Source organism: Salinibacterium sp. G-O1 (assembly GCF_030063305.1).
Classification (GTDB): domain Bacteria; phylum Actinomycetota; class Actinomycetes; order Actinomycetales; family Microbacteriaceae; genus Rhodoglobus.
In genome coordinates this window covers 1,252,772-1,302,674 of sequence record NZ_JASISV010000001.1, presented here as the reverse complement: position 1 = coordinate 1,302,674, position 49,903 = coordinate 1,252,772, and the positions used below count along the sequence as shown (strand labels likewise).

The following is a 49,903-nucleotide window of genomic DNA, read 5'->3' as shown; positions in this document are numbered from 1 at the left end:
GCTTCTCCTTCACCGTTCGACTTGCATGTGTTAAGCACGCCGCCAGCGTTCATCCTGAGCCAGGATCAAACTCTCCATAAATGTTTGATTGCTCGACTACAAGTAGCCGGCACATCTAGCGCAGGGACCAGCCGGAATAGGCATCAACCCTGCAAGTTTGAAACTGACAGAACAAATCAAAACTGACTTGCTTTGTTGTTTATATCTTTTTCCAAAGGAATCCGCTGCACCCACGATCCTGACCCGAAATAGGTCAATCACATAAAGCACAGTCGGGTTTTTGGCATTTGACATTGTGCACGCTGTTGAGTTCTCAAGGATCGGACGCTCCTGACCTCCACCACAAACGGCTTCACCCAGGGCTACAAAACCTGTGCCACCCCCCACACAAAAGCGCAGAAGGCAACCTGTCTAACTTACCAACTTTCCCGAGTCTGTCAAGTCGAGCGGTGCGGCTGAAAGCGCGCTCCGCAACGATTCGAGAAGACTCACGAAGTGGATACTGCATCCTAAGATCTGAAGACGAAAACCTAACGAGTAGGTGTTCCGCTGTGTGACTCAGAACTTGGTCCCTCTTGAGGCCGGAAACCTAGCAGCAGAACTGCCCGGGTTTTCCGCACCTTTGGGGTGACAAGAGATGACTTTACGTGCATTTCTCGCGCCCCACCAAACTACGCCGCATCCCGGGCGTGTCGCGCTGCCTCACCCAGCAAAACGCTGGGATGCAGCCCAAGGTTGAGGTGAAACTTGATGGTTTTGCCGGTAGCCGGAGGCTAGGACGAGACGAAGATTCCCGCGAGGGTTTTCTTGCCTCGACGCAGAACCGCCACATTTCCTGGCAGTAGCTCGCCTCCCAGGGTCGCCTGGTCATCCGCGACCGCAATGTTGTTGAGGTACACGCCACCCTGCGAGATCGCCCGCCGAGCTTCGCTCGCACTCGAGACCAGCGCGGTGTCCACCAACAGCTGCACGATCGTCGACTCCGCCGACGTCTCGACGTGCCGAAGTTCACGTAGCGCGGCCGCGAGAGTGTCGGCATCCAGCGACGACAGCTCCCCCTGCCCAAACAGCGCAGCGGAAGCCGCGATTGCTGCCTCGGTCGCAGCACCCCCATGAACCAGCGACGTCACCTCGAAGGCGAGGGTCTTCTGGGCCTCGCGCCTGAACGGTGCATCGGCCACGGCCGTCTCGAGTTCGGTGATCTGGTCCCTGGAGAGGAACGTGAAAATCTTCAACCGCTGCACGACATCGGCATCGTCGGTGTTGAGCCAGAACTGGTAGAACGCGTACGGGCTCGTCATCGTCGAGTCGAGCCAGATCGCGTTGCCCTCACTCTTGCCGAACTTGGTTCCGTCGGAGTTGGTGATGAGCGGGGTGCCGATCGCGTGAGCGCTGGCGCCCTCGGCCTTATGGATGAGGTCGGTTCCGCTGGTGAGATTGCCCCACTGGTCGCTTCCTCCCGTTTGCAGCATGCAGTCGCGGGTGCGGTACAGCTCGAGGAAGTCCATGCCCTGCATGACCTGGTAGCTGAACTCGGTGAAGCTGATGCCGGCGTCGCTGTTGAGTCGAGCGCTGACGGCTTCCTTCTTGAGCATGGTGCCGACCCTGAAGTACTTGCCGACGTCGCGCAGGAAGTCGATAGCGCTCATCGGCGATGTCCAGTCGAGGTTGTTGACCATGCGAACCGCATTGTCCCCCTCGGTGCTGAGGAATTTCGATACCTGCGCCTGCAGGTATTGCACCCATTCGGCGACCGTTTCACTGTCGTTGAGGGTTCGTTCTGCGGTGGGGCGCGGGTCTCCGATGAGTCCGGTCGCTCCCCCGACGAGCCCAAGCGGTTTGTGTCCGGCCAGCTGGAGGCGACGCAACAAAAGCAGTTGCACCAGGTTTCCGAGGTGCAGGCTCGGCGCTGTCGGGTCGAATCCGCAGTAGTAGGTGATCGGCGGCCCGGCGAGCAGCGCCTTCAGCTCGTCGGCATTCGTTGACACATGCACGAGGCCGCGCCAGTTGATTTCATCCCAGACGTCGTCGAACGTTGGATCGTTGCGCTGGGCTGACAGTGACTCGGATGCTGTGGCTGACACGCATCCCACCGTAGCGGAGGATGAATCGATGCCAGGTCAGTAATCCCGCCGGGACACTCAACCCCGATCGTTCGAGGCGCCGCCGGAGTCAGGCGCCACCGGATCCGATGGACGCGGCGGGTAGACCCAGGCGACCAGCACCACCGAGATGATCATCAGGAGGAACCACGAACCGAGCTTGGCCAGCGAGACGACCTGCCAGCCGTCCTCCTGGCCCGGATACTGCCAGGCGTCTGCCCAGGTTCCGATGTTCTCCGCGATCCAAATGAAGACGGCGACCCCGACGAAGATGGCGAGCAGCGGCATCCTGAGCCTGTGGCGGAAGATCCGGAAACTCATCACGCACCGTCCGAAGATCACGGCCGTCGCGGCCATCAGCAGATAGCGGGCATCCGGAACGTAGTGATGAGCGAAGAAGTTCAGATAGATGAGCGCGGCAAGGATGGCCGTAACGAAGCGCCGCGGGTATCGATCGAAACGCAGGTCGAAGAGCCGGTACACCCGCACCATGTATGAGCCGATCGCGGCGTACATGAAGCCGCTGTACAGGGGCACTCCCCCGATCTGCAGGATCCCGTCGCCCTCGTAGAGCCACGATCCGACGCTGGTCTTGAAGAGTTCCATACCGGTGCCCACGAGGTGGAACAGGATGATCACCCGCAGTTCCCGGAACGTCTCGAGTCTGGTGGCCACCATGACCACCTGGATCACCACTGCGGCGATGACCAGGAAGTCGTTGCGGGCCAGAATCGCGTCATCCGGGTAAAAGAGCTTTGTCGCGATGATCACGGTCAGGATCGCTGCACCGAAGATGCAGGCCCATGCCTGCTTCAGCACGAAGACCATGAACTCGACCAGAGTCGATCGCGGCCCGCGGCGCGGGATGCCGTCGAGCCGTCGATGTGCCCATGCGTCGATGCGCTGCTCGACGGGGGTGAAGCGTGACATCAGAAGAGCGGAATGCCGTTCAACGCCATGACGACGAAACCGCCGATGATGAGAGCGACACTGACGATCACGACGATGATGATTCCACGTCGGGTCATGCCACGGCGCCACCAACCGGGATCCTGGTCTTTGTGCAGTGTCATGCCGATAACCGTAACGGAGGATGGTCCACCGGCTGGTACTTGTAGTGTTCAACATCATCACCGACCGCGCGACGGCCCTCCAGGAGAAACATGACCGGCGAGACAAACCTCACGACACTGCTTCACTCCATGGAGCCACACCTGCTCGACGGCGAGTACGTGTTCTGCACGATCGCCGGAGCGCGCTACGGCGACTTTGCCGAGCTCGAACCCCTCGCCACCTACCGTGAATCGGAGGGCCTGACCCTCGTGCTGACCAGGGATGCCGCTGACGGCGCTGGTCTGCCCTACGAGGGTGCGTTTCGGGGCATCACCCTGAGCGTGCATTCCAGCCTCGAGGCGGTGGGCCTCACCGCCGCCGTGTCGACAAAGCTGACCGAGCGTGGCATCAGCGCCAACGTTATAGCCGCGTACTACCACGACCACATTTTCGTGCAGGCCGACAAGGCGCAGCCTGCGCTGGACGCACTTCGAGAATTCGCGGGCTAACGCCGCTTCGGCACGTGCGCCTTGTACGGCGAGACTGACGGCTCGCCGGGAATCCAGAATCGCCACGGGTATTGCCCGCCGCCCCCGTCGCCAGACACCCCGGTGCGCGGACCGTGTTCGAACTGCGTCACCGGCTCGCCCAGCGTGAGACGCACCCGAGAGGTCGCAAGGTTCGCTCCCCCGTCGGCGAGGGTGATCCCGAGCGCGACGCACAGTCGTGCCGGCCCACGCGCGAGGTCGGCATCGGTGCGGCTGGTGGTGCGGCGCTGGCGGGCTGCCTCGATTCCCTCGACAACCTCCCCCGCCCGCATCAGCACTGCGGATGCCACACCCTCCGGTGAGCACACGACGTTCGCGCACACGTGCATCCCGTAGGTGAAGTACGTGTAGAGGTGTCCCGGAGGGCCAAACATCGCCGCGGTGCGCGGCGTCGGACCGCGGAAGGCGTGGGAGCCGGGATCCACCTCCCCGAGGTACGCCTCCACCTCAGTGAGGCGCACCGTCACGTCGCCGACCGTGATCAGGCCGCCAAGGAGCAGCGGCGCGACCTCGGTCGCCGGGCGGGACAGCGTCTCGATCAGAGCAGTCGACCCGTTGCGAGAGCGCGAACCCGCGCGGTCAGCTCTCCGCGTTGCTCAGCCACGCGGTCGGGCGCGGTGCCGCCGGCACCAGTGCGACTGGTGACCGACCCGCGAATCGTCAGCACGTCTCGCACCCCACCGGTCAGGTGCGGCGAGATGCTCAGGTATTGCTCATCCGTGGGTTCGTGCAGCTCGAGGCCCTCCCGCTCGCACAGGCGCACGAGCGAGCCACTGATCTCATGTGCTTCACGGAAAGGTACGCGCTGGCGCACAAGCCAGTCCGCGACATCCGTCGCCAGGGAGAATCCCTGCGGTGCCAGCTCGGCCATGCGATCGACATCGAAGGTGAGGGTCGCCACCATGCCGGTGAACGCTGGCAGCAGCACCTCGAGAGTCTCGACGGAATCGAAAACCGGCTCCTTGTCTTCCTGCAGGTCGCGGTTGTAGGCCAGCGGCAGCCCCTTGAGCGTGGCGAGCAGTCCGGTCAGGTTGCCGATCAGGCGACCGGACTTTCCCCGGGCGAGCTCGGCAATATCCGGATTCTTCTTCTGCGGCATGATCGACGAGCCTGTCGAGTACGCGTCGTGCAGTCGCACGAAACCGAACTCGCGGGTGTTCCAGATGATCAGCTCTTCTGAGAACCGCGAGAGATCGATGCCGATCTGCGCCGTGATCCACGCGAATTCGGCGACGACATCGCGACTGGATGTGGCGTCGATCGAGTTCTCGCTCGGACGGCTGAGGCCGAGCTCCCTGGCCACGAGAGCCGGGTCGAGCCCGAGGCTGGAGCCGGCGAGAGCGCCAGCGCCATAAGGCGACGTGGATGCCCGCGCCCGCCAGTCGCGGATCCGTTCGAGGTCACGCACCAGCGGCCACGCGTGAGCGAGCAGCTGGTGAGCGAGCAGCACGGGTTGGGCGTGCTGGAGGTGGGTGCGCCCCGGAAGGATCGCCCCGCCGGCCTTTTCGGCCTGCGCGTTGATCGCGTCGATGAGGTCGACCAGAAGGTCGCCGATCGCCGCGGCGTGATCAAGCAGATACATCCGCACGAGAGTGGCGATCTGATCGTTGCGGCTTCGGCCCGCCCGGAGCCGTCCGCCCAGGTCGGCGCCGACAACGTCGATGAGGGCAGCCTCCAGGGCGCCGTGCACGTCCTCGTCGTCTGGCTGGGCAACAAGCTCACCGGTTTCGACGCGGCGCAGAACCTCGTCGAGCCCGGCGTGCATGGCCTGCTCCTGGTCGGCGTCGAGATAACCGGCGGCAGCGAGCGCTTTCGCGTGCGCGTGCGAGCCGGCAATGTCGTAGGCCGCCAGCTGCCAGTCGAAATGCGTCGAACGGCTCAGCCTGACAAGTTCAGCCGACGGGCCGCTGGCGAATCGAGCACCCCAGAGTGAACCCTCGCCAGTCTTGCCTTCGCTGGAATTCGACACATCCACTCCTGACTAGCCCCGAAGGTCGCGGCGAGCGCTGATCTTCGACGGCAGTGACCAGATCTCGATGAAGCCCTTCGACAGCGACTGGTCGAACGTGTCGCCGGTGTCGTAGGTCGCGAGGCTGAAGTCGTAGAGGCTCTGCTCGCTCTTCTGGCCGGTGACCGTAGCGCGGCCGCCCTGCAGCTTCAGTCGGATGTCACCGCTGACGTACTTCTGCGTGTCGTCGATGAAGACATCGAGCGAGCGCTTCAGACCGGAGAACCACAGTCCGTCGTAGACCAGGTTGGACCATTCGGCCTCGACGCCGCGCTTGTAGCGGGCCAGGTCGCGCTCCAGGGTGAGTGCCTCGAGCGCTTCGTGGGCTTCGATGAGCGCGACGGCGCCAGGCGCTTCGTACACTTCACGGCTCTTGATGCCCACGAGGCGGTCTTCGACGACGTCGATGCGACCGACACCGTGCTTGCCGGCGAGAGCATTCAGCTTCTCGATGATGGCGAGGGCGCTCAGCTGAACGCCATCGATGGCGACCGGGATGCCGGAGGCGAACGTGATGACGACCTCGGCGGCGTCACGGGCGACCGAAGGGTCTTCGGTGTACTCGTAGAGGTCTTCGATGGGAGCGTTCCACGGGTCCTCGAGGAACCCGGTCTCGACCGCACGGCCCCACACGTTCTTGTCGATCGAGTATGGGTTTGCGGCTGACTGGCGAATCGGCAGGTTGTGCTGTTCCGCGTAGATGATCGCCTTGTCACGCGTGAGAGCCAGGTCGCGAACCGGGGCGATGCTCGTGAGCTCAGGCGCGAGGGCCGCCACGGCAGCCTCGAACCGCACCTGGTCGTTACCCTTGCCCGTGCATCCATGGGCGACGCTGTTGGCGCCGAGCTGCTTCGCGGTGATCGCGAGGTGCTTGGCGATGACCGGACGGCTGAGCGCCGAGACCAGCGGATAACGCTTCTGGTACATCGCGTTGGCCTTGAGAGCTGGCATCAGGAAATCGTCGGCGAACTCTTCTTTCGCGTCGACGACGATCGACTCCACGGCGCCACAGTCGAGGGCGCGCTGGCGGATGTCATCCATGTCTTCGCCACCCTGGCCGACGTCGACGGCGAGGGCCACAACCTCTTTGCCTGTGGCATCCTTCAACCACCCGATGCCTACCGATGTGTCGAGGCCACCGGAGTAGGCGAGGACGACGCGTTCTGTCATGATTCTGAGTTCCTTTTCTGGGGGGTTGCGGAGTCAAGCCTATCGGCGGGCACCAGTCGTGATGCGCCGCGGGACGATGCGGTCAGGAGCCACTCGAATGGGCCCTTCCCGATAAAGAGTTTCCACAGCGTCGCTGCGGCGAGCGCCACCACGACGAAGAGGAGCCACAGGATGTTGTCGCTCTCACCGGGAACAGTGGCCCCGATCAGCGCGATGGCCACGATCTGCAGCGAGTACGCGCTCAGCGCCATCGATCCGACGGCGGCCAGTGGGAACAGTGGGCGATGGATGACGCGGCTCACCAGCAGGCACAACCCGAGCACCGCGATAGCAAACCCGAGGGAGCCCACCACCTCGAACGGGCTGCCGCTGTGTGGTTCCGTCGTGATGAGCGCCGATGATCCGAGCGCGGAGACGGCGAGCTCCCCCGCGCCGTACCCCAGCGCGGCGAGAGACGTACCGACAACGAGCAGGCGTGATTGCACGGTTGGCGCCGTGAGGTCGAGTCGACCGATCCCGAGCCCGGTCAGCACAAAGACGATCCAGATCAGTGCCGGGTAGCTGCCCGTGAGGAACAGGTACGAGATCAACGCGATCCACATGTTGGGCGGATCGTCCAGTGCCGGGCCGACCACCGACAGCACCACGGGCACCGCGATTGCTGCCGCAAGCGACGTACCGAACAGCGCGAGAGGTGGCATCCGCAGGAAGGGCAGCGACAGGATAAAAAGCACCGCGTACACAGGGAGTATCACCGCGACGTTGGTGTCGAGCGCGACCAGCAGCATCCCGATCACGAACACGAGCATCGCGCGGACGGCTATCCGGAATCGTGCCCCGGACAGGTCGGCTCCCGTCGCGACGACTCTCCGGCCGGTCATGATGGCAATCGAGACGCCGGCGAGGGTGGCGAACAGGATCGAGGAACGACCCGACACAACGCCAGACCACGTGTCCGGCTGAAGCCAGTCGAAGGCTCCGATCACGCCGACGTGCGCACCGAACATCCCGAGCACGGCAAGACCGCGCGCGATGTCGATGCCCACGATCCGCGTGGCCGAGGTCAACCGGTGTGCTCCAGCAACCACACCATGAGTGCCTTCTGGGCGTGCAGGCGGTTTTCGGCCTCGTCCCAGATCACGCTCTGCGGGCCATCGATGACCTCAGAGGTCACCTCATAGCCGCGATCGGCGGGCAGGCAGTGTAGGAAGATCGCGTCGCTCTTCGCCAGCGCCATGAGCTCGGCATCGACCTTGAATGAGCTGAGCGCGGCGACGCGCGCGGCTTTCTCGTCTTCCTTGCCCATCGACACCCAGGTGTCAGTCACCACCACGTCAGAGCCGTCGACAGCCTCTCGCGGGTCGGTGTACAGCGTCACCGATCCGCCGGTCTGCACGGCAATCGCGTCGGCATCGGCGACGATCCTCTCATCCGGCATGTAGTCGGCCGGGCAGGCTACGCGCACATGCATGCCGGCCGTGGCCCCAGCGAGCAGGTAGGAGTGCACCATGTTGTCGGCACCATCACCCAGGAAGGTGACCGTGAGGCCGGCAAGCTGCCCCTTGTGCTCGCGGATGGTCAGGAAATCGGCCAGCAGTTGGCACGGGTGAAACTCGTCGCTCAGGGCGTTGATCACAGGGACTGTGGTGTCTGCCGCCATTTCGATGAGTCCGGACTGGGCGTAGGTGCGCCACACGATGGCGGCGACCTGGCGCTCCAGCACCCTCGCGGTGTCTGACGGGCTCTCTTTTCCGCCGAGCTGGCTGTTCGCCGTCGAGATGATCAGTGGCACGCCGCCGAGGTCGGCGATTCCCACGGCGAAGGAGACGCGGGTGCGGGTGGACGACTTGTCGAAGATGACGGCGACGGTCTGAGGGCCGGCGAGGGGCTTGCGGCCCCAACGGTCTGCCTTGATCTGTGCGGCGAGATCGAGGATCTCTGACTGCTCGGCCTGCGTCAGGTCGTCATCACGGAGGAAGTGGCGGGTCACTGGATTCCTTTCGATGCGCTGGACTGCAGCGCGCTGGTGAATTTCTCGATGAACTCAGACACCTCGGTGTCGCCAATGATCAGCGGCGGTGCGAGGCGAATGCTGGAGTCGTTGGGAGCGTTGATGATCAGCCCGAGTCGTGCTGCCTCGGCGACGACGAGTGGGGCCACCGGCGCCGACAGTCCGACTCCGATGAGGAGGCCCCTGCCCCGCACCTCGTCGACGAGCGGCAGCCCATCGACGACGCTGCTGATCTGGCCACCACGCACCACGGCGTTCTCGACCAAGCCGGCGCTCTCGATCTCGCGGAGCACCGCGTTGGACGCAGCGGTAACCAGCGGGTTTCCCCCGAAGGTGCTGCCGTGTTGCCCCGCGATGAGCAGGTCGGATGCCTCCCCAAATGTGATGAGGGCGCCGATCGGCACGCCGCCACCGATTCCCTTCGCCACCACGATCGCGTCAGGCGTGATGTCCTCGTGCTGGAATCCGAACCAGCGGCCGGTACGCCCGGCGCCCGTCTGGATCTCGTCGATGATCAGTAGCGCGCCGTGCGCCGCGGTGATCTCCCTCGCGGCCGCGAGATAGCCCGCGGGCAGGTCGATGACCCCAGCCTCACCCTTGATCGGCTCGACGACGAGAGCCGCGACGTCCGGGCCCATCGCGCTCTCGAGAGCCTCGATGGTCGACTCGATGTGCGAGACGCCCGGAAGCAGCGGTTCGAACGGTTCGCGCAGTGACGCCTTGCCGGTCAGCGACAGGGCGCCCATGGTGCGTCCGTGGAAACTATTCTGCAAACTCAGGATGCGCGGCCGCCCGGTGCGCCGGGCGAGCTTGATCGCGGCCTCGATGCCCTCAGCTCCTGAATTTCCGAAGTAGACCCGGCCGCGCTCCCCCGCGCCAGACAGGCGGCGCAGGCGCTCGGCGAGTTCGAGCTGCGGCGGCGTGGCGAAATAGTTGGACACGTGAGCGAGTGTTGCGATCTGCCGGGTGACCGCCTCCACCAGCGCAGGATGCGCGTGGCCCAGCGAGTTGACCGCGATGCCGGCCAGAAAATCGAGGTACTTTTTGCCCTCGGAATCCCAGACATATGCGCCCTCGCCGCGCACCAGTTCGGCGCTGGGCAGCGAGGCGGACTTCATGATCCGTTCTGAATAGTCGTCTTGCCAGGTCATGCCGGTACTACCTCCGTGCCGATTCCGTTCTGAGTGAAGACCTCGAGCAGTATCGAGTGCTTCTCGCGACCATCGATGATGGCGGCCTTGGCGACTCCCCCGACGACCGCGTCCATGCAGGCCGTCATCTTAGGGATCATGCCGGATTCGAGGCTCGGCAGGAGCGCTTCGAGCTCCCCTGTCGTGATCACGCTCACGAGCGAGTCACGGTTCGGCCAGTCGCTGTACAGTCCGGCGACGTCGGTCAAAATAACCAGCTTTGCGGCATTCAGCGCGATGGCCAGGGATGCTGCAGCCGAGTCCGCGTTGACGTTCAGAAGGCCATCCGGGCCGCTGGCGACCGTCGAGATCACCGGGATATGCCCCTTGTCGAGCTCGGCAAGCACGCTCGCCGGGTCAACGGCGGTCACCTCGCCCACCAGCCCGAGATCGACGCTTTCGCCGTCGACCATCGCCCCCCGGGTCACCCCGGTGAACAGACCGTGATCGTCGCCGGAGATTCCGCGACCAAGATCTCCGTGCTCGTTGATGAGCCCAACGAGCTGGCCGCCCACCTGCTCGGCGAGCACCTGCCGGATGACGCCGATGCTCTCTTTCGTCGTGACCCGATAGCCGCCCCTGAACTCGCTCGGGATGCCACGGCGCGTGAGCTCGGCGGTGATCTGTGGCCCACCGCCGTGCACAACCACGGGCTTCACCCCGGCGTAGCGCAGGTAGACCATGTCTTCCGCGAAAGCGCGTTTGAGTTCGTCGTCGACCATGGCGTTGCCGCCGAATTTGACGACGATGATCTCGTCGTGGAATCTCTTCAGCCACGGGAGAGCCTCGATGAGCACGGCTGCTTTGGCCGCGGCCTGATCCTGGCTGACCATCAGCTTGAGTACGCGCTGTTCTCATGCACGTAGTCGTGCGTGAGGTCGTTGGTCAGGATGGTCGCCGTGGCACTGCCCGACTTGAGGTCGAGCAGCAGGTCGACCTTTCGCGGCGTCAGGTCCACGTCCGTGCGCGGGCGGTCTGGGGCGCCCAGATGGCACACCCTTACCCCGTTCATCGAGACGTCGACGTCGTACGGGTCGAATTCCGCATCCGTTGTTCCGATGGCGGCCAGTACCCTGCCCCAGTTGGGGTCGTTTCCGAAGATGGCGGCCTTGAACAGGTTGTTGCGGGCGATGGAGCGGCCCACTTCGACGGCGTCGTCTTCGGTCTCTGCGCCCACGACCTCGATGCGGATGTCGTGACTGGATCCTTCGGCGTCGCCCTGCAGTTGCTCGGCCAGGTCGAGGCACACCTCGGTGAGCACGGCGGTGAAGGCGGCGAGCTGCGGCTCGACGCCGGAGGCACCCGACGCGAGCAGCGATACCTGGTCGTTGGTCGACATGCAGCCGTCAGAGTCGAGGCGGTCAAAGCTCACGCGGGTGGCCTTACGGAGGGCGATGTCGAGCTCGGCCGACGAGAGCACCACATCGGTAGTGATGACCACGAGCATTGTCGCGAGCCCTGGGGCGAGCATCCCCGCGCCCTTTGCCATGCCACCGACCGTGTAACCGCTGCCGTGCCTCACAGAAACCTTCGGCCGCGAATCCGTGGTCATGATCGCCCTCGACGCGTCGTCACCGTGATCACCGAGGGATGCCGCGGCCTCCGTGATCGCCGGGAGCAGCTTCTCGAGCGGCAGCTGCTCGCCGATGAGGCCGGTCGAACACACGAGCACATCCCCGGCGCTGACGTCGAGCGCCGCACCGACGGCCTCGGCCGTCGAATGCGTCACCTGAAACCCCTGCGCGCCGGTGAAACAGTTGGCGCCGCCGGAGTTCAGCACGATCGCAGACACGGTTCCGTCGGCGATCACCTGCTTCGACCAGATGATCGGGTTCGCGAGCGCCCTGTTGCTCGTGAACACGGCGGCCGCGTTCGCCAGCGGCCCACGATTGACGACGAGGGCGAGATCGAGCCCGCCGCTGGCCTTGAGTCCGGCCTTAACTCCTGAGGCGTCGAAACCCTGTGCTGCTGTGACACTCACGGTGCGACCCCATCCACGGAAAGTCCTGTTGTTTCGGCAAAGCCCAGCGCGATATTCGCCGACTGGATGGCGGCGCCGGCTGTGCCCTTGACGAGATTGTCGATCGCCGAGACGACGACAACCCGGCCGGCCGCCTCATCCACCGCAATCCCGATGAGCGCCGTGTTGGCGCCGAGCGTGTCTGCGGTGCGCGGGAACCTGCCCGCCGGAAGAACGTGCACGAATGGTTCGTCGGCGTACGCGGTCTCCCACGCGGTGCGCACCTGCGATTCCGTCGCGCCGGGGGCGAGCTTGGCAGTGCTCGTCGCGAGGATGCCACGGCTCATGGGCACGAGCACCGGAGTGAAGGAGATGCTCACGTCGACACCCCCCGCTGTCTCGAGGTTCTGCTTGATCTCGGGATTGTGGCGATGAACGCCGCCGACCTGGTACGCGCTGGCCGAGCCCATCAGCTCGCTGGCTAACAACTCGGTCTTGAGGCTCTTGCCAGCGCCGGAAGGCCCGACCGCCAGCACCGACACGAGATCGTCGGCGAGGATGACCCCGGCCTGGATGCCCGGGGCGAGGGCGAGCGTGATAGCCGTGACGTTGCATCCGGGGACGGCGATGCGGGTGGCTCCCCGCAGCACATCCCGCTGGGTGCCCGTGGCGGTCAGAAGTTCGGGCAGACCGTAGGTCCAGGCGCCGAAGTACTCGCCGCCGTAGAACGCGGCCCAGTCGGCCTCGCTCTCGAGCCTGTGGTCGGCGCCGCAATCGATGACGATCGTGTCGGCGGGCAGTGCGGCCGTCACCTCGCCAGACTTGCCGTGCGGCAAGGCGAGGAACACGACGTCGTGACCGGCGAGGGTCGCGGCATCCGTCGGCTGCAGCACCAGGTGGGCCAACGAGCGCAGGTGCGGTTGCACGGCGATCAGGGGCTGGCCCGCGTTCTGGTTTGCGGTGACCGTGGTCACCTCGAACTCTGGATGAGCGGCGAGCAACCGAAGAAGCTCACCGCCCGCGTAACCACTGGCACCGGCCACGGCAACGGATAAAGACATGGCTCTACCTTAATGATGAGGAGGGACGAAAAGGGATGATGCGGCGACGGTTCACCGAGACCGACCCCGATCATTCAGAACGGGTGGCTGCGAGGTTGAACGTCGCCTATCGTCGCTCGTCGGGCTGGCGTCGCAGCCCCGGTGCACGGCGCGCCGACAGACGCAGGCTGATGCGTGCGTCGGTGGCGGGAGTCGTGGTCACGTTCTCGACAGTAGTGCACTGTCGCGGGCTGGTGCGAATCGCTAGCCTTGAAATGGATGCTCATTCGAGCCCCAAGCACCCGCCCAGACGAGGGAGACCCATGCAGGACGCCGACGAACTATTCGCACTCGTTCCGGTGGGGGACATCGCCAAGCAACTGGGGATTCCGGAGAACGTCGCCCGGGATGCGGTGTCGCAGGTGATCCCGACCCTGTTGAGCGGGATGGCCGCCAACGCCAGCGACAGCAGCGGAGCCGCCTCTCTGGAGCGGGCTCTCGCCGGGCACGCCGGGGCGGTTCCCTCAGCGTCGGTGAGCGAGATCGACACCGACGACGGCGAGAAGATCGTGAGCAACGTCTTCGGCTCCCGCAAGAACGATGTTGTCGCGGCCGTCGCGAGCACCGGCGACAGCACCGTTACCAAGGACATCATCGCCAAGGTGCTGCCGATTGTGGCTCCGATCGTCATCTCGTGGCTGGCCTCGCGATTCCTCGGCAAGAAACAGGCCTCCACGGCCGAGTCGGCCTCCCCCGCGCCATCCGGCGGCATCGGAGAAATCCTCGGCGGACTGCTCGGTGGCGCAAAAGGTTCATCGCCCGGAGGCAACATCCTGGGAAGCGTGCTCGGCGGCCTCCTCGGCGGCGGTAAGCGGTAGCCGCTACTCGCGCAGCACCGCTCCCATCCTCGACGCGGCAAGTGCGACGGCTGCGGACTTCGCCTCGGTCGCCTCGGCTGCCGTCAGGGTGCGGTCGGTGGCCCTGAACCGGAGCGCGAAGGTCAGCGACTTGCTGCCATCCGCAATTCCGGTGCCGCGGTAGTCGTCAACGAGCGACACGTTCTCGAGCAGGTCGCCAGCACCTTCGACGAGCAGCGCGAGCAGTTCGCCGGCACGCACCGCCTCGGGCACGACGAGCGTCAGATCCTGGGTCGCGGCCGGGAACGACACGATCGGCGTCGGCGCGATCTCGACGGCGCCGAGCTCGATGAGCGCGTCGAGATCGAGCTCGAGCACCGCCACCACCCTCGGCAGGTCGAGCTCTGCCGCCAGTGACGGCAGCAATTCCCCCGCGTAACCGACCACACGATCGCCCGAGCGCAACTCCGCGGTTCGGCCCGGGTGCATGGCCTTGTGGGCTCCCGTGGTGACGGTGAGCGGAGACGCAAGCACAGCGGCGAGGTGCTGAGCCGCGCTGATGGCGTCAGACAGCCCGCGCTGGATCGACGACTGACCGGGCTGCTTCGCTACGGCGTCACCCACGAAGAGCGCGGCGACGTGCCACGGCTGTGCCGGGATGCTGCCGCGCAGTTTCTCCAGCAGCTCGGCCGACGGAAGCTCGTTGCCCGCGGGCAGCGTGTCCACGCCATAGGTTCGGCCGGATTCCGGAAGGAACACGGTGCCGACCTCGAAGACGGCGAGGTCGGTGAGACCGCGCGACAAGTTGCGCCTGGCGACCGAGATCAGACCGGGAAGCAGCGAGGTGCGAAGCAGCGCGGCCTCGGAGTCGATGGCGTTCGCCAGCGCCACCGCGGGCACTGCTCCCGTCAGCGGTGAACCGAACAGGTCGTTCGACGCCTGGCTGAGGAACGGGTAGGCCAGCACCTCGGTGAGACCCGCGGATGCCAGCGACGCCGACGCAGATCGGCGCAGTCGCTGCTCGCGCGTGAGTCCACGCCCGGGAGGAGCCACCGGCAGCACCGAGGGAATGCGGTCGTAGCCGACAATGCGGGCGACCTCCTCGGCGAGGGTGGCGCGGTCGGTGAGGTCGGGACGCCAGGTCGGTGGGGTGACCGAGTGACCGCCGGTCGTGGCATCCACCGCACACCCGATGTCGACCAGTGATGTCGTGATCTCGTCGGGGCTGAACTGCACTCCGATGAGGCCTTCGATGTAGCCGTCGGCCAGCTCGATGGGCGTCGGCGCAACCGACGTGTCGAGCACAGAGCCGAGCTCGTCGGCGGTTCCCGCGCCCAGTTCGACCAGCAATTCGACGACCCTGGCGGCAGCGACCTGCGCGATCGCCGGGTCGACTCCGCGCTCGAAGCGACGGGATGCTTCACTGGGCAGCTTGTGGCGCCGGGCCGTTCGCGCGATCGAGGTCGGATCGAAGTTCGCGGATTCGACCAGCACGTTCGTCGATGTCGTGTCGATCTCGGTGGAGGCTCCACCCATCACACCGGCGAGCCCGATGGCACCAGAACCGTCGGTGATGAGCAGGTCTTCTGCCGCGAGGGTGCGCACCTTGTCGTCGAGGGTGGTGAGGGTCTCACCCGCGGCCGCCCTGCGAACGATGATGCCGCCCGAGAGCTTGTCGAGGTCGTACGCGTGGGTCGGCTGCCCCAACTCGAGCATCACGTAGTTGGTGATGTCGACGGTCAGCGAGATGCTGCGGATGCCGGCGAGCCCGAGCCGGGCGATCATCCAGGGCGGAGTCGGCCTGCTGGCATCGATGCCGCGCACGACCCGGGTGGTGAACACGCTTGCGCCGATCCTGCCGCGAATCGGGGCAACGTCGTCGACGGTGACCGAGAATCCGGTGCCGGCCACCGGCGAGGAGGCGAGAGCCGGGTCGCGGAAGGTTGCGCCGGTGGAGTGGGAGTATTCGCGGGCGATGCCGCGAATCGAGAACGCGTAGCCGCGGTCGGGGGTGACGTTGACCTCGACGGCGAAGTCGTCGAGACCGAGCAGCGGTACGGCCTCGGCACCGACCACCGGATCGAGCCCGAGGCTCTTCAGCAGCAGGATTCCCTCGTGCTCATCGCCCATACCGAGCTCGCGGGCAGACGCCATCATCCCGTCCGACACGTGACCGTAGGTCTTCCGCGCCGCGATCGGGAACGGTCCGGGAAGAACCGCACCCGGAAGGGACACGACGACCTTGTCGCCCACGGCGAAGTTGTGCGCCCCGCAGACGATGCCTCGAGGTTCGGCTTCGCCGACATCCACCTGGCACCAGTTGATCGTTTTGCCATTTGACTGCGGCTCTGACGTGAATTCGAGCACCTGGCCGACCAGGATGGGGCCGCTCAGGTCGAAGTCGTGAACGTCTTCTTCCTCGAAGCCGACCTTCACCAGGGCCGCATGAATCTGCTCATGAGTGACGTCGAGCGGGATGTCGACGAACTCACGCAACCAACTGATCGGAACGCGCATCAGACCACCATCCCAAACTGCTGAGAGAAGCGGATATCGCCCTCGACCATGTCGCGCATGTCATTCATGTCGTTGCGGAACTGCAGGGTGCGCTCGATACCCATACCGAACGCGAACCCCTGATACACCTCGGGGTCAATGCCTGCTGCGCGCAGCACATTGCTGTTGACCATGCCGCACCCGCCCCACTCGACCCAGCGCGCGCCGCCCTTGGCGTTCGGCTGCCACACGTCCATCTCGGCGCTCGGCTCGGTGAACGGAAAGTAGTTGGGGCGAAGACGAATCTGGGCGTCGTCGCCGAACATCGCCCGTGCGAGGTGTTCGAGCGTGCCGCGAAGGTGCGCCATCGTCAGGCCCTTGTCGATCGCGATGCCCTCAATCTGGTGGAACACCGGCGTGTGGGTGGCATCGAGTTCGTCTTTGCGGAAGACCTTGCCAGGAGACACCACGTAGACCGGCAGATCGCGTGTCAGCAGCGACCGGATCTGCACGGGGCTGGTCTGCGTGCGCAGCACCAGGTGGCTGTCGACCGGGTCGACGAAGAACGTGTCCTGTTCGCTGCGCGCCGGGTGATCTTCGTCCATGTTGAGAGCGTCGAAGTTGAACCACTCGTTCTCGAGTTCAGGACCCTCCGCGATCTCCCAGCCCATGGCGATGAAGACGTCGCTCATTCGTTCCATGAGCAGGCTGAGCGGATGCCGCGCACCGGCGTTCCAACGGGATGCCACAGCCGTGACATCCACCGCCTCGTCGGCGAGACGCTGGTTCTCCTCGGCGACCGCAAGCTCCGCCTCGCGGGGTGCAAAAGCCTGGCCAACCCGGGCTCTGGCCTGTCCGACCAGTTTTCCGGCTGCCGCGCGATCCGCCGGATCGAGTGTCTTGAGGCTGCCGTTTAACCGCGCGAGCGGGGAGGACTCCCCCGCGTGCTCGGCGCGAGCGGCTCGCAATTCGGACATCGTCGTGGCTGTGGCGACTGCGGCCAAAGCGGCATCGACGGCCGCCGCTACGGCGCTTTCGGTGATGGGGGTGGATTCTGGCACAACACCAAAGTTTAGTCAGGCTACGGCGTGTGCCCTGCGTCGTTGTCTTTCCCGGCGCGCGTTTCGCTCGCACCCGCGATTCCGGCGCCACCCAGCTGGGCGATCACTTTCTCGATTCGCCTGGTTTTCGCGCCGCCTCGGCCCGAAGCCGTTCGACGGGCCACCAGCCTCGCGATCCACGACAGGGCCATGTTCACGGTGAGGTAAACGGCCCAAACCACGAAGAACAGGGTGAAGAGGTAGGTGGCGCCGAACGTTGTCGGCCCCTGCTTGAGAACGACGTTCAGAAGCTCCTGGTACCCGAGGATGAACGCAAGCGAGGTGTCTTTGAGCAACACAACGAGCTGGGCGATGATGATGGGCAGCATCTGGCGGAATGCCTGCGGGTACTCGATGGAGAATCGCGTCTGCAGCGGAGTCAGGCCGACCGCGAGTCCAGACTCGCGCTGGCCCTTGGGCAGCGAGGCAATCCCCGATCGCAGGGCCTCGCCGATCACGGCACCGTTGTACACGGCGAGGGCTCCGACACCGGCCCAGAACTGGCCGGTCGAGAACACCAGCAGCACGAAGAACATCATGAGCAGCACGGGCATCCCGCGCAGGAACTCGATCAGCACGATCGCGGGGATCCGGATCGCCGCTGTCATGGCGGTACGTGCCATGGAGAGCAGGATGCCGACCACCATGGCGAGTACCGCGGCAACGCCCGCCATCTGCAGGGTCGCGGAGAGTCCACGCCAGATCGTCCGGTAGAGGGCGAGGTCGCCCAGGATGTCCCACCTGCTGGCGTCGAAGATACCGGGCTGGGCTACACCGCCCGCATTGATGCGGGGCTGTGAGAGGAAAATGAAGATCGCAATCAAGCCCCCGAGGATCAGCGCACCGCCGATGATCGAGAGGATGAGCGAGAGACGCCGGGCCTTCGGGCCGGGTACGTCGTAAAGAACGTTTGTCATCGGCGCGCCATGACCCTTCGCTCGAGGTAGTTAGCGGCCTGACCGAGCGGCACCGTGATGACGAGATAGAACACGGCGACCGCGAGCAGGATTGCCACCGTCGCGTTGCCGTTGAACTGGATCACCTGACGCGACACGGCCACCAACTCGAACACGCTGAAGCCCGCGGCTACCGAGGTGTTCTTGGTGAGGGCGATCAGGACGTTGATGAGCGGAGGAATGACCATCCGGAGGGCCTGGGGAAGGATGACCAGGCTGAGGGTCTGGCCGAACCCGAGCCCGATTGCCCTCGCCGCTTCGGCCTGCCCCACCGAGACACCGTTCACGCCCGACCGCACCGCCTCGGCGACGAAGGGTGAGGTGTACAGGGTCAGGCCGATGGTGGCCGCGGTCGTGAAGTCGAAGCGCACTCCAAGTTGCGGCAGCACGAATGCGCAGAAGAACAACACCAGAGTGAGCGGGGTGTTTCTGAGGATCTCGGTGTACACCGTCGCAAACCCGCGAAGGGCCGGAACGGGTGAGATTCGTAGCGCCGCAACCAGGGTGCCAATAATCAGTGCCCCGATGCCAGACACGACAAGAAGCCGAAGGGTCACCAGAAACGCGTCGATGAACTTCGGGAAGTTCTCGATGATGGCATCCATGTGTCTCCTTTCATGTCGTGTGCCGACTGGGGAAGTGGCTCACCCTGTAAAACAGGATGAGCCACTTCAACCGTGATGCGCCTTAGCGCGACTCTAGTAGCGGTTCACTGCTGGCGGGTCGGGAAGCGGAAGCTCGGCTCCCGCAGTCTTCTCCCACGCAGCGGCCCACGTGCCGTCGCCGTATGCCTCTTCGAGCACGTCGTTGATGAACATGCGGAAGTCGGTGTCGTCCTTTGCAAGACCGATACCGTACGGCTCCTCGGTGAAGGGGTTACCCACGACCTCGAATTCACCGCCACTGTTCGCAGCGAGCCCCGCGAGGATCACGTTGTCGGTCGTGAGAGCGGCAACTGTACCCGCGCTCACCAGCGGCAGGCACTCAGCGTAGCCACCGAGGGAAGTGATCTGGTCGGTGTACTCGGCGATGTTCTTCTCGGAAGTTGAACCGGCAACGGTACATACCGGCTTGCCGGCGAGATCGTCCGGTCCGTTGATTCCGCCGGGGTTACCGGCAAGAACCAGGATGTCCTGGCCTGCGTTGTAGTACGGACCGGCGAAGGAGATGACTTCCTTGCGCTTGTCGTTGATCGTGTATGTCGCAACAACGATGTCGACCTGGCCTGACTCGATGAACGGCTCACGGTTCGCGGAGACGGTCTCCGTCCAGGTGATTCCACTCTCGGGGATGCCGAGCTTGGCTGCGATGAGCTTGCCGATCTCGACGTCGAATCCCTGCGGGTCGCCGCTGCCGTCGACCTGGCCGAAGAGAGGCTGGTCGAACTTGGTGCCGATCGTGATCTTTCCGGCTTCGTTGAGTGCTGCCATCGTGGAGCCGGCCTCGAACGAGACCTCTGCCTCTGGCGCGACCGTCTCGTCGGCGGTTGGTGCCGAAGAATCGGTGCAGGCGCTAAGCGCAAGCACTCCGGTAAGTGCGATGGCTGAGATCATTAGACCCTTTTTGAGTCTCATGGTTTCCTCCTGGTTGCTGTGTTTCTTAGCCCACTGGCTAGTGGGTAAGTACTTTCGAGAGGAAGTCTTGCGCTCTCGGGCTCTGGGGGTCTGTGAAGAACTTCTCGGGGGTGGCTTCTTCCACGATCTCGCCGTCCGCCATGAACAGCACTCGTTCCGCTGCCTTGCGGGCGAATCCCATTTCGTGGGTGACAACGACCATGGTCATACCCTCTTTGGCCAGCCCGACCATGACGTCCAGGACTTCGTTGATCATTTCTGGGTCGAGCGCTGAGGTCGGCTCGTCGAACAGCATGACCTTCGGGTCCATCGCGAGCGCGCGTGCGATCGCGACTCGCTGCTGCTGCCCGCCCGACAGCTGGGACGGCATCTTGGCGGCCTGGTTTGCCACCCCAACACGATCCAGCAGCTCCATCGCCCGCTTCTCAGCGTCAACTTTCGAGCGTTTGCGCACCTTGATCTGCCCGAGCGTGACGTTTTCGAGGATCGTCTTGTGGGAGAAGAGGTTGAACGACTGGAACACCATTCCGACATCGGCGCGCAAATGCGCGAGGGCTGCACCCTCGGCGGGGAGCGCCTGACCATCGATGGTGATCGTGCCGTCGTCGATGGTCTCGAGGCGGTTAATCGCCCGGCACAGTGTCGACTTGCCAGACCCACTCGGGCCGATGACGACGACGACCTCTCCACGATGAATGGTGGTGGTGATGTCTTTCAATACGTGAAGCTCGCCGTAGTGCTTATTCACGTGATCGACGACAACCAGAGGTTCCATGACCCCACCCAACCACACCGCGTCAAGGGGGGTCAACACGACACGGACGTTCGTAACCGACGCGTGACTCCGCGGAAACTCGCGATTTGTGCTAGACCGAGCGCTGGGCGAACGCGCTCTCGTACAGGCACACCGACGCGGCTGTCGCGAGATTCATCGATTCGGCGTGTCCGTATATAGGAACGGTGATCGCGCGGTCGGCGAGAGCGAAATGTTCATCAGACAAACCACGGGCCTCGTTGCCGAACAACCAGGCGGTCGGACCGCTCAGCGTGCCCGCGGTGCGCTCCGCCAAAAGATCGACACCCTTGATGTCGGCCGCAATGATCTGGAGTCCGGCATCCTTCGATTTTTCGATCACTGACTCGACGTCGGCGCCCACAGCGACGGGAATGTGGAACAGGGAACCGGTGGTCGCCCGAACCACCTTGGGGTTGTAGAGGTCGACGCTGCGACCCGTGAGAATTACCGCGTCTGCTCCGGCCGCATCCGCAGCCCGGATGATCGTGCCGGCGTTGCCGGGGTCGCGTACCTCCTCGAGGATCGCGATGAGCTTCGGCTCACCCCCGAGGATGTCTTTGAGGGAGGTGGGGAACTGCTTGCAGACGGCGATTACGCCCTGCGGGGTGACGGTGTCCGCCATGGCGTCGATGACAGCCTCTGTGACGAATTCGAGCTCAAGCCCGACCTCAGCCGCCATCCGTGAGATGGCGCCGTACCGTTCGGACGCCGTCGGGGTGGCGAAGAGTTCGACCAGCAGCTCGGGCCGGAACTCCAGAGCCTCCGAGACTGCTTGTGGACCTTCCAAAAGAAAAAGCCCGGTCTCGGACCGGGCATCCCTCCTGGACAGCTTGGCAACGGCTCTGACCCGGGGGGAACGTGGATTGTCAATCATGGTTCAAGTTTAGAGCGCGCTGGAGCTAAAAGAATCGCGCCAGCGATTCCGCAGGGTCGTGACGAAGTCACACCCGTGCCAGCGCCGAAGGAGCCCGCGACTGAGGTTAAAAACAGAAACCCCGAGCCGAAGCCCGGGGTCTCTGATGGTAGTGCGTTGGAACTAGGCGTTCACTCGCGGTGCGCTCGTGTCGGCCGGCAGTGCTGCCTTCGCGGTTGCGACGATCGCAGCGAACGTCGCGGGCTCGGTGACCGCAAGGTCAGCGAGGATACGACGGTCGACCTCGATGCCAGCCAGGTTCAAGCCCTGGATGAGGCGGTTGTACGTGAGGCCGTTTGCGCGTGACGCAGCGTTGATGCGCTGGATCCACAGGCGACGGAAGTCACCCTTGCGGGCACGGCGGTCGCGGTACGCGTAGACGAGGGAGTGAGTGACCTGCTCCTTGGCCTTGCGGTAGAGGCGCGAACGCTGGCCACGGTAACCCTTGGCACGTTCGAGGATGACGCGACGCTTCTTGTGGGCGTTTACTGCCCTTTTTACTCTTGCCATTGTTCTGTTTCCTGACCCTTACTTACCGAGAAGCTTCTTGATGACCTTGGCGTCCTGCGGAGCAAGGACCTGTTCCTGGTTCAGTGAGCGCTTGCGCTTGCCGCTCTTGACTTCCAGGTTGTGTCGCATGCCGGACTGCTGCTTCATAACCTTGCCGCTACCGGTCAGCTTGAAGCGCTTCTTGGCACCGGAGTGCGTCTTCTGCTTAGGCATCTTTTTCCTCTTCTTTGGTTGATACTGCTGCTGCCACCGGGGCGGGAGCCGCCTCGGCTACGTCTGGTGTGCTCGGGGCTGCAGTTTTGGCTGCACCGTCCTGAGCACGTGCTGGCTTGTTGGCCACCTTGCGAGCGTCAGCCTCGGCTTTCGCCGCAGCCTTCGTCTTGTGGGGGCCGATCACCATGACCATGTTGCGACCGTCGATCATCGGGGTCGATTCGACGGAACCGAACTCCGAAACATCTTCGGCAAACCTCTGGAGCAAGCGCACACCCTGATCTGGGCGGGACTGCTCACGGCCGCGGAACAAGATCATGGCTTTGACCTTGTCGCCTGCCGCGAGGAATCCCTCGGCGCGCTTGCGCTTCGTTTCGTAGTCGTGGGTGTCGATCTTCAGGCGGAAACGAACCTCTTTGAGGATCGTGTTCGCCTGGTTGCGACGAGCTTCTTTGGCCTTCTGGGCCTCTTCGTACTTGAACTTGCCGTAATCCATGATCTTGGCAACGGGAGGCTTGGAATTGGGAGCAACCTCAACCAAATCCAGGTCGGCCTCCACAGCCAGACGAAGAGCGTCTTCGATACGGACGACACCGACCTGCTCGCCGTTGGGGCCAACAAGACGGACCTCCGGAACGCGGATTCGGTCATTGGTACGGGGATCGCTGATGCGTGTTCTCCTTCTAGTACGTGTGGTCGCGACGGTTGTCGCACGGCACGGAAAGAGAAAACTTCACATGATGCACCCTGCTATTCGCCCAGCGCTATCACTGTCATTCGCATGACAGTGCACCGATCGAACGGGGTGTAACTACCCGGTAACCTTGAGAAGCGGTTGACAGGTGGGAGAATCTCCACTTTCGTATCCGGGGCAAGCCCCGGGAGCCTGTAGAAGAATAGCAGATACCGCGCCAAACAACTAAGGCCGAACGCTAAGGGAAATATGAGCGACGCACGTTTCGACACGGACAACGAGATCAGAGACATCTCTGAGGTGCCAGCGGTCGAGTTGATCAACACTGTCGTCGTGCATTTCATGAGCGCTGCTGCGGTCAAACTGGGCCTGTCCGATAACCCGGATGCGTCGGCAGACATCGACCTCGACGAAGCACGCAAACTCATCACCGTGCTCGCCGGCCTGGTCGTCGCTGCCGCACCGGAGATCGGCGACCAGCATGCGCGGCCCCTGCGCGATGGACTGCGGTCGCTGCAGCTCGCCTTCCGCGAAGCATCGACGTTCCCGGATGCCCCCGGCAAGGGTCCAGGCGAGAAGCTCACCGGCCCCGTCAACTGACTGCGGAGCTATTGCACGCTGACCAGTTGCAGCGCCAGCGAATCGACGCGGGTGGCAATGAGTTCATCCTCCGCCCAGCGTTGCTGGAGTCGGGCTACCACGTCGTCGAGCGCCTTCCGGTCGAGCCCCGGCACGAGCGACAGCTGCACGATCAACTCGGGCCCGGCAAGCCTCGCACCGGCGTCACCGGGGGCGAGCTGCACCGCAGCGACCGAGGGCTCGGGCTCTGCGGCATCCATGAACGCTGACAATACGTCGGTGTCGAGGTAGCTGGGCAGCCAGGGTTGTGACTGCGCGAGCGCCCACAGCGCGGGACGTCTCAACGCGAATTCGGTGACGCTGGTGGGATCGAGCACGACGAGATCGGTGCTTTCGCTGGCCGCGGCCAGTGCCACTCGCGCCACCGTGGCCGGCACGGGTCGAGCCGCAGGGTTCCACGCAGACATAGCGGCGACGGAAGTGAAGGCCGGCAGCACACTTCGACCATCCGGCCCCATCACCGTCACGATCGACAGCTCCTGGCTCTTGTCGATGGCATGACCGTGCTCGCTCGTGCCGAGCTCCCCTGCCACGGCGACCAGCGGAATGAGCAGTCGCGCGTCGCGCAATGCATCGACCACCTCAGACTCGCCGAGTTCGCCAGCGCGAAAACGCCGGAGGGCCTCGATGAGCTTTTCCGGTGCCGAGCCGTCATCCGCAGACGGCTCACTGGCGGCAAAGCTGCGACCAGCCCATGGCACGCCCGCCGAATCGCTCATTCCACTACTTGGATGCTACGTCGATGGCCTCAACGAGAGTGAAGGCCTTTGCGTACAGCGCCTTGCCGACGATCGCACCCTCGACACCGAGAGGAACGAGCTCGCGCAGGGCGGCGATGTCGTCGAGGTTCGCGACTCCACCCGATGCGATGACCGGGCGATTGGTGCGATCAGCGACCTGGCGGAGCAGTTCGAGGTTCGGGCCCTTGAGGGTGCCATCCTTGGTGACGTCTGTCACGACGTAACGGCAGCAGCCCGCCGCCTCCAGCCTGTCGAGGACAGTCCAGATGTCGCCACCCTCCTGGGTCCAGCCGCGGGCGGCCAGAGTGGTTCCGCGAACGTCGAGTCCAACGGCGATGGCCTCGCCATACTCGGCGATCACGTGAGCCGCCCACTCGGGGTTCTCCAGTGCTGCAGTGCCGAGGTTGATGCGCTTGGCGCCCGTCGAGAGTGCCGCCTCCAGGCTGGCATCGTCCCTGATTCCGCCAGACAACTCGATGTTCACCCTCTTGGGAGTGTTCTTGATGACCTTGCGGATGACTGCGTGGTTGCTTCCGCGACCGAAAGCAGCATCGAGGTCAACGAGGTGAATCCACTCGGCGCCCTGATCCACCCATTCCTGGGCGGCGTCCACAGGATTGCCGTAGCTGGTCTCGGTGCCGGCCTCGCCCTGTGTGAGACGCACGGCCTTGCCCCCAGCCACGTCGACGGCGGGCAGGAGAACCAGCCCTGGGCTCTTTGCGAACTCACTCATAGTGTCTCCAGCCAATTCTTCAGAAGTCGGATTCCAGCTTCACCAGACTTCTCTGGGTGGAACTGTGTTGCGGTCAGGGGCCCGTTTTCGACGGCGGCAAGGAATCTGCCACCGTGTTTCGCCCACGTGAGCTTAGGCTGCGGGAACGGATCGTGCACCTCGAGCGTCCACTCCTGGACGGCATACGAATGCACGAAGTAGAAACGCTCGTCTCGAATTCCCTCAAAGAGCTCCGTGTCTTCGGGCGTTTCGACGGTGTTCCACCCCATGTGGGGCAGGATCGGGGCATCCAGCTGGGTGACCACGCCGGGCCACTCCCCCAGTCCGGGCGTGTCGTTGCCGCGCTCGACGCCGTGCTCGAACAGCACCTGCATGCCCACGCAGATGCCGAGCACTGGCCGGCTGCCCGTGAGGCGCTTCTCAACGATCGCACCGCCACGAACCGCGGCCAGCTGCCTGGCCACGGCCTCGAAGGCACCGACACCGGGCACGAGAAGGCCGTCGGCGGATTCCGCGACGGAACGGTCTGAACTCAGGGTGACATTGGCACCGGCCAGCTCGAGCGCTTTCGCGGCCGAGTGGACATTACCGGAGCCGTAGTCGAGGATGACGACGGAGGGGTTGATCACGTCAGAGCGCACCCTTAGTCGAGGGGATGCCGCTGACACGGGCATCCGGTTCAATCGCAATGCGCAGTGCGCGGGCGAACGCCTTGAACTCAGCCTCGGCGATGTGATGTGGGTCACGCCCACCCAGAACGGTGATGTGCACCGTCAAACCGGCGTTGAATGCGATCGCCTCGAAGACGTGTCGCACCATTGATCCGGTGAAGTGACCGCCGATCAAGTGGTGCTCGAACCCCACCGGCTCTCCGGTGTGCACCAGGTACGGACGGCCGGAAACGTCGACAACGGCCTGCACGAGAGCCTCGTCGAGAGGAACAAGCGCGTCACCGTATCGCGAAATTCCGGCCTTGTCGCCCAGCGCCTGCTTGAGCGCAGTGCCGAACGTAATGCCGATGTCTTCGACGCTGTGGTGAACGTCGATGTGCGTGTCGCCGGTGGCCGCAACATCAAGGTCGATGAGTGAGTGCTTCGAGAGCGCGGTGAGCATGTGATCGAAAAATGGCACTCCGGAATTGATGGTGGAGGTGCCGGTGCCGTCGAGATCGATGCTCAGCTCGATACTGGACTCGCTTGTCGACCGGCTCAGGCTGGCCGTGCGGTGTGCAGTCATCCTTGAATCCTACCGACCCCGTCGGCCACAGACTGCGTCGAGTGACCCTTGAGGCTCGTCAGCGCATCGAGGAAGATCTCGGTCTCCTGTTCGGTGCCGGCCGACACCCGCAGGTGATGCGGGATGCCCACATCCCGAATCAGAATTCCCTGTTCAAAGAGCGCCTCGAAGGTGGCGTGAGGGTCGGCGACCCCACCGAAAAGCACGAAGTTCGACTGACTCGGCAGCGGGCTGTATCCCAGCGAGGGAAGGGTGGCGATGATCAGGTCGCGCTGTGCCTTGATGTCATCGACCATGGCGAGCATCTCCGGCGCATGGGCGAGCGCAGCGACAGAGGCCGCCTGCGTGAGAGCCGAGAGGTGATAAGGCAAACGCACCAGCCGCAACGCGTCGGTGATTGCGGGGTCGGCAGCCAGGTAACCGAGCCGAGCGCCGGCAAAGGCAAACGCCTTGCTCATGGTGCGCGAAATGATCAGCCGCGGCCGCCCCTCCAGCAGGGTCAGCGCGGTGTCACCGTCAGCGAATTCCGCGTAGGCCTCATCGATCAGCAGGATGCCCGGAGTCGCGTCATACGCAGCAACGATGGTCTCGAGCGCGAGTGCGGTGCCCGTGGGATTGTTGGGCGAGCACAGGAACACGATGTCGGGCTGTTCCCGCTCGATCGCGGCCACCACGGTCTCTGGCGAGATCGCGTAGCCGGAATCGCGCTCAGCCGTCACCCAGCGGGTTCCCGTCGCGTTGGCGATGATCGAGTGCATGGAGTACGTCGGAGGGAAGCCGAGAACACTGCGACCGGGTCCGCCGAATACCTGCAAAGTCTGCTGCAGGATCTCGTTCGAACCGTTGGCCGCCCAGATGTTGTCTGGGGTGAGTCCGTGGCCCAGATAGGCCGCCAGCGACTCCCTCAAATCGGTGAACTCGCGATCGGGATACCGGTTCACACCCATCACCGCTATGGCGAGTGCCCTGACGATGTCCGTCGCCACCGCTTCCGGGATGGCATGGGTGTTTTCGTTGACGTTCAGCTGGATCGGGACGTTCTCCTGGGGAGCCCCGTATGGGCTGAGGCCACGCAGGTCATCGCGGATCGGAAGATCAGAAAGGCTAGTCACCCGACAAGCCTATGCGTGTTGCGGGAGGCGCTATTTCTGCGCGGACTGCGCCTGGGTGTACTGCGCGGGAATCGCGAGTTCCTGGCCGGCGAACACGTCTGAGGATGTCAACTGGTTGAGCCGAACGATCTGATCGATCACGTCACGGGGGTCTGCCGTCGGTGCGAGCTCACCGGCAAGATGCCACAGCGTCTCGCCCGATGTCACGGTCTCGTACTGGAAGTCGACATTCGACCCTTCCAGGGAGGCCGTCGCTTGACCGCCGTTGAGCGCGATCATCATGGCAACGATGACGAGCGGTGTTGCCACGATGGCGGTCAGCACTGACCTCCCGCGCTGGGTCATCTTGAGTCGCGGCTGGTTCGACGCCGTGCTGAACGTGGTGGGTGTCGCAATTGCGGTGCTCATCATGTGCTCCTTACAAAATTTCGTATCCGGCACTCGGCCGGGAGTGCCGGATACGAAGCGCTTGATCTATCACTGCTTGTTGAGGCTGGGTAACCGTGTTAGAAGATCTATTCCGAACATACATTCGAATAGGCACGATATCAAGCACATATTCGAACGTTCCACCGACATTCGTGACGAAACACTAGAACAGGTGTTTGTTTTAGAGCTATCCAGCGGATACAGTTTCGAATGAGCCACCGACATTGGGTCGAGAGGCCGAGGAATGGGGAGATCATGAGCGCCGACATTCGCAGCGGTGGCACACGCAGACGGAAGAGCCTGAGCGACAAGCAGCTCGCCATTCTCGATGTCATCCAGCGCTCAGTCTCCGGCAGGGGTTACCCGCCGAGCATGCGTGAGATCGGCGACGCCGTGGGGCTCTCCTCGCTATCGAGCGTCACCCACCAGCTCAACCAGCTTGAACTGAGCGGATACCTGCGCCGCGACCCCAACCGCCCGCGTGCGATGGAGGTGCTGATCGACCTCCCATCGATCGACGGCGGCGCAGAGGTGCCGCCCGAAAGCACGGTCTCGGTCGGAGACGCCGTGATGGTTCCCCTAGTCGGCCGCATCGCCGCCGGCATCCCGATCACCGCCGAGCAACACATCGACGAGGTCTTCCCGCTCCCCCGCCAGCTCACCGGAAAGGGCGAACTCTTCATGCTGAAGGTCGTGGGTGAGTCGATGATCGATGCGGCCATTTGCGATGGCGACTGGGTTGTCGTTCGCCAGCAGAACACCGCCGAGAATGGCGACATCGTCGCCGCCATGCTCGATGACGAAGCGACGGTGAAGGTGTTCAGGCAGCGAGACGGTCACACCTGGCTGCTGCCCCGTAACTCCAACTTCGAACCGATTCTGGGCGATCATGCCCAGGTGCTCGGCAAAGTCGTCACGGTGCTCCGCTCGGTATAGCAGCTGCGCCGTCGGTGGTGGAGTCTCGGATCATGCGTTGGGGTCCGCTCACCCTCGTCGCGGTCCTGGCGCTGTCCGGATGCTCGGCTGCTGCATCCCAGGATGCCCCGGACGGGCTCTCACTGAGCGTCTACCAGAACAGAACTGACGTCGAAGCCCGAAAGCTGGAGGTCTCGTTTCGGAACGAGACGGGAAGCGCTCTTACCGTTTCGCGGCTTGAGTTGCGGGCCGGGCAGTTCACGGGCGCGGCTATCTGGCCCAAAGACTCGACGACGATTCCGGATGGCGTGACGATGTCGCTTCCCGTTCCGCTTCCCGAGCCTGCGTGTGACTCCACCCCGACGGATGCTGTGGTCGAATTCGACTACACCCTCGCCGACGGGCGCGCCGGTACCGCCATCGCCACACCCGTTGACGAGCTTGAGCGCCTGCCGGGCATCCGTGACGACGACTGCATAGCCGTCTCTGTCGCGTCAGTGGTCTCGGTGCGGCTGGATTCGGCCCCGCGGCTCTCGTCCGTCGCCGGGCGCGCCGTGATCGAGCTCGACCTCGCGCTCACTCCCACCGGGGCGTCCGGTTCGGCGCACCTGACCAGCGCCGCCAGCACGACCCTGCTGGCACCCGTGGATCCGGACGGCGCCGACGCCAGCGAGCTCCCCATCGACCGCACCATCGTCGGCAACGATGCACCATCGACGGTGACCCTGCGCTACGCCCCGAACCGGTGCGACGCGCATGCAATTGCCGAAGATAAACGCGGAACCATCATCCCCATCGCAGCCACAACGTCAGACGGATTCGAGGGTCGGCTGTACGTCAGCGCGCCCGATGATGTGCGTGATGCGCTGTACGACTTCGTTCGCACGGCCTGCGGGTTGCCGACGGGCTAGACACCCGCCTTCGCGCGCGCGGCACGGGTCGCCTCGATGATGTTCTTCAACGACTCCACGGTCTCGTCGTACCCGCGGGTCTTGAGCCCGCAATCGGGGTTGACCCAGACCTGTCGTTCCGGAATCGAGCCGAGCGCGATGTCGATCAGTTCGCTCACCTCGCTCACCGACGGAATGCGAGGGGAATGGATGTCATACACGCCCGGGCCGATTCCCCGACCGAACCCGCTCGACTCGATGTCGGGCACGACCTCCATCCTGGAGCGCGCCGCCTCGATGGACGTCACATCGGCGTCGAGCCTGTTGATCGCATCGATGACAACGCCGAATTCGGAGTAGCAGAGGTGCGTGTGGATCTGGGTGCGGTCGGCGACGCCGGCGGTCGCGAGACGGAATGATCCGACCGACCAATCCAGATAGTCCTCGTGATCTTTCTTCTTCAGCGGAAGCAGCTCGCGGAGTGCCGGCTCGTCGACCTGGATGATTCCGATGCCGGCATTCTCGAGGTCGTCGATCTCATCGCGCAAGGCAAGCGCCACCTGGTTCGCGGTGTCCCTGAGCGGCTGGTCATCCCGAACGAAAGACCAGGCAAGGATCGTGACCGGGCCAGTGAGCATGCCTTTGACCGGCTTCTGCGTCAACGACTGGGTGTAGGCCGACCATTCGACGGTGATCGGAGCGGGTCGGGAGACATCGCCCCACAGGATCGACGGACGCGTACAGCGGGAACCGTACGACTGCACCCACCCGTTCTGGGTGACCGCGAAGCCGTCGAGGTTCTCGGCAAAATACTGCACCATGTCATTTCGCTCGGGCTCGCCGTGCACAAGCACATCGAGACCGATCTCTTCCTGCAGGTCGACGACGCGCTTAATCTCGTCGCGCATGGCCTGCTTGTAGCCGTCCTCTGACAGACGCCCAGCGACGAGTGCGGCCCGCTGCCTGCGGATGTCGCCGGTCTGCGGGAACGACCCGATCGTCGTCGTCGGCAGGAAGGGCAAGTCGAGGGCAGCATCCTGCGCTGCGAGTCGCTGGTCGTAGTCACCCCGCGAGAAGTCGGCAGCGGTGAGGCCGGCTACGCGCGTTCGCACCGCTGCGTCTCGCACACCCTCGGCGTGCTGGCGATCGATGAGAGCGGTGGATGCGGCATCCAGTTCCGCCTGAATCGCACCCTTGCCGTCGACGAGCCCCTTGGCGAGGGTGGCTACCTGGGCCACTTTCTGGTCGGCGAACGCCAGCCACGACTTCAGCTGGTCAGACAGCAACGGTTCGTCTGTGACGTCATGCGGAGTGTGGAAGAGGCTGGTTGAGCTGGAGACCGCGACGTTCGGCGAAAGCGCACGCAGCGCTTCGAGTGACGCCAACCCCGCCTCGAGGTTTCCTCGCCAGATATTGTGTCCATCGACGACCCCGCCGACCAGGACCTTGTCTGTTGTCACGCCGCTCGGCAGGTCACCCTTCACCAGGTCGATGCCGATCGCCTCCACCGGGGTGCCGATCAGCACCGGGAGGGCGTCGTCAAGGGAGCCGTACGGTGCCGAGACGAAGATGCTCGGCCGCACTGCAGCATTACCGAGAAGGTCATAGGCGCGCTGGGTTGCCGCGAGAACGACAGCGCGGTCGACCTCGATGCTCTCGCTGACGAGAGCTGGCTCGTCGAGCTGAACCCATTCGGCGCCGACGGCCGTCAGGGCCGCGAGGAGCTCCGCGTACACCGGGATCAGGTCGTCGAGGCGGTCCAGCGGCTGGTAGCCCTCCGGGGCTTCCTCCGACGCCTTGCTGAGCAGCAGAAGGGTGACCGGTCCGACGATGACAGGACGGGTGCGGAAGCCGCTGGCCGTCGCCTCGGCGACCTCACGAAGCAGCCTGTCCGAGGCGAGGTGCAGGGTCGTCTCGGGCCCAATTTCCGGCACGAGGTAGTGGTAGTTGGTATCGAACCACTTTGTCATTTCGGCGGGGGTATCGCCGCCCTCACCGCGAGCGATGGTGAAGTATCCCGCGAGGTCGATCGAACCGTCATCGGCCACCAGTCGCTGGAATCTCGTGGGGATCGCACCAACCGTGACCGCGGCGTCGAGCACCTGGTCATAGAACGAGAAGGCCTCGGGAATCGATGAGTCTGTGCGGCCGAGGCCGAGGGCGAGCAACCGTTCGCGGGTCACCCTGCGCAGGTCGGCCGCGGTCGCCTCCAGCTCTGCTGCCGAGGTCGTGCCGGCCCAGAATGATTCGACCGCTTTCTTCAGTTCGCGGCGACGGCCAATTCTCGGGTACCCGAGAATCGTGCCGGTGGGGAATGCGGGTGATTTCGTCATGCTGACTCTTTCTGTCGATCGAGCAGCCCTGCTCCGCGGAGAACCGCGAGCACTGGCTCGTGCTGGTTAAAGGTGTACAAGTGCAATCCGCTCGCCCCGCCCGCAAGCACTTCGCTGCCGAGCGCGATTGCGTGATCGATGCCGATGCGACGTTGTGCGGCCTCGTCCGGCGCCGCCGCGAGCTCGCGCTCGAGGGCGACGGGCGTTGACTCTCCGGTGAGCTCAAGAATCCGGGCCAGGCGCTGCGAACTGAGAACCGGCATGATGCCGGGCAGGATGCGCATCGTCACGCCCGCCTCCCGTGCCTTTTCGACGAAGCCGAGATACTCATCGGCATGGAAGAAGAGCTGAGTGATGGCGAGGTTCGCTCCGGCCGCTTCCTTCGCGAGAAGGGTGTCGAGATCCTGCGACACCGAACGTGAGCGCGGATGCCCGTTCGGGAAGGCGGCGACCGCGATCGTCACCTTGCTTCCGCTGGCAATCCGCTTGGCGTCGGGGAATCCCGGGACCTCGTGGAATGCGAACTGCTCGCGTTCGGCCTGGACACGGTGGATGAGCTGGACGAGTTCTCCGGCGCTGCCCAGGTCACCGAGAAAAGCGTCGGTCTCGAGGGCGCCCTCGGGGGGATCTCCTCGCAGGGCAAGAAAGCTGGTGACCCCGGCGTCGAGGAATTCGCGGATCAGCTGGCTTGCCTGAGAGTAGGACGATCCGACACAGGTCAGGTGCGCCATCGCCTGCACGCTGGTGCCGGCCAGGATGCGCCCCAGGACGCTGAGGGACGGCTCGCGCGAGCTGCCATTCGCGCCGTACGTGACCGAAATGAATTCGGGGTTTGCTGCAACAAGGTGAGCGAGCGAAGCGTAGAGGGAAGCCTCAGCCCGCTCCGAACGCGGCGGGTACAGCTCAAAGGAGAACGTGGTCACCAGATCCCCTTCGGTCAGTTTCTCCGAGTGGGCGGGTGCCGGGCTCGGCTGTCGCTCATGTCAGGCGCGGTGCCCGAACATCATCAAGTCTAGGCAGGGTCGCCGCGGCGTGACTTTCTGTTACGCCGAACGACCTACCTCACGAACTCCTGCAGCTCGGCCACTCTGGCGGGGTGCACCATCGCCTTCACCTCGGTGCCGTCTTCCTTGTAGTCCGTCGAGATGACCCGACCCTGCACGTGCAGCCGCGAGATCACGTCGCCGCGGTCGTACGGCACCAGCATCGAGAGTTCGACTTCGGGGGCCGGGAGCAACTCAGCGATGCGGGCAAGCAGCTCGTCAACGCCCTCACCCGTTCGTGCCGACACGAAGATCCCGCTCGGCTCGAGAGCCCTGATGAGCATTCTCTGGTCATCATCAGCGAGGTCGCTCTTGTTGAAAACCACAATCTCGGGGAGATCACGAGCGCCCACGTCGCCGATCACATTGCGGACGGTGGCGAGTTGTGCGCCGGGGTCGGGATGGGAGGCATCCACGACGTGCACGATGACGTCAGACTGGCCGACCTCCTCGAGGGTGGAGCGGAATGCTTCGACCAGTTGCGGAGGCAGGTTGCGCACGAATCCGACGGTGTCGCTCAGCGTGTACAGGCGACCATCTTCGGTGGTCGACTTTCGCACGGTCGCGTCGAGGGTGGCGAACAGGGCGTTCTCGACGAGCACACCGGCTCGGGTGATCCTGTTCAGCAGGCTCGACTTGCCGGCGTTGGTGTACCCGGTGATGGCAACGCTCGGCACCTCGAAACGGTTTCGGTTCGCGCGCTTGGCCTCTCGCGCCGGCGCGAAGCCCTTGATCTGCTTTCGCAGCCGCGACATCCGGGTGTGGATGCGGCGACGGTCGAGCTCGATCTTGGTCTCACCCGGTCCGCGGCTGCCCATTCCTGCCCCGGCGCCACCCACCTGGCCACCGGCCTGGCGTGACATCGACTCACCCCAACCACGCAGGCGAGGGAGCAGATATTCGAGCTGAGCCAGTTCGACCTGGGCCTTACCTTCACGGCTGCTGGCATGCTGGCTGAAAATGTCGAGGATGACCGCGGTACGGTCGATCACCTTCACCCCCACGATGTCCTCGAGCGCGCGGCGCTGGCTCGGCGCCAACTCCGTGTCGGCAATCACGGTGTCTGCACCGGTTGCTGCGACGACACCGCGAAGCTCCTGCGCCTTGCCCTTGCCGAAGAAGGTGCTGGGATCGGGGTTGGCACGCTTCTGCAGCAGCCCGTCGAGCACGACCGCACCCGCGGTCTCCGCCAGCGCAAACAGCTCGCGCAGCGAGTTCTCGGCCTCCTGCAGGTTGCCCTGGTTGTAGATGCCGATGAGCACCACGTTCTCGATGCGCAGCTGCCGATACTCGACCTCCGTCACATCCTGAAGCTCGGTCGACAGTCCAGCGACGCGACGCAGCGACTGGCGGTCTTCGCGATCGAACTGGTCGCCGTCGCGGTCGCCCTCATAGTGGTTGTCGGTCTGCAGCGCCTGGGCGTTGCCAGAACCGAACAGGGTGTACCCGGCGGATCGCGCGCTGTCGGTGGCGAGCACACGCTCGACCGCGTCGGCGCCGGTGCCGGAGGTCTGGTCTGTGATGGATTCAGTCATTGGGTTAACCCTACTTTCGTAGTCTTCGGTAAGTTTCTCTGCATGACCAGTGAGCATTATTTCTCCTCGACCCCGGGGAGTGAGCTCAAAACCCGCACGATTCACGCGCGGCTGGGTGGTCGGGATGTCGAGCTGACCACGGCCAATGGCGTGTTCAGCCCCGAGCGTATTGACGTGGGGACGCAGGTTCTGCTGTCGAGCGTGCCCGCTCCGCCTCCCGGCGGGAACCTGCTGGATCTTGGCTGCGGCTGGGGGCCCGTAGCCCTCACACTCGCGCTTGAATCACCTCATGCGACCGTGTGGGCTGTGGACGTCAACGAGCGCGCACTGGATCTGGTGCGGGCGAACGCCGAAAAATTGTCCATACCGAACATTAAAGCAGCAACGCCTGAGAATGTTCCCGACGATGTGACCTTCACGACGATTTGGTCGAATCCGCCGATCCGGGTCGGCAAACACGAACTGCATGGGATGCTCGAGAAGTGGCTGCCACGCCTCGACAGCGACTGCGACGCCTGGTTGGTCGTTCAGCGCAATCTGGGGTCCGACTCACTTCACCGCTGGCTGCAGGCGACCTTCCCGGACGACTTCAGTTTCGTTCGGGCCGCGACCAACAAGGGATACCGAGTGCTGCGGGCGCGCCGGCGCTGAGCGTCAGACCTCGAGCTCACCCACAAAAACCATCTCGGCTGGCCCGCTGAGCGACACGTGTTCGCCGTCTTCCGTGGGGAACATCCGCACGCCAACGGTGCCTCCAGCGACGTCCACTCGCCACTGGTTGGGAGCACCGGCACCTGCCCAGTGGCGCGTTGCGAGAGCCGCCGCGACCGCGCCAGTGCCGCAGGAGAGGGTCTCGCCGCTGCCGCGCTCGTGCACGCGCATCCTGATGTGACCAACGCCGTCTTTGACCATGGGTTCTGCCGCGACGACGAATTCAACGTTCGCGCCGAGCGGCTGTTCCGGCTCGATCACCGGAATGTAGGTGAGGTCAGCGCTCTCGAGCTCGTCGATGCTCGCCAGCGCGACCACAACGTGCGGGTTACCGACGTTGATTCCGAGGCCGGGGCGCGCGACGGGAAGCTCTTTCGCTCGCACCAGGGGCTCGCCGCCGTCCAGGCGCCAACGCCCAAGATCTGCCTGGAATCCTGTCGCATTGCGCTGCACATCGCGAACACCGCTCCTGGTGCCAATCGGCAGGGTGTCCCCCGGTTCGAGTGTGGCCAGGCCGTTGTCAATGAGGAACCGGCTGAAAACGCGGATGCCGTTGCCACACATCTCGGCGACGGAGCCGTCGGCGTTGCGGTAATCCATGAACCACTCGGCGGCGGGATCCTCGGCGAGAGCGGCCTCCCCCTCCGGCAGGTTCCGAGACAGCACTGCCCGAAGGATGCCATCCGCCCCCACCCCGAAATGCCGGTCGCAAATCGCGGCGACCTGGTCGTCGGTGAGGTTGAGGGAGCCATCGGCGTCGGCGAACAGCACAAAATCGTTGCCGGTGCCGTGACCTTTGGTGAAATGCAGAGTTGCCATGTCCTAATTGTGACCCATCGCGAGCGACAGCGCCGTCGAGTGCCGAGACGGATCGTCGTACTCCAGCCAGTGAGCGGTGGCGTAACGCCGGAACCAGCTGACCTGCCGACGCGCGTACCGTCGGGTGAGTGACGCGGTCTGCTCGATGGCCTCCGCCTGGGATATCTCGTCATCCAGCTGAGCGAGAGCCTGGGCGTAGCCGATCGCGCGAGCGGCAGTGACCCCCAGCCCCGCCGTCCTGAGCGTTGCAGCCTCGTCGAGGATCCCGTCGGCCCACATCGCCTCAACCCGCGCGTCGAGGCGAGACACGAGCTCGTCGCGAGGGGCACGCAGCGCAAGGATTGTCGCATCTCTCCACGGCACGGCATCCTCGGGAAGACCGGACCCGAACGGCTGCCCGGTCATCTCGATTACCTCCAGGGCCCGCACGATCCGGCGTCCGTTGTGTGGTCCGATCGCCAACGCGGCGCCTGCATCTTGTTCCTTGAGACGGGCGTGCAACAGTCCAGGCCCCACCGCGAGCAGTTCGGCCTCGAGGCGATCCCGGATGACGGGGTCGGTGCCGGGAAACCGGAAGTCCTGGATCACGCTGGAGACATACAGGCCAGAGCCCCCCACCAGGATCGGCACGGCTCCTCGAGATTCGATCTGCTCGATCCGGGCGCGCGCCTCAGTCTGATAGTCCGCAACGCTCGCCTCCTCCGTGGGGTCGAGCACATCGAGCATGTGATGCGGGATGCCGCGGCGTTCGGTCGCGCCCAGCTTCGCTGTGCCGATGTCCATTCCCCGGTAGAGCTGCATGGCGTCGGCGTTGACGATCTCGGCGGTCTGACCGAGTGCGGCGAGGCCAGTCGCGAACTCTAACGAGAGTTCGGACTTGCCCGTGCCCGTCGCACCGACGATGACAACGAGCCGTGGCACGTTCTAGCGCAACCCGTCTGCAGCGTCGTAGATCCGGCCGGAGTCGAGGGCAGACGGACCAACTCGCAGCGACGGGATACCCAGGGAGACCCGTGCCGGCTCGGCCGCCGACGATGCCGTGGGCACCGCGCATGACGCCGCTTCTGCGCGGTCCCACGCGTCGCCCGCGGTGGTGCGGCGAACGATCAGGGGCGCGCCATCGATCGAGTCGGCGACGAGGTGGAACGTTGATGCCTGCGTGATCTCGACAGAGACCACGTCGCCGGGGCGCGGAACTGAGCTGCCAGCCGGAACATCGAAATGTACGAGTCTGGAGTCTTCGCTCCTGCCAGACAGCCGGTGGGTCTCGCTCTGCTTTCGACCTTCGATGGCGGTAACCAGAACGTCGACGCGTCGGCCGACCTGTTTCTGGTTCTCTTCGCGGCTGATGTGGTCCTGCAGCGCGGCGAGCCGCTCGAAGCGTTCCTGCACGACAGCCTTGGGAACCTGGTCTGCCATCGTCGCCGCGGGGGTTCCCTCACGGATCGAGTACTGGAACGTGTAGGCCGACGCGAAACGCGCGAGCTCGACCACGCGCATGGTCTCCAGGAAGTCTTCTTCGGTCTCGCCGGGGAATCCGACGATGATGTCGGTGCTGATCGCCGCGTTCGGAATCTTCGCTCGTACCCTGTCGAGGATCCCGAGGAACTTCTCAGACCGGTACGAGCGACGCATCGCCTTCAGGATCCTGTCGGAGCCGGACTGCAGCGGCATATGAAGCTGGGGCATGACCGTGGGCGTTTCGGCCATGGCGTCGATGACATCGTCGGTGAAGGCAGCAGGGTGCGGGCTGGTGAAGCGGATGCGCTCAAGACCCTCGATGCGTCCGGCCGCACGCAGCAGCTTTCCGAATGCTTCGCGATCGCCGAATTCGACTCCGTAGGAATTGACGTTCTGGCCGAGCAGGGTGACCTCGATCGCGCCGTCATCGACGATGGCCTGGATCTCGGCGAGCACGTCGCCGGGCCTGCGGTCTTTCTCCTTGCCGCGAAGGGCGGGAACTATGCAGAAAGTGCAGGTGTTGTTGCACCCGACCGAGATGGACACCCAGGCGCTGTGCGTGGATTCTCGACGCGTGGGCAGAGTGGACGGGAAAACCTCGAGCGACTCGAGGATCTCGAGCTGAGCCTCGCCGTTGTGGCGTGCGCGCTCCAACAGCGCGGGCAGGGAGCCCATGTTGTGCGTGCCGAAAACGACGTCGACCCATGGCGCCTTTTCCAGGATTGTCGCCCTGTCTTTCTGGGCGAGACACCCGCCGACCGCGATCTGCATTCCTTCGTGCTCGCGCTTGATCCGCGCAAGCATGCCGAGGTTGCCGTAGAGCTTGTTGTCCGCATTCTCGCGAACCGCGCAGGTATTGATGACGACGATGTCGGCGTTACCGTCGGTGGAGCGGGCGTAGCCAGCCGCATCGAGCGAACCACTCAGCCGCTCAGAGTCATGCACGTTCATCTGGCAGCCGTACGTGCGCACCTCATAGGTGCGGGGTGCAAGTGCCTGCTCAGTCATGTGCTCAATCTTAAGCCTGCCGCTGGAGCGCCCTCGACGAAGCGGCTCGGACGCCGTGCGCCAGGTCAGCGGAAGCTGGGACCGGTCGGCGCCAGCGCCTGCTGAACAGCTTTGGACACGACAGCACCCGAATAGCCCCTGCGCATCAGGAAGTCACCCAGTCGCCGCTTCGCAGTCGCAGCGTCAAGGGAGCGCAACTGGCCGGCGCGTTTCATCGCTATCGCCATGGCGCGATCGAGTTCGTCATCGTCGTCGAGCACAGCGAGAGCCGTCTCGATAGCAACCTGATCGATGTTGCGCCGACGCAGTTCCGCGGTGAGAGCCGAGCGTCCCAGCCCCTTCCGCGTCTGCAGTGTGCGGATCAGGGTCTCAGCGAGAGCGAGATCATCGAGCAGGGCTACGCTTTCGAGCCTGTCGATTTCGACGTCGACCTCAGTCGTCTCGAATTCGCGCCCGAGCAGGTAGTCGCGCATCTCACGGGAGGACATTCCGCGACGAGCCAGCGCGTACATGCTGACGTTGCTAATCCTGTCGAATGACCCCTTCGTCGTGCCGGAGCCGTCCTGAGACTTTCGGGAAGAAGCCGGCTTTTCGGAAGCGCGTGACGCGCGTGAAGCGGGGCGCGACTCCGCAAGATCGCCCGCGTCACCCTCGCTCAAGTCGACGAACCGTGGCCCCGACGGCGTTTCGGAGTCGGCGCCGTTTTGCTCTGCCGTGGACGGCGAGTGAATCTCTGGGCTCTCGTCACTCTCGGGCACCGGTGTGGCGCCGAACAGATAGGTGACAGGGGCGATTCGCTCGCCGTCGACGGCACTCATTGCTATCCACCTACAGCCATCTTGAGCTTCGCCGCAGAAGCCTTGGTGGTTGCGGCGGGTGCAACAGCCATGACCGGTCCGGAGCCCTTGGCCGCAGCCTTGGACTCAGCCGCCTCAGCGGCGACGGCGGCGTCGATGATGGCCTTCGCTTCTTTGGCCTGTTGCGCCTTGGCCTCAGCACCAACGCCGAGCTTGACCATGATGCGCTGCTCGATTTCTTTCGCAATTTTCGGATTTTCGAGCAGGAACTTACGAGAATTCTCTTTGCCCTGGCCGAGCTGATCACCCTCATAGGTGTACCAGGCTCCCGACTTGCGTACGATCTCGTGCTCGACTCCGAAGTCGATCAGGCTGCCCTCTCGCGAGATTCCGATGCCGTAGAGAATGTCGAACTCGGCCTGCTTGAACGGCGGAGCCATCTTGTTCTTGACGACCTTGACACGAGTTCGGTTACCGACGGCGTCTGTGCCGTCTTTCAGGGTTTCGATGCGACGGATGTCGAGCCGAACCGAAGCGTAGAACTTGAGTGCCTTACCGCCGGCGGTGGTCTCGGGGCTGCCGAAGAACACACCGATCTTTTCGCGCAGCTGGTTGATGAAGATCATGGTGGTGTTCGTCTGGCTGAGCCCACCGGTCAGCTTGCGAAGAGCCTGCGACATCAGTCGAGCCTGAAGACCGACGTGGGTGTCACCCATCTCGCCCTCGATTTCGGCGCGAGGAACGAGAGCTGCAACGGAGTCGATCACGATGAGGTCGATGGATCCTGAGCGCACCAGCATGTCCGCAATCTCCAGCGCCTGCTCACCGGTGTCAGGCTGGGAGACGAGCAGCGAATCGATGTCGACACCGAGCTTCGCCGCGTACTCGGGGTCGAGTGCGTGCTCAGCGTCGATGAAGGCGGCAATGCCTCCCGCCTTCTGGGCGTTTGCGATGGCGTGAAGAGTGAGCGTCGTCTTACCGGACGACTCCGGGCCGTAGATCTCGACGATGCGGCCCCGGGGAAGTCCACCTATGCCGAGCGCGACATCCAACGCAATGGATCCGGTGGGGATCACCTCGACGGGAGCCCTGTCGTCGCTGCCCAGTCGCATGACCGAGCCTTTTCCGAACTGGCGATCGATCTGCGCAAGCGCGGTTTCGAGTGATTTTTCGCGATCTGCTGCTGATGGCATTGAGGTCTCCCTGCGTGGTTAGAACTGCTGTTGGTGGCTGCCCATAGGCTGTCGTTTTGCTGAAGCCCGATGAAGCAAGGGCCGCAGCCTCCCGACAAAGGCTGGTGTCTCAGGTCGAAACAACTGTTCGTCACGCTACGCTCGCCGACCGACATTTGTTGTGCTGGTAGAAACGCATGTGAATAACACCCGTCTTCGACAAGACGTTATGGAGGAGACTAGCAAGATACGAACACATGTTCGATAGAGCGATGCGGCGTGTTGCGACTATTTCCTGGGCTCGCGCTGGCCGACACCATGCCAGCGGGCGGGCGGAACATCCATCGCCCTGCACAGGGCGAGCCAGATCTCCCTGGTGTTAGTACCGGCCTTGATCGCCTGCTCGGCCGTGAGGCTGCCTACCTCACCCAGCACGAGATCATGCGTGAGAATGCGCCCATAGGCATCGCCGAATTCGTCGGCAACCGCCAGCCAGAACTCGCTGAGCCTCACCGAACACCTCCTGGAATCACAAACAGCACCCGGACAAAACTATCTGGCACACAAGAATGCCCCGACCTCACGGCCGGGGCATTCACTCAAGATTGTTATAGAGCGATCATCGTGAAACGAGATCGGCATCGAACTCTGCAACCAGATCGTCCGGAAGGGTATCCGGGATCGGGTTGAGTCCTTCGATGATGGCCAGTCGATCGCCCACTTCGCGCATAATGACGGAAATGGGGGTTTCGAGGGCCTCTGCTACCGAAGCGAGGATCTCTGAGCTGGCCTCTTTCTGACCTCGCTCCACCTCACTCAGGTAACCAAGTGCAACGCTCGCCTTGCTCGCGACCTGACGAAGAGTACGGCCCTTCTGCAGACGGAAGTCACGGAGAACGTCACCGATTTCTTGACGAACCAGAACCATTAGACCCTCCTTCTTCTGACTGATCGTGTGGCTAGCTTATTGCTACTCTAACCATTCGTATCTGTGCGGTGCTTGTGAATTCTGTTGTTGTAACGAGATTGAAACGAGGAGTATTCCCACGATTACGTGAGAAGCGCTTCCAGCTCCACTAGTGATTCGTAGACGACAGCCAACCGGATGGCTTCCCGGCTTCCCGAAAGTTGCAGATGCTTCGTTCGAACCTCGGAGCCGATCGCAAAACCCAGGTAGACCGCGCCGACCGGCTGGCCATCCTGTGGGTCGGGACCGGCGACTCCCGTCGTCGCGAGACCGATGTAGGCGGGCCGGCCCGCGACGGCAAGATGATGGCGAACGCCCACAGCCATTTGTGCCGCGACGTCGGGATGAACGGGGCCATGCAGAGCAAGCACCTCGGGGTTGACGCCGAGCAGCGTGTGCTTCAGCTCGGTGTTGTAGGCCACCACTCCCCCAGACACGACGGCCGAAGCGCCCGGGGTGCGAATTAGTTCGGCCACGAGCAAACCGCCGGTCAGCGACTCGGCGACAGCGATGGTGTAGTGCCGCGCAATGAGCAACTCCATGATCCGCGCACTGAGGAGCGCAACATCCTGAGCATGGGACGCGGTCATGATCGAGCGTTGGGCAACTTACTGTGGCGTCGCGCCTGCCAGAGGTACTCGAAGCCCGTGTACAGCGTGAGCGCGATAGCGCCGCCCATCACCACCCAGCTCAGCCAGCCAGCCCACGCGCCAAGGAAGGTCCATGGCGCGACGAGGAAGAGGGCAATGGCCACGGCCTGCACGACGGTCTTGAGCTTGCCGCCCCGCGACGCCGGGATGATCACCTTCGAGAGCACAGCGAAGCGGAAGATAGTGATACCGAATTCGCGGACCAGCACCGCCACGGTGATCCACCACGGCAACTCGCCAAGGATCGAGAGCGCGACGATCGCTCCCCCGATGAGAATTTTGTCCGCGATCGGATCGAGGATGATGCCGAGCGGTGTGACCAGATTGCGACCTCGCGCAAGGTGACCGTCCACAGTGTCCGTGACGATAGCAAACACGAACAGCGCGGCCGCCAGATAGCGTACGACTCCGTATTGGCCGTCATCGGCCAGCAGCATCCAGATGAACAGCGGAGCGAGCAGAATGCGGACCACCGTCACGATGTTCGCGATGTTGGCGATGCTCGCGGGGCTCTCGCCCCTGCTCACTTTGCGGCCAGCAAAGAAACCACTCGATGGGGCCTGAGGCAGGTCAGTCACGTGTGGATCACTCTCGATCGGTCAGGCTCCAGGCATCCTCATCGGAATCGCCACTGATTTCATCGTACCCGGCCAGAGAATCGACAACCGCGTCGGTCGGGGGCGCGGACGGTGACACGTCGGGTCGGGCAGACGGTGAGCCGGTCGGCCCGTCATCGCCGCGCAGCCGCGCAAGGACGCTCGGAAGCTGCTCGGCCGTCACGAGGACGTCCCGCGCTTTAGACCCCTCGGAGGGACCGACAATCTCGCGCGATTCGAGCAGGTCCATGAGCCTGCCCGCCTTCGCGAATCCGACCCTGAGCTTTCGCTGCAGCATCGAGGTCGAGCCGAACTGCGTGCTGACAATGAGCTCGGTCGCCGCGAGAAGCAGCTCGAGGTCATCGCCGATATCGGCGTCGATGTTCTTCTTCTCGACCGACACCGCGACGTCTTCGCGATATTCGGGCCTGGCCTGCGCGATGACATGCTGCACCACCGCAGCGACTTCCGACTCTGTGACCCAAGCGCCCTGCACCCGAATCGCTTTCGACGTGCCCATGGGCAGGAAGAGCGCATCACCCTGGCCGATGAGCTTGTCGGCGCCGGGCTGATCGAGGATGACGCGACTGTCGGTCATGCTCGACACCGCGAAGGCGAGCCGCGACGGCACGTTCGCCTTGATGAGTCCCGTGACGACGTCGACCGACGGTCGTTGCGTGGCGAGCACCAGGTGGATCCCGGATGCCCTCGCCAACTGAGTTATGCGCACGATCGAGTCTTCGACATCCCTCGGCGCAACCATCATGAGGTCGGCAAGCTCATCCACGACCACCAGCAGGTAGGGGTATGGCGAGAGCTTTCGCTCGCTGCCGACCGGCAGCACTATCTCGCCGGCCACGACAGCGCGGTTGAAGTCGTCGATGTGGCGGAAGCCGAACGACGCGAGGTCGTCGTAGCGCATATCCATTTCTTTGACGACCCAGGCGAGCGCTTCTGCGGCTTTCTTGGGGTTGGTGATGATCGGGGTGATGAGGTGCGGCACGCCGGCGTAGATCGACAGCTCGACGCGCTTGGGGTCGATCAGCACCATCCTGACCTCGGCGGGCTTTGCGCGCATCAGAATCGAGGTGATCATCGAGTTGACGAAGCTCGACTTACCGGAGCCGGTGGAACCTGCCACGAGCAGATGGGGCATCTTGGCGAGGTTGGCGACAACGAACCCGCCCTCGACGTCTTTGCCGAGCCCGATGGTCATGGGATGCACACTCTTGGTGCTCGCGCTGGAACGCAGCACGTCGCCCAGGGAGACGATCTCACGATCCTTGTTCGGGATCTCGACGCCGATAGCGCTCTTGCCCGGGATGGGAGAGAGGATGTTGACCTCGTTGCTCGCGACGGCGTAGCTGATGTTTCGAGCCAGCGCCGTCACGCGCTCGACCTTGACGCCGGGCCCGAGCTCCAGTTCGTAGCGCGTCACGGAAGGTCCGCGGCTGAAGCCCGTGACCTTCGCGTCGACCTGGAACTGCTTGAGCACCTCGGTGATCGATGCGACGACCTCATCGTTGGCTGCAGAGCGCGACTTGGGCGGGGTGCCCGGGGTGAGCATCGTGGGAGCGGGCAGCCGGTACGCGGCGGCCGGCCGCTCGGGGGCAGGAGCTGCCGGAGCGGCGGGTGTCTCGTCGTCGAACTCCCCCGCAACGCCCTTCTCGCGCGCTGTGGTGGTGAACCCGGGCAGTCGCTCTGGAACGGGGATGCCGGCGTCGTCATCGCGCAGGCTCGTTGAGCCGGGCTCGACCTCACCGGTAAAGCGTTTGACCGCATCCTCTGCCCTGAGCAGTTCGTCGATGAGGTCCACGCCATCGGCAGCAGCGGTGTGATCGATCACGTCGGTGACCTGGTCGCGTGACACCACGGGGCTGTCGAACGCAGCGGGCTCGTCAGAGTGGCTGGACTTGTTCCTGCGCCACCACGGGATGGAAGCCGGGTCTTCATCGAGGCCCAGGTCGGTCAGCGAACCGAATTGGACGGAGTCATTCTTGGTGGATGTCGACGCAGCACGCTCACTCTCGTCGGGCAGCTGCGCGCCGAAGAGGTACGAATACAGCTCACGCAGTCTCGACCCGATGCGGTTGGGTGGCGTCTTGGTGATGATAAACAGTGAGAGCGCCAGCAGCAGCAGCACCACAGGCGTAGCGAGAGCTGCGGTTCCGAGGCTGAGCAGCGGCTGCGCGAGTATCCAGCCGAGCAGCCCGCCCGCGCGCGCGAGCGCTTCCATGCCGTCGGTCGGCTGCGGCGCACCGCCAAAGATGTGGCACAGGCCGCTGATTGTCACCACGAGCAGGCTCATCCCGATGCCGATGCGGCCGTTGTCGTTGACGCTGGACGGGTGACGGAACAGCCAGATCGCGAACAGCAGCATGATCACCGGAAGGGCGAATGCAACACGGCCGAAGAGGCCACCGAAGGTATAGGCGTCAAGCGCGATCGCGACGGAGTCTGTCGGGTTGAACCACTCGACAACAGCGCCAGCTACCGCCAGCAGGAAGATCAGGAACGGCACTCCATCGCGACGCTCCTCTTTTGCGAGGGTTTCTTTGCCCAACACGCGGAAAGCGCCACCGGTCGCGTGCGCGAGAACGAACCACAGCTTGACCAGGGGGCCTTCCTGCTCGATGACCACCTGCTGCTTCGCGCGCGGGAGTTTTTTGGTTGCCTGGGTGGCGCGCGACGACGCGGGGGTCGTGCGGGCGCGCGACGTCGACCTGGTGCTCGTAGCCATGCCAACACGGTACCCGCGACGACCGTCAGAACCGGGGATGCCCGGGCGCGTGTCAGCGCAGACACCGGGATGCGCGTCACACGCGGCTAACCCCGAGCGGGTGGGTGCGCACAACGAAACGAGCGCCGCGAGTGTTCTCGCGGCGCTCGTTTCATGGTGCCCTGGTTATGCTTCGATGACCACCGGCACGATCATGGGGCGGCGGCGGTGCTGGGTGTTGACCCAGCGCCCGACGGTGCGGCGCACGACCTGAGCGAACGAGTGGGTGTCGCGGGTGCCATTCTCTGCGGCATCCGTCAGAGCCTTCAGAACGAGCGGGATGACCGCGTCGAAGACCTTCTCGTCTTCGGCGAAACCACGCGACTGGATCTCGGGGCCGACGATGACCTTTCCGGTCTGCGCGTCAACCGCAACGAAGATGGAGATGAACCCCTCTTCGGCGAGGATGCGGCGATCCTTGAGGTCGGCGTCGGTGATCTCTCCGACGCTCGAGCCGTCGACGTACACGTAGCCGAGGTCGAGCTGGCCTACGACGCTGGCGACGCCATCCCGCAGGTCAATCACGGTGCCGTCTTCGGCAATGATCGTGTTCTCCTCGGGCACGCCGGTCTGGATGGCCAGGTTGGCATTGGCGACGAGGTGGCGGTACTCACCGTGCACGGGAAGCACATTCTTCGGCTTGAGGATGTTGTAGCAGTACAGCAGCTCCCCCGCCGCCGCGTGGCCGGAGACGTGAACCTTCGCGTTGGCCTTGTGCACAACGTTCGCACCGAGCTTCATCAGGCCGTTGATCACGCGGTAGACGGCGTTTTCGTTTCCGGGGATCAACGACGAGGCCAGGATGACCGTGTCACCCTTTCCGACCTCGATCTGGTGCTCCATGTTGGCCATCCGCGCGAGCACGGCCATCGGCTCGCCCTGGCTGCCGGTGGACATGTACACCAGCCGGTTGTCTGGCATGTCTGCGGCCTTCTTGGCATCCATCAGCACGCCGTTGGGCACCTTCAGAAAGCCGAGGTCGGCGGCGATACCCATGTTGCGCACCATGGAGCGCCCCATCAGCACGACCTTGCGGTCGTTCGCGGCCGCGGCATCCAGCACCTGCTGCACGCGGTGCACGTGGCTCGAGAAGCTCGCGACGATCACTCGCCGCGGCGCTTTGGCGATGACGGCCTCGAGCACGGGGCCGATGTCGCGCTCGTTCGGGGTGAAGCCCGGAACGTCGGCGTTGGTGGAATCCGGCAGGAAGAGGTCGACACCGGCTTCACCGAGCCGGGCGAAGGCGCGCAGGTCGGTGATGCGGTCGTCGAGCGGAAGCTGATCCATCTTGAAGTCGCCGGTGTGCAGTACGACGCCGGCGGGGGTGGTCAGTGCGACGGCGAGCGCATCGGGGATGGAGTGGTTCACCGCGATGAACTCAAGCTCGAACGGGCCGAGCTTCTCGTGCTGCCCCTCGCTCACGTTGAGCGTGTACGGCTTGATCCTGTGCTCTTTCAGCTTCGCCTCGATGAGGGCGAGGGTCAGGGTGCTGCCGATCAGCGGGATGTCCTGGCGCATCCTCAGGAGGTAGGGCACCGCGCCGATGTGGTCTTCGTGACCGTGCGTGAGCACGATGCCGAGCACGTCGTCGAGGCGATCCCTGATCGGGCTGAAGTCGGGAAGGATGAGGTCGACGCCCGGCTGGTTCTCTTCGGGGAACAACACTCCGCAGTCGACGATCAGCAGTTTGCCGTCGAACTCGTACGTGGTCATGTTGCGACCGATCTCGCCGAGTCCACCGATGGGTGTGACGCGGAGAGTGCCGTGGGGAAGCGCTGGAGGGTTAAAAATGGAGACTGGCATCTGAACCTTGCGTAGGTGTGGCGGGGCCTCTAGCCCCCTGGATAATTCGTTTTTTAGCGCGTGGCGCCGGCGACCTTGGGCAGCGCTCCACCGGCGGCCGCGTTACGGTCGGGGCGGAAGTTGTCAAAGTTGACGCCCGGGATGTCGCGCACGAGGTTGAGGTCGTCTTCGATGATCGCAGCCTCGCCATCTTCGGGGCCGACCAGGGGCAGGCGCACGCGCGGGCTCGAGATGCGCCCGAGGCCGTGCAGGATGTATTTCGCCGCGACGGTGCCGGGAACGTGGGTCATAACAGCGCGCACGAGCGGTTCGAGCAACTTGTGGGCCGCGGTCGCAGTGGCGAGGTCGCCGGCGTTGACGGCATCCACGATCTGTCGGTATGGGGCCGCCGCGATGTTCGCCGTGACGCCGATGAGTCCTGTCGCCCCGATCGCCAGGTGCGGAAGCACGTTGGCGTCGTCGCCAGAGAAGTAGAGCAGGTCGGTGTTGTTGAGCACGCGGCTGACCTCGCTGAAGTCGCCCTTCGCGTCTTTAACCGCCCGGATGTTCGGGTGCTTTGATGCCCGAAGGATCGTCTCGTACTTGATCGGGATGCCGGAACGACCGGGGATGTCGTAAAGGATCACCGGGAGGTCTGTGGCGTCGGCGATCATCCGGAAGTGCGTCAACACGCCAGCCTGGGTGGGCTTGTTGTAGTACGGGGTCACGATCATGACGGCATCGGCGCCGGCCTTCTCGCTCGCCTTGTGAAGCTCGATCGCGTGGGCAGTCTCGTTCGAACCGCCGCCCATGACGATCTTTGCGCGCCCAGCGGCAACGCTCTTGCCGACCTCGACGAGCTTGAGCTTCTCGGCATCGGTGAGCGTGGATGTCTCGCCCGTCGTGCCCGAAATAACGATGCCGTCCGCGCCAGCGGTGATCACATCGTCGATGTGCTGCTCGACGTTAGGCCAGTCGACCTCCCCCTCTGCCGTGAACGGCGTGATGAGAGCAACGAGCACTTGTCCGAACGGGTTGTCTATAGCCACGTAATACAGGTTATCGGGTGTCGGTTCGCCGATAGGTCAGGAAACGGTAGTCGAGACCTTTACGTGAACTGTGCCAGCCGGTTTCGGGGTCGGCTGCCACCACGATCCAGTCGTCCGAAATCGCGGGCGCGATGGTGTCGCCCTGAATGTCGGCGTCGATTTCGGTCACCTCGAGCCGATCTGCCGACTCGAGCAGTTGCGTGTACAGGGTCGCTCCGCCGGTGACCCATACGGTGTTTGGCGAGGTGTTCGAGGCCAGCTCGATCGCGTCGTCTGCCGAGTGCACGACCTCGGCGCCATCGGCGCCCCATGTGGTGTCGCGCGTGATGACGATGTTGCGGCGACCCTCGAGAGGCCGGAATCGCGGAGGCAGCGAATCCCAGGTCTTGCGACCCATCACGACGGGGGCGCCCGACGTGAGCTGTTTGAAGTGGGCAAGATCTTCCGGAACATGCCACGGCATGGTTCCGTCACTGCCGATTATCCCGCCGTGCGCCTGGGCCCAGATCATCGCGAGCTCAGGAGAGGAGCCGGAGGTCATACCGCCACTGCGCCACGGATCGCGGGGTGGTGCTGGTAATTCTCGATGGCGAGATCGCCGAACTTGTAGTCGAAGATGCTTTCGCGCGGGGTGGTGATCGCCAGCGTGGGCAGCGCGAAGGGATCGCGCGAGAGTTGCTCGGTGACCTGCTCGACGTGGTTGTCGTAGATGTGGCAATCACCGCCCGTCCAGACGAAATCGCCAACCTCGAGACCCGCCTGAGCCGCAACGAGGTGGGTGAGCAGCGCATAGCTTGCGATGTTGAACGGGACGCCGAGGAAGAGATCGGCGCTGCGCTGATACAGCTGGCACGACAGTTTGCCGTCGGCGACGTAGAACTGGAACAGGGCGTGGCAGGGGGCCAGGGCCATGTTCGGGATGTCGGCCGGGTTCCACGCAGACACGATGAGTCTGCGCGAATCCGGGTTGGTCTTGATCGCCTCGATGACCTCGGAAATCTGGTCAATCTGCTCGCCGCTCGGTGTGGGCCAGGACCGCCACTGCACTCCGTAAACGGGACCGAGTTCGCCCGCGGCATCCGCCCATTCGTCCCAGATCGTGACCCCGTTGTCGCGCAGCCACCGCACGTTGCTCTCACCCCGGAGGAACCACAGCAATTCGTACGCGATCGATTTGAAGTGCACGCGCTTGGTCGTGATGAGGGGGAAACCCTCAGCGAGGTTGTACCTCAGCTGGCGGCCGAACACGCTTCGGGTGCCGGTGCCGGTGCGGTCGCCTTTATGCACGCCGTGGGCGAGGGTGTCACGCAGCAGGT

The 49,903-nt window shown here is 64.1% G+C and carries 51 protein-coding genes and 1 rRNA gene (1 of these 52 only partly in view); 6 read left to right on the top strand and 46 right to left on the bottom strand.

All coding sequences use genetic code 11. The features are described 5' to 3' along the window. From QMG83_RS06380 to QMG83_RS06365, 4 genes are all read right to left on the bottom strand, one after another. Nucleotides 1–81, bottom strand: a 16S ribosomal RNA gene (locus QMG83_RS06380); the annotation flags it as partial. Nucleotides 82–773: 692 nt separating this feature from the next. Then, nucleotides 774–2,084: a tyrosine--tRNA ligase gene (gene tyrS, locus QMG83_RS06375; protein WP_283504489.1), complete on the bottom strand. Its 1,311-nt coding sequence runs from the start codon at nt 2,082–2,084 to the stop codon at nt 774–776. A gap of 57 nt (nt 2,085–2,141) precedes the next feature. Then, nucleotides 2,142–3,032: a DUF817 domain-containing protein gene (locus QMG83_RS06370; RefSeq protein ID WP_283504488.1), complete on the bottom strand. Its 891-nt coding sequence runs from the start codon at nt 3,030–3,032 to the stop codon at nt 2,142–2,144. Next, entirely contained in the window at nt 3,032–3,175 is a 144-nt protein-coding gene (locus tag QMG83_RS06365; protein WP_283504487.1) for a hypothetical protein, read from the bottom strand. The genes QMG83_RS06370 and QMG83_RS06365 overlap by 1 nt, the downstream gene beginning before the upstream one ends. A gap of 90 nt (nt 3,176–3,265) precedes the next feature. On the opposite strand from QMG83_RS06365, the gene QMG83_RS06360 reads away from it, so the two are divergent. Continuing rightward, nucleotides 3,266–3,664, top strand: coding sequence for an ACT domain-containing protein (locus QMG83_RS06360; protein WP_283504486.1), 399 nt, complete (start codon nt 3,266–3,268; stop codon nt 3,662–3,664). Here QMG83_RS06360 and QMG83_RS06355 read toward each other — a convergent pair. The 9 genes from QMG83_RS06355 to argC are packed head-to-tail and all read right to left on the bottom strand — an operon-like array spanning nt 3,661 to nt 13,103. Beyond that, complete coding sequence (locus tag QMG83_RS06355; RefSeq protein ID WP_283504548.1) at nt 3,661–4,245, bottom strand: DNA-3-methyladenine glycosylase; 585 nt, start codon at nt 4,243–4,245, stop codon at nt 3,661–3,663. The two genes, QMG83_RS06360 and QMG83_RS06355, sit on opposite strands and share 4 nt — an antisense overlap. After that, complete coding sequence (gene argH, locus QMG83_RS06350) at nt 4,242–5,672, bottom strand: argininosuccinate lyase (RefSeq protein ID WP_283504485.1); 1,431 nt, start codon at nt 5,670–5,672, stop codon at nt 4,242–4,244. Before argH ends, QMG83_RS06355 begins: the two co-directional genes overlap by 4 nt. Nucleotides 5,673–5,684: 12 nt before the next feature. Next, entirely contained in the window at nt 5,685–6,881 is a 1,197-nt protein-coding gene (locus QMG83_RS06345; protein WP_283504484.1) for an argininosuccinate synthase, read from the bottom strand. Continuing rightward, nucleotides 6,878–7,948 (bottom strand): heparan-alpha-glucosaminide N-acetyltransferase domain-containing protein, encoded by a 1,071-nt coding sequence (locus QMG83_RS06340; protein WP_283504483.1) that lies wholly within the window; start codon nt 7,946–7,948, stop codon nt 6,878–6,880. The genes QMG83_RS06345 and QMG83_RS06340 overlap by 4 nt, the downstream gene beginning before the upstream one ends. Then, nucleotides 7,945–8,871, bottom strand: coding sequence for an ornithine carbamoyltransferase (gene argF, locus QMG83_RS06335; RefSeq protein WP_283504482.1), 927 nt, complete (start codon nt 8,869–8,871; stop codon nt 7,945–7,947). The genes QMG83_RS06340 and argF overlap by 4 nt, the downstream gene beginning before the upstream one ends. After that, complete coding sequence (locus QMG83_RS06330; protein WP_283504481.1) at nt 8,868–10,043, bottom strand: acetylornithine transaminase; 1,176 nt, start codon at nt 10,041–10,043, stop codon at nt 8,868–8,870. The genes argF and QMG83_RS06330 overlap by 4 nt, the downstream gene beginning before the upstream one ends. Further along, nucleotides 10,040–10,915, bottom strand: coding sequence for an acetylglutamate kinase (gene argB / locus QMG83_RS06325; RefSeq protein WP_283504480.1), 876 nt, complete (start codon nt 10,913–10,915; stop codon nt 10,040–10,042). The genes QMG83_RS06330 and argB overlap by 4 nt, the downstream gene beginning before the upstream one ends. After that, entirely contained in the window at nt 10,915–12,063 is a 1,149-nt protein-coding gene (gene argJ, locus QMG83_RS06320) for a bifunctional glutamate N-acetyltransferase/amino-acid acetyltransferase ArgJ (protein WP_283504479.1), read from the bottom strand. Before argJ ends, argB begins: the two co-directional genes overlap by 1 nt. Further along, nucleotides 12,060–13,103: an N-acetyl-gamma-glutamyl-phosphate reductase gene (gene argC, locus QMG83_RS06315; RefSeq protein ID WP_283504478.1), complete on the bottom strand. Its 1,044-nt coding sequence runs from the start codon at nt 13,101–13,103 to the stop codon at nt 12,060–12,062. Before argC ends, argJ begins: the two co-directional genes overlap by 4 nt. 302 nt (nt 13,104–13,405) lie before the next feature. Between argC and QMG83_RS06310 the strand changes: the two genes are divergently transcribed. Next, complete coding sequence (locus tag QMG83_RS06310; protein WP_283504477.1) at nt 13,406–13,960, top strand: DUF937 domain-containing protein; 555 nt, start codon at nt 13,406–13,408, stop codon at nt 13,958–13,960. 3 nt (nt 13,961–13,963) lie between these two features. On the opposite strand, the gene pheT is transcribed toward QMG83_RS06310, so the two are convergent. The 10 genes from pheT to infC all read right to left on the bottom strand — a co-directional run bounded on the left by pheT (nt 13,964) and on the right by infC (nt 23,167). Beyond that, a complete protein-coding gene (pheT, locus tag QMG83_RS06305) occupies nt 13,964–16,456 on the bottom strand; it encodes a phenylalanine--tRNA ligase subunit beta (protein ID WP_283504476.1) in 2,493 nt (830 codons plus the stop codon). Then, on the bottom strand, nt 16,456–17,496 hold the full coding sequence (gene pheS, locus QMG83_RS06300) for a phenylalanine--tRNA ligase subunit alpha (RefSeq protein ID WP_283504475.1): 1,041 nt from the start codon (nt 17,494–17,496) through the stop codon (nt 16,456–16,458). Before pheS ends, pheT begins: the two co-directional genes overlap by 1 nt. A 20-nt stretch (nt 17,497–17,516) precedes the next feature. Continuing rightward, on the bottom strand, nt 17,517–18,452 hold the full coding sequence (locus tag QMG83_RS06295; protein WP_283504474.1) for an amino acid ABC transporter permease: 936 nt from the start codon (nt 18,450–18,452) through the stop codon (nt 17,517–17,519). Beyond that, the gene (locus tag QMG83_RS06290; protein ID WP_283504473.1) at nt 18,449–19,096 is read right to left on the bottom strand and encodes an amino acid ABC transporter permease; all 648 of its coding nucleotides are present in this window, start codon (nt 19,094–19,096) and stop codon (nt 18,449–18,451) included. Before QMG83_RS06290 ends, QMG83_RS06295 begins: the two co-directional genes overlap by 4 nt. 93 nt (nt 19,097–19,189) lie before the next feature. Then, nucleotides 19,190–20,065 carry a glutamate ABC transporter substrate-binding protein gene (locus QMG83_RS06285; protein ID WP_502948999.1) on the bottom strand — a complete coding sequence of 292 codons (876 nt, stop codon included), beginning with the start codon at nt 20,063–20,065 and terminating at the stop codon, nt 19,190–19,192. 37 nt (nt 20,066–20,102) lie between these two features. Further along, the gene (locus QMG83_RS06280) at nt 20,103–20,840 is read right to left on the bottom strand and encodes an amino acid ABC transporter ATP-binding protein (protein WP_502948998.1); all 738 of its coding nucleotides are present in this window, start codon (nt 20,838–20,840) and stop codon (nt 20,103–20,105) included. A 91-nt stretch (nt 20,841–20,931) separates the two neighbouring features. Next, the gene (locus QMG83_RS06275; protein ID WP_283504471.1) at nt 20,932–21,735 is read right to left on the bottom strand and encodes a TrmH family RNA methyltransferase; all 804 of its coding nucleotides are present in this window, start codon (nt 21,733–21,735) and stop codon (nt 20,932–20,934) included. 162 nt (nt 21,736–21,897) lie between these two features. Further along, nucleotides 21,898–22,284 carry a 50S ribosomal protein L20 gene (rplT, locus tag QMG83_RS06270; RefSeq protein ID WP_199281850.1) on the bottom strand — a complete coding sequence of 129 codons (387 nt, stop codon included), beginning with the start codon at nt 22,282–22,284 and terminating at the stop codon, nt 21,898–21,900. Nucleotides 22,285–22,302: 18 nt separating this feature from the next. Continuing rightward, the gene (gene rpmI, locus QMG83_RS06265) at nt 22,303–22,497 is read right to left on the bottom strand and encodes a 50S ribosomal protein L35 (protein ID WP_283504470.1); all 195 of its coding nucleotides are present in this window, start codon (nt 22,495–22,497) and stop codon (nt 22,303–22,305) included. After that, the gene (gene infC / locus QMG83_RS06260) at nt 22,490–23,167 is read right to left on the bottom strand and encodes a translation initiation factor IF-3 (protein WP_283504546.1); all 678 of its coding nucleotides are present in this window, start codon (nt 23,165–23,167) and stop codon (nt 22,490–22,492) included. Before infC ends, rpmI begins: the two co-directional genes overlap by 8 nt. A 273-nt stretch (nt 23,168–23,440) precedes the next feature. On the opposite strand from infC, the gene QMG83_RS06255 reads away from it, so the two are divergent. Next, nucleotides 23,441–23,791: a DUF1844 domain-containing protein gene (locus QMG83_RS06255; protein ID WP_283504469.1), complete on the top strand. Its 351-nt coding sequence runs from the start codon at nt 23,441–23,443 to the stop codon at nt 23,789–23,791. 8 nt (nt 23,792–23,799) lie between these two features. On the opposite strand, the gene QMG83_RS06250 is transcribed toward QMG83_RS06255, so the two are convergent. From QMG83_RS06250 to QMG83_RS06225, 6 genes are read right to left on the bottom strand one after another with little or no spacing between them, the layout of a single operon-like run. Beyond that, on the bottom strand, nt 23,800–24,549 hold the full coding sequence (locus tag QMG83_RS06250) for an SseB family protein (protein WP_283504468.1): 750 nt from the start codon (nt 24,547–24,549) through the stop codon (nt 23,800–23,802). A gap of 4 nt (nt 24,550–24,553) precedes the next feature. Further along, nucleotides 24,554–25,303, bottom strand: a complete 750-nt coding sequence (gene priA, locus QMG83_RS06245; protein WP_283504467.1) for a bifunctional 1-(5-phosphoribosyl)-5-((5-phosphoribosylamino)methylideneamino)imidazole-4-carboxamide isomerase/phosphoribosylanthranilate isomerase PriA — start codon at nt 25,301–25,303, stop codon at nt 24,554–24,556. Further along, nucleotides 25,300–25,977: an imidazole glycerol phosphate synthase subunit HisH gene (hisH, locus tag QMG83_RS06240; RefSeq protein WP_283504466.1), complete on the bottom strand. Its 678-nt coding sequence runs from the start codon at nt 25,975–25,977 to the stop codon at nt 25,300–25,302. The genes priA and hisH overlap by 4 nt, the downstream gene beginning before the upstream one ends. Continuing rightward, the gene (gene hisB / locus QMG83_RS06235) at nt 25,934–26,539 is read right to left on the bottom strand and encodes an imidazoleglycerol-phosphate dehydratase HisB (protein WP_283504465.1); all 606 of its coding nucleotides are present in this window, start codon (nt 26,537–26,539) and stop codon (nt 25,934–25,936) included. Before hisB ends, hisH begins: the two co-directional genes overlap by 44 nt. Continuing rightward, entirely contained in the window at nt 26,536–27,651 is a 1,116-nt protein-coding gene (locus QMG83_RS06230) for a histidinol-phosphate transaminase (protein ID WP_283504464.1), read from the bottom strand. Before QMG83_RS06230 ends, hisB begins: the two co-directional genes overlap by 4 nt. A gap of 30 nt (nt 27,652–27,681) precedes the next feature. Further along, nucleotides 27,682–28,062 (bottom strand): LysM peptidoglycan-binding domain-containing protein, encoded by a 381-nt coding sequence (locus tag QMG83_RS06225; RefSeq protein ID WP_283504463.1) that lies wholly within the window; start codon nt 28,060–28,062, stop codon nt 27,682–27,684. 273 nt (nt 28,063–28,335) lie between these two features. On the opposite strand from QMG83_RS06225, the gene lexA reads away from it, so the two are divergent. Both lexA and QMG83_RS06215 read left to right on the top strand, forming a co-directional pair. Next, nucleotides 28,336–29,016 (top strand): transcriptional repressor LexA, encoded by a 681-nt coding sequence (gene lexA / locus QMG83_RS06220; protein WP_283504462.1) that lies wholly within the window; start codon nt 28,336–28,338, stop codon nt 29,014–29,016. Nucleotides 29,017–29,048: 32 nt separating this feature from the next. Further along, nucleotides 29,049–29,906 carry a hypothetical protein gene (locus tag QMG83_RS06215; RefSeq protein WP_283504461.1) on the top strand — a complete coding sequence of 286 codons (858 nt, stop codon included), beginning with the start codon at nt 29,049–29,051 and terminating at the stop codon, nt 29,904–29,906. Here the strand turns inward: QMG83_RS06215 and metE are convergent. The 3 genes from metE to hflX form a co-directional block, all read right to left on the bottom strand. Then, entirely contained in the window at nt 29,903–32,218 is a 2,316-nt protein-coding gene (gene metE / locus QMG83_RS06210; RefSeq protein ID WP_283504460.1) for a 5-methyltetrahydropteroyltriglutamate--homocysteine S-methyltransferase, read from the bottom strand. The two genes, QMG83_RS06215 and metE, sit on opposite strands and share 4 nt — an antisense overlap. Next, nucleotides 32,215–33,141, bottom strand: coding sequence for a methylenetetrahydrofolate reductase (locus QMG83_RS06205; RefSeq protein WP_283504459.1), 927 nt, complete (start codon nt 33,139–33,141; stop codon nt 32,215–32,217). Before QMG83_RS06205 ends, metE begins: the two co-directional genes overlap by 4 nt. 134 nt (nt 33,142–33,275) lie before the next feature. Further along, nucleotides 33,276–34,796, bottom strand: coding sequence for a GTPase HflX (hflX, locus tag QMG83_RS06200; RefSeq protein ID WP_283504458.1), 1,521 nt, complete (start codon nt 34,794–34,796; stop codon nt 33,276–33,278). 42 nt (nt 34,797–34,838) lie between these two features. On the opposite strand from hflX, the gene QMG83_RS06195 reads away from it, so the two are divergent. Beyond that, nucleotides 34,839–35,447 (top strand): class I SAM-dependent methyltransferase, encoded by a 609-nt coding sequence (locus QMG83_RS06195; RefSeq protein WP_283504457.1) that lies wholly within the window; start codon nt 34,839–34,841, stop codon nt 35,445–35,447. Nucleotides 35,448–35,450: 3 nt separating this feature from the next. On the opposite strand, the gene dapF is transcribed toward QMG83_RS06195, so the two are convergent. The 14 genes from dapF to QMG83_RS06125 form a co-directional block, all read right to left on the bottom strand. Then, nucleotides 35,451–36,326, bottom strand: a complete 876-nt coding sequence (dapF, locus tag QMG83_RS06190; RefSeq protein ID WP_283504456.1) for a diaminopimelate epimerase — start codon at nt 36,324–36,326, stop codon at nt 35,451–35,453. Nucleotides 36,327–36,329: 3 nt separating this feature from the next. After that, nucleotides 36,330–37,247, bottom strand: a complete 918-nt coding sequence (gene miaA / locus QMG83_RS06185; protein ID WP_283504455.1) for a tRNA (adenosine(37)-N6)-dimethylallyltransferase MiaA — start codon at nt 37,245–37,247, stop codon at nt 36,330–36,332. A gap of 3 nt (nt 37,248–37,250) precedes the next feature. Continuing rightward, nucleotides 37,251–38,795, bottom strand: coding sequence for a tRNA (N6-isopentenyl adenosine(37)-C2)-methylthiotransferase MiaB (miaB, locus tag QMG83_RS06180; protein WP_283504454.1), 1,545 nt, complete (start codon nt 38,793–38,795; stop codon nt 37,251–37,253). A 65-nt stretch (nt 38,796–38,860) separates the two neighbouring features. Then, nucleotides 38,861–39,613: a regulatory protein RecX gene (locus QMG83_RS06175; protein WP_283504453.1), complete on the bottom strand. Its 753-nt coding sequence runs from the start codon at nt 39,611–39,613 to the stop codon at nt 38,861–38,863. A 2-nt stretch (nt 39,614–39,615) separates the two neighbouring features. Continuing rightward, nucleotides 39,616–40,785: a recombinase RecA gene (gene recA, locus QMG83_RS06170; protein ID WP_283504452.1), complete on the bottom strand. Its 1,170-nt coding sequence runs from the start codon at nt 40,783–40,785 to the stop codon at nt 39,616–39,618. Nucleotides 40,786–41,052: 267 nt separating this feature from the next. After that, nucleotides 41,053–41,277, bottom strand: a complete 225-nt coding sequence (locus tag QMG83_RS06165) for a DUF3046 domain-containing protein (RefSeq protein WP_283504451.1) — start codon at nt 41,275–41,277, stop codon at nt 41,053–41,055. 106 nt (nt 41,278–41,383) lie between these two features. Continuing rightward, complete coding sequence (locus tag QMG83_RS06160) at nt 41,384–41,692, bottom strand: helix-turn-helix domain-containing protein (RefSeq protein WP_283504450.1); 309 nt, start codon at nt 41,690–41,692, stop codon at nt 41,384–41,386. Between the two features lie 122 nt (nt 41,693–41,814). Further along, on the bottom strand, nt 41,815–42,321 hold the full coding sequence (locus QMG83_RS06155; RefSeq protein ID WP_283504449.1) for a CinA family protein: 507 nt from the start codon (nt 42,319–42,321) through the stop codon (nt 41,815–41,817). Continuing rightward, a complete protein-coding gene (gene pgsA / locus QMG83_RS06150; RefSeq protein WP_283504448.1) occupies nt 42,318–42,959 on the bottom strand; it encodes a CDP-diacylglycerol--glycerol-3-phosphate 3-phosphatidyltransferase in 642 nt (213 codons plus the stop codon). The genes QMG83_RS06155 and pgsA overlap by 4 nt, the downstream gene beginning before the upstream one ends. A 7-nt stretch (nt 42,960–42,966) precedes the next feature. Beyond that, entirely contained in the window at nt 42,967–45,717 is a 2,751-nt protein-coding gene (locus QMG83_RS06145; RefSeq protein ID WP_283504447.1) for an FtsK/SpoIIIE family DNA translocase, read from the bottom strand. A gap of 165 nt (nt 45,718–45,882) precedes the next feature. Further along, nucleotides 45,883–47,559, bottom strand: coding sequence for a ribonuclease J (locus QMG83_RS06140; RefSeq protein ID WP_283504446.1), 1,677 nt, complete (start codon nt 47,557–47,559; stop codon nt 45,883–45,885). Between the two features lie 53 nt (nt 47,560–47,612). Beyond that, on the bottom strand, nt 47,613–48,587 hold the full coding sequence (dapA, locus tag QMG83_RS06135; RefSeq protein ID WP_283504445.1) for a 4-hydroxy-tetrahydrodipicolinate synthase: 975 nt from the start codon (nt 48,585–48,587) through the stop codon (nt 47,613–47,615). A 10-nt stretch (nt 48,588–48,597) separates the two neighbouring features. Continuing rightward, nucleotides 48,598–49,128 (bottom strand): dihydrofolate reductase, encoded by a 531-nt coding sequence (locus QMG83_RS06130; RefSeq protein ID WP_283504444.1) that lies wholly within the window; start codon nt 49,126–49,128, stop codon nt 48,598–48,600. Next, a protein-coding gene (locus QMG83_RS06125) for a thymidylate synthase (RefSeq protein ID WP_283504443.1) crosses the window boundary here: on the bottom strand, nt 49,125–49,903 show its 3' portion. The gene runs 31 nt beyond the window's last position; the window shows 779 of its 810 coding nt (coding positions 32–810); its start codon lies off the right edge, out of view — the gene reads right to left on this strand; its stop codon occupies nt 49,125–49,127. The genes QMG83_RS06130 and QMG83_RS06125 overlap by 4 nt, the downstream gene beginning before the upstream one ends.

What these genes read in the sequence shown, in the direction of transcription:
- QMG83_RS06370 (WP_283504488.1), bottom strand. Translation starts at nt 3,032, where the DNA reads ATGTCACGCTTCACCCCCGTCGAGCAGCGCATCGACGCATGGGCACAT.
- QMG83_RS06365 (WP_283504487.1), bottom strand. Translation starts at nt 3,175, where the DNA reads ATGACACTGCACAAAGACCAGGATCCCGGTTGGTGGCGCCGTGGCATG.
- QMG83_RS06360 (WP_283504486.1), top strand. Translation starts at nt 3,266, where the DNA reads ATGACCGGCGAGACAAACCTCACGACACTGCTTCACTCCATGGAGCCA.
- QMG83_RS06345 (WP_283504484.1), bottom strand. Translation starts at nt 6,881, where the DNA reads ATGACAGAACGCGTCGTCCTCGCCTACTCCGGTGGCCTCGACACATCG.
- QMG83_RS06330 (WP_283504481.1), bottom strand. Translation starts at nt 10,043, where the DNA reads ATGACCTGGCAAGACGACTATTCAGAACGGATCATGAAGTCCGCCTCG.
- argB (WP_283504480.1), bottom strand. Translation starts at nt 10,915, where the DNA reads ATGGTCAGCCAGGATCAGGCCGCGGCCAAAGCAGCCGTGCTCATCGAG.
- argC (WP_283504478.1), bottom strand. Translation starts at nt 13,103, where the DNA reads ATGTCTTTATCCGTTGCCGTGGCCGGTGCCAGTGGTTACGCGGGCGGT.
- QMG83_RS06310 (WP_283504477.1), top strand. Translation starts at nt 13,406, where the DNA reads ATGCAGGACGCCGACGAACTATTCGCACTCGTTCCGGTGGGGGACATC.
- pheT (WP_283504476.1), bottom strand. Translation starts at nt 16,456, where the DNA reads ATGCGCGTTCCGATCAGTTGGTTGCGTGAGTTCGTCGACATCCCGCTC.
- QMG83_RS06295 (WP_283504474.1), bottom strand. Translation starts at nt 18,452, where the DNA reads ATGACAAACGTTCTTTACGACGTACCCGGCCCGAAGGCCCGGCGTCTC.
- QMG83_RS06290 (WP_283504473.1), bottom strand. Translation starts at nt 19,096, where the DNA reads ATGGATGCCATCATCGAGAACTTCCCGAAGTTCATCGACGCGTTTCTG.
- QMG83_RS06285 (WP_502948999.1), bottom strand. Translation starts at nt 20,065, where the DNA reads ATGAGACTCAAAAAGGGTCTAATGATCTCAGCCATCGCACTTACCGGA.
- QMG83_RS06280 (WP_502948998.1), bottom strand. Translation starts at nt 20,840, where the DNA reads ATGGAACCTCTGGTTGTCGTCGATCACGTGAATAAGCACTACGGCGAG.
- QMG83_RS06275 (WP_283504471.1), bottom strand. Translation starts at nt 21,735, where the DNA reads ATGATTGACAATCCACGTTCCCCCCGGGTCAGAGCCGTTGCCAAGCTG.
- rplT (WP_199281850.1), bottom strand. Translation starts at nt 22,284, where the DNA reads ATGGCAAGAGTAAAAAGGGCAGTAAACGCCCACAAGAAGCGTCGCGTC.
- rpmI (WP_283504470.1), bottom strand. Translation starts at nt 22,497, where the DNA reads ATGCCTAAGCAGAAGACGCACTCCGGTGCCAAGAAGCGCTTCAAGCTG.
- QMG83_RS06255 (WP_283504469.1), top strand. Translation starts at nt 23,441, where the DNA reads ATGAGCGACGCACGTTTCGACACGGACAACGAGATCAGAGACATCTCT.
- QMG83_RS06250 (WP_283504468.1), bottom strand. Translation starts at nt 24,549, where the DNA reads ATGAGCGATTCGGCGGGCGTGCCATGGGCTGGTCGCAGCTTTGCCGCC.
- priA (WP_283504467.1), bottom strand. Translation starts at nt 25,303, where the DNA reads ATGAGTGAGTTCGCAAAGAGCCCAGGGCTGGTTCTCCTGCCCGCCGTC.
- hisH (WP_283504466.1), bottom strand. Translation starts at nt 25,977, where the DNA reads ATGCCCGTGTCAGCGGCATCCCCTCGACTAAGGGTGCGCTCTGACGTG.
- hisB (WP_283504465.1), bottom strand. Translation starts at nt 26,539, where the DNA reads ATGACTGCACACCGCACGGCCAGCCTGAGCCGGTCGACAAGCGAGTCC.
- QMG83_RS06225 (WP_283504463.1), bottom strand. Translation starts at nt 28,062, where the DNA reads ATGATGAGCACCGCAATTGCGACACCCACCACGTTCAGCACGGCGTCG.
- lexA (WP_283504462.1), top strand. Translation starts at nt 28,336, where the DNA reads ATGAGCGCCGACATTCGCAGCGGTGGCACACGCAGACGGAAGAGCCTG.
- QMG83_RS06215 (WP_283504461.1), top strand. Translation starts at nt 29,049, where the DNA reads ATGCGTTGGGGTCCGCTCACCCTCGTCGCGGTCCTGGCGCTGTCCGGA.
- metE (WP_283504460.1), bottom strand. Translation starts at nt 32,218, where the DNA reads ATGACGAAATCACCCGCATTCCCCACCGGCACGATTCTCGGGTACCCG.
- hflX (WP_283504458.1), bottom strand. Translation starts at nt 34,796, where the DNA reads ATGACTGAATCCATCACAGACCAGACCTCCGGCACCGGCGCCGACGCG.
- QMG83_RS06195 (WP_283504457.1), top strand. Translation starts at nt 34,839, where the DNA reads ATGACCAGTGAGCATTATTTCTCCTCGACCCCGGGGAGTGAGCTCAAA.
- dapF (WP_283504456.1), bottom strand. Translation starts at nt 36,326, where the DNA reads ATGGCAACTCTGCATTTCACCAAAGGTCACGGCACCGGCAACGATTTT.
- miaB (WP_283504454.1), bottom strand. Translation starts at nt 38,795, where the DNA reads ATGACTGAGCAGGCACTTGCACCCCGCACCTATGAGGTGCGCACGTAC.
- QMG83_RS06175 (WP_283504453.1), bottom strand. Translation starts at nt 39,613, where the DNA reads ATGAGTGCCGTCGACGGCGAGCGAATCGCCCCTGTCACCTATCTGTTC.
- recA (WP_283504452.1), bottom strand. Translation starts at nt 40,785, where the DNA reads ATGCCATCAGCAGCAGATCGCGAAAAATCACTCGAAACCGCGCTTGCG.
- QMG83_RS06160 (WP_283504450.1), bottom strand. Translation starts at nt 41,692, where the DNA reads ATGGTTCTGGTTCGTCAAGAAATCGGTGACGTTCTCCGTGACTTCCGT.
- QMG83_RS06155 (WP_283504449.1), bottom strand. Translation starts at nt 42,321, where the DNA reads ATGACCGCGTCCCATGCTCAGGATGTTGCGCTCCTCAGTGCGCGGATC.
- QMG83_RS06145 (WP_283504447.1), bottom strand. Translation starts at nt 45,717, where the DNA reads ATGGCTACGAGCACCAGGTCGACGTCGCGCGCCCGCACGACCCCCGCG.
- QMG83_RS06140 (WP_283504446.1), bottom strand. Translation starts at nt 47,559, where the DNA reads ATGCCAGTCTCCATTTTTAACCCTCCAGCGCTTCCCCACGGCACTCTC.
- QMG83_RS06130 (WP_283504444.1), bottom strand. Translation starts at nt 49,128, where the DNA reads ATGACCTCCGGCTCCTCTCCTGAGCTCGCGATGATCTGGGCCCAGGCG.